Origin of the sequence: Streptococcus sp. KCJ4932 (genome assembly GCF_004352745.1) — a bacterium.
GTDB lineage: Bacteria > Bacillota > Bacilli > Lactobacillales > Streptococcaceae > Streptococcus > Streptococcus ruminicola.
On the sequence record NZ_SJWW01000001.1, the window covers coordinates 57,672 to 114,931 of the forward strand.

The 57,260-nt window shown below is 37.8% G+C and carries 65 protein-coding genes (2 of these 65 cut by a window edge); 5 read left to right on the forward strand and 60 right to left on the reverse strand.

Annotation, left to right across the window (positions count from 1 at the left end):
- From rnr to rplK, 21 genes are all read right to left on the reverse strand, one after another.
- A protein-coding gene (gene rnr, locus E0E02_RS00295) for a ribonuclease R (protein WP_133017512.1) crosses the window boundary here: on the reverse strand, positions 1-291 show its 5' end (the start). The gene continues 2,055 nt to the left of window position 1, outside the view; the window shows 291 of its 2,346 coding nt (coding positions 1-291); the start codon lies at positions 289-291; its stop codon lies off the left edge, out of view.
- 245 nt (positions 292-536) lie between these two features.
- A complete protein-coding gene (gene secG, locus E0E02_RS00300) occupies positions 537-773 on the reverse strand; it encodes a preprotein translocase subunit SecG (RefSeq protein WP_006532797.1) in 237 nt (78 codons plus the stop codon).
- Positions 774-891: 118 nt separating this feature from the next.
- On the reverse strand, positions 892-1,038 hold the full coding sequence (rpmG, locus tag E0E02_RS00305) for a 50S ribosomal protein L33 (protein ID WP_074560724.1): 147 nt from the start codon (positions 1,036-1,038) through the stop codon (positions 892-894).
- Positions 1,035-2,204: a multidrug efflux MFS transporter gene (locus E0E02_RS00310; protein WP_133017513.1), complete on the reverse strand. Its 1,170-nt coding sequence runs from the start codon at positions 2,202-2,204 to the stop codon at positions 1,035-1,037. Before E0E02_RS00310 ends, rpmG begins: the two co-directional genes overlap by 4 nt.
- 172 nt (positions 2,205-2,376) lie before the next feature.
- Entirely contained in the window at positions 2,377-2,964 is a 588-nt protein-coding gene (coaE, locus tag E0E02_RS00320) for a dephospho-CoA kinase (protein ID WP_133017515.1), read from the reverse strand.
- Entirely contained in the window at positions 2,961-3,782 is an 822-nt protein-coding gene (mutM, locus tag E0E02_RS00325) for a DNA-formamidopyrimidine glycosylase (protein ID WP_133017516.1), read from the reverse strand. The genes coaE and mutM overlap by 4 nt, the downstream gene beginning before the upstream one ends.
- 200 nt (positions 3,783-3,982) lie before the next feature.
- Complete coding sequence (era, locus tag E0E02_RS00330; protein ID WP_133017517.1) at positions 3,983-4,879, reverse strand: GTPase Era; 897 nt, start codon at positions 4,877-4,879, stop codon at positions 3,983-3,985.
- Positions 4,880-4,933: 54 nt separating this feature from the next.
- Positions 4,934-5,344, reverse strand: coding sequence for a diacylglycerol kinase family protein (locus E0E02_RS00335; protein WP_039696489.1), 411 nt, complete (start codon positions 5,342-5,344; stop codon positions 4,934-4,936).
- Entirely contained in the window at positions 5,325-5,822 is a 498-nt protein-coding gene (gene ybeY, locus E0E02_RS00340) for an rRNA maturation RNase YbeY (RefSeq protein WP_039696488.1), read from the reverse strand. Before ybeY ends, E0E02_RS00335 begins: the two co-directional genes overlap by 20 nt.
- A gap of 184 nt (positions 5,823-6,006) precedes the next feature.
- On the reverse strand, positions 6,007-8,235 hold the full coding sequence (locus E0E02_RS00345) for a starch-binding protein (RefSeq protein ID WP_133017518.1): 2,229 nt from the start codon (positions 8,233-8,235) through the stop codon (positions 6,007-6,009).
- A 282-nt stretch (positions 8,236-8,517) separates the two neighbouring features.
- Positions 8,518-9,063, reverse strand: a complete 546-nt coding sequence (locus tag E0E02_RS00350) for a GNAT family N-acetyltransferase (protein WP_133017519.1) — start codon at positions 9,061-9,063, stop codon at positions 8,518-8,520.
- 57 nt (positions 9,064-9,120) lie between these two features.
- Positions 9,121-9,336 (reverse strand): hypothetical protein, encoded by a 216-nt coding sequence (locus E0E02_RS00355; protein WP_133017520.1) that lies wholly within the window; start codon positions 9,334-9,336, stop codon positions 9,121-9,123.
- Positions 9,337-9,506: 170 nt separating this feature from the next.
- Positions 9,507-9,725 (reverse strand): hypothetical protein, encoded by a 219-nt coding sequence (locus tag E0E02_RS00360; RefSeq protein ID WP_074564193.1) that lies wholly within the window; start codon positions 9,723-9,725, stop codon positions 9,507-9,509.
- Positions 9,726-9,891: 166 nt separating this feature from the next.
- Complete coding sequence (locus E0E02_RS00365; RefSeq protein ID WP_133017521.1) at positions 9,892-10,956, reverse strand: PhoH family protein; 1,065 nt, start codon at positions 10,954-10,956, stop codon at positions 9,892-9,894.
- A 105-nt stretch (positions 10,957-11,061) separates the two neighbouring features.
- The gene (locus tag E0E02_RS00370; RefSeq protein WP_133017522.1) at positions 11,062-11,277 is read right to left on the reverse strand and encodes a YozE family protein; all 216 of its coding nucleotides are present in this window, start codon (positions 11,275-11,277) and stop codon (positions 11,062-11,064) included.
- Positions 11,274-11,783, reverse strand: coding sequence for a peptide-methionine (S)-S-oxide reductase MsrA (gene msrA / locus E0E02_RS00375; protein ID WP_039696483.1), 510 nt, complete (start codon positions 11,781-11,783; stop codon positions 11,274-11,276). Before msrA ends, E0E02_RS00370 begins: the two co-directional genes overlap by 4 nt.
- Positions 11,784-11,946: 163 nt before the next feature.
- On the reverse strand, positions 11,947-12,813 hold the full coding sequence (locus E0E02_RS00380; protein ID WP_074560733.1) for a S1 RNA-binding domain-containing protein: 867 nt from the start codon (positions 12,811-12,813) through the stop codon (positions 11,947-11,949).
- A gap of 58 nt (positions 12,814-12,871) precedes the next feature.
- Entirely contained in the window at positions 12,872-13,429 is a 558-nt protein-coding gene (gene frr / locus E0E02_RS00385) for a ribosome recycling factor (protein ID WP_004232884.1), read from the reverse strand.
- 52 nt (positions 13,430-13,481) lie between these two features.
- Positions 13,482-14,219 (reverse strand): UMP kinase, encoded by a 738-nt coding sequence (pyrH, locus tag E0E02_RS00390; protein WP_074560734.1) that lies wholly within the window; start codon positions 14,217-14,219, stop codon positions 13,482-13,484.
- 207 nt (positions 14,220-14,426) lie between these two features.
- A complete protein-coding gene (gene rplA / locus E0E02_RS00395; RefSeq protein WP_004232886.1) occupies positions 14,427-15,116 on the reverse strand; it encodes a 50S ribosomal protein L1 in 690 nt (229 codons plus the stop codon).
- A gap of 155 nt (positions 15,117-15,271) precedes the next feature.
- Positions 15,272-15,697: a 50S ribosomal protein L11 gene (gene rplK, locus E0E02_RS00400; RefSeq protein ID WP_020917264.1), complete on the reverse strand. Its 426-nt coding sequence runs from the start codon at positions 15,695-15,697 to the stop codon at positions 15,272-15,274.
- 301 nt (positions 15,698-15,998) lie between these two features.
- Between rplK and E0E02_RS00405 the strand changes: the two genes are divergently transcribed.
- Positions 15,999-16,352 carry a DUF3397 domain-containing protein gene (locus E0E02_RS00405; RefSeq protein WP_133017523.1) on the forward strand — a complete coding sequence of 118 codons (354 nt, stop codon included), beginning with the start codon at positions 15,999-16,001 and terminating at the stop codon, positions 16,350-16,352.
- Between the two features lie 32 nt (positions 16,353-16,384).
- Here E0E02_RS00405 and E0E02_RS00410 read toward each other — a convergent pair whose 3' ends face one another.
- Positions 16,385-18,790, reverse strand: coding sequence for a DNA translocase FtsK (locus E0E02_RS00410; RefSeq protein WP_133017524.1), 2,406 nt, complete (start codon positions 18,788-18,790; stop codon positions 16,385-16,387).
- A 149-nt stretch (positions 18,791-18,939) separates the two neighbouring features.
- Between E0E02_RS00410 and E0E02_RS00415 the strand changes: the two genes are divergently transcribed.
- Both E0E02_RS00415 and E0E02_RS00420 read left to right on the forward strand, forming a co-directional pair.
- The gene (locus tag E0E02_RS00415; RefSeq protein ID WP_133017525.1) at positions 18,940-19,764 is read left to right on the forward strand and encodes a peptidylprolyl isomerase; all 825 of its coding nucleotides are present in this window, start codon (positions 18,940-18,942) and stop codon (positions 19,762-19,764) included.
- A 134-nt stretch (positions 19,765-19,898) separates the two neighbouring features.
- Entirely contained in the window at positions 19,899-20,549 is a 651-nt protein-coding gene (locus tag E0E02_RS00420; protein ID WP_074626336.1) for a metal-dependent transcriptional regulator, read from the forward strand.
- Between the two features lie 47 nt (positions 20,550-20,596).
- On the opposite strand, the gene E0E02_RS00425 is transcribed toward E0E02_RS00420, so the two are convergent.
- The 13 genes from E0E02_RS00425 to E0E02_RS00485 all read right to left on the reverse strand — a co-directional run bounded on the left by E0E02_RS00425 (position 20,597) and on the right by E0E02_RS00485 (position 32,757).
- Positions 20,597-21,289, reverse strand: a complete 693-nt coding sequence (locus tag E0E02_RS00425) for a 5'-methylthioadenosine/adenosylhomocysteine nucleosidase (RefSeq protein WP_133017526.1) — start codon at positions 21,287-21,289, stop codon at positions 20,597-20,599.
- A 68-nt stretch (positions 21,290-21,357) separates the two neighbouring features.
- Positions 21,358-21,693 (reverse strand): cell wall synthase accessory phosphoprotein MacP, encoded by a 336-nt coding sequence (gene macP / locus E0E02_RS00430; protein WP_133017527.1) that lies wholly within the window; start codon positions 21,691-21,693, stop codon positions 21,358-21,360.
- A gap of 4 nt (positions 21,694-21,697) precedes the next feature.
- A complete protein-coding gene (locus E0E02_RS00435; RefSeq protein ID WP_133017528.1) occupies positions 21,698-22,246 on the reverse strand; it encodes an NUDIX hydrolase in 549 nt (182 codons plus the stop codon).
- A 183-nt stretch (positions 22,247-22,429) separates the two neighbouring features.
- Positions 22,430-23,812 (reverse strand): bifunctional UDP-N-acetylglucosamine diphosphorylase/glucosamine-1-phosphate N-acetyltransferase GlmU, encoded by a 1,383-nt coding sequence (gene glmU / locus E0E02_RS00440; protein WP_074602604.1) that lies wholly within the window; start codon positions 23,810-23,812, stop codon positions 22,430-22,432.
- A gap of 122 nt (positions 23,813-23,934) precedes the next feature.
- Entirely contained in the window at positions 23,935-24,897 is a 963-nt protein-coding gene (locus E0E02_RS00445) for a Gfo/Idh/MocA family oxidoreductase (protein WP_133017529.1), read from the reverse strand.
- Positions 24,898-24,979: 82 nt separating this feature from the next.
- A complete protein-coding gene (locus tag E0E02_RS00450; RefSeq protein WP_133017530.1) occupies positions 24,980-25,423 on the reverse strand; it encodes an ASCH domain-containing protein in 444 nt (147 codons plus the stop codon).
- 105 nt (positions 25,424-25,528) lie between these two features.
- Positions 25,529-26,227: a 3-oxoacyl-ACP reductase gene (locus tag E0E02_RS00455; RefSeq protein ID WP_133017531.1), complete on the reverse strand. Its 699-nt coding sequence runs from the start codon at positions 26,225-26,227 to the stop codon at positions 25,529-25,531.
- Positions 26,220-26,456 carry a DUF2829 domain-containing protein gene (locus E0E02_RS00460; protein WP_004232906.1) on the reverse strand — a complete coding sequence of 79 codons (237 nt, stop codon included), beginning with the start codon at positions 26,454-26,456 and terminating at the stop codon, positions 26,220-26,222. Before E0E02_RS00460 ends, E0E02_RS00455 begins: the two co-directional genes overlap by 8 nt.
- A gap of 64 nt (positions 26,457-26,520) precedes the next feature.
- Positions 26,521-27,753, reverse strand: coding sequence for an aminoacyltransferase (locus E0E02_RS00465; RefSeq protein WP_133017532.1), 1,233 nt, complete (start codon positions 27,751-27,753; stop codon positions 26,521-26,523).
- A gap of 207 nt (positions 27,754-27,960) precedes the next feature.
- Positions 27,961-29,961, reverse strand: a complete 2,001-nt coding sequence (gene metG / locus E0E02_RS00470; RefSeq protein WP_133017533.1) for a methionine--tRNA ligase — start codon at positions 29,959-29,961, stop codon at positions 27,961-27,963.
- Positions 29,962-30,116: 155 nt separating this feature from the next.
- Complete coding sequence (locus E0E02_RS00475; RefSeq protein WP_133017534.1) at positions 30,117-31,775, reverse strand: hypothetical protein; 1,659 nt, start codon at positions 31,773-31,775, stop codon at positions 30,117-30,119.
- An 81-nt stretch (positions 31,776-31,856) separates the two neighbouring features.
- On the reverse strand, positions 31,857-32,483 hold the full coding sequence (locus E0E02_RS00480) for an SdpI family protein (protein ID WP_240789002.1): 627 nt from the start codon (positions 32,481-32,483) through the stop codon (positions 31,857-31,859).
- Complete coding sequence (locus E0E02_RS00485) at positions 32,476-32,757, reverse strand: autorepressor SdpR family transcription factor (RefSeq protein ID WP_074965098.1); 282 nt, start codon at positions 32,755-32,757, stop codon at positions 32,476-32,478. Before E0E02_RS00485 ends, E0E02_RS00480 begins: the two co-directional genes overlap by 8 nt.
- Positions 32,758-32,949: 192 nt before the next feature.
- Here E0E02_RS00485 and E0E02_RS00490 point away from each other — a divergent pair, with 192 nt between their 5' ends.
- On the forward strand, positions 32,950-33,777 hold the full coding sequence (locus E0E02_RS00490; protein WP_133017536.1) for an exodeoxyribonuclease III: 828 nt from the start codon (positions 32,950-32,952) through the stop codon (positions 33,775-33,777).
- Between the two features lie 91 nt (positions 33,778-33,868).
- Here the strand turns inward: E0E02_RS00490 and E0E02_RS00495 are convergent, their stop codons facing one another.
- The 8 genes from E0E02_RS00495 to serC form a co-directional block, all read right to left on the reverse strand.
- A complete protein-coding gene (locus tag E0E02_RS00495) occupies positions 33,869-36,139 on the reverse strand; it encodes an ABC transporter permease (protein ID WP_133017599.1) in 2,271 nt (756 codons plus the stop codon).
- A 12-nt stretch (positions 36,140-36,151) separates the two neighbouring features.
- On the reverse strand, positions 36,152-36,829 hold the full coding sequence (locus tag E0E02_RS00500) for an ABC transporter ATP-binding protein (protein WP_133017537.1): 678 nt from the start codon (positions 36,827-36,829) through the stop codon (positions 36,152-36,154).
- A gap of 8 nt (positions 36,830-36,837) precedes the next feature.
- Entirely contained in the window at positions 36,838-37,614 is a 777-nt protein-coding gene (locus E0E02_RS00505; RefSeq protein WP_074560755.1) for an AAA family ATPase, read from the reverse strand.
- Between the two features lie 198 nt (positions 37,615-37,812).
- The gene (locus E0E02_RS00510) at positions 37,813-38,412 is read right to left on the reverse strand and encodes a response regulator transcription factor (protein WP_039696457.1); all 600 of its coding nucleotides are present in this window, start codon (positions 38,410-38,412) and stop codon (positions 37,813-37,815) included.
- The gene (locus E0E02_RS00515; RefSeq protein WP_165937122.1) at positions 38,390-40,162 is read right to left on the reverse strand and encodes a histidine kinase; all 1,773 of its coding nucleotides are present in this window, start codon (positions 40,160-40,162) and stop codon (positions 38,390-38,392) included. Before E0E02_RS00515 ends, E0E02_RS00510 begins: the two co-directional genes overlap by 23 nt.
- 154 nt (positions 40,163-40,316) lie before the next feature.
- On the reverse strand, positions 40,317-40,673 hold the full coding sequence (locus tag E0E02_RS00520) for an arsenate reductase family protein (RefSeq protein WP_133017539.1): 357 nt from the start codon (positions 40,671-40,673) through the stop codon (positions 40,317-40,319).
- Between the two features lie 89 nt (positions 40,674-40,762).
- The gene (locus E0E02_RS00525; RefSeq protein ID WP_133017540.1) at positions 40,763-41,941 is read right to left on the reverse strand and encodes a phosphoglycerate dehydrogenase; all 1,179 of its coding nucleotides are present in this window, start codon (positions 41,939-41,941) and stop codon (positions 40,763-40,765) included.
- A gap of 111 nt (positions 41,942-42,052) precedes the next feature.
- Complete coding sequence (serC, locus tag E0E02_RS00530; RefSeq protein WP_039696452.1) at positions 42,053-43,144, reverse strand: 3-phosphoserine/phosphohydroxythreonine transaminase; 1,092 nt, start codon at positions 43,142-43,144, stop codon at positions 42,053-42,055.
- Between the two features lie 134 nt (positions 43,145-43,278).
- Between serC and E0E02_RS00535 the strand changes: the two genes are divergently transcribed.
- Positions 43,279-43,908, forward strand: coding sequence for a copper homeostasis protein CutC (locus E0E02_RS00535; RefSeq protein ID WP_133017541.1), 630 nt, complete (start codon positions 43,279-43,281; stop codon positions 43,906-43,908).
- A gap of 115 nt (positions 43,909-44,023) precedes the next feature.
- Here E0E02_RS00535 and E0E02_RS00540 read toward each other — a convergent pair whose 3' ends face one another.
- The 17 genes from E0E02_RS00540 to E0E02_RS00620 all read right to left on the reverse strand — a co-directional run.
- Complete coding sequence (locus E0E02_RS00540; protein ID WP_039696436.1) at positions 44,024-44,365, reverse strand: P-II family nitrogen regulator; 342 nt, start codon at positions 44,363-44,365, stop codon at positions 44,024-44,026.
- An 80-nt stretch (positions 44,366-44,445) separates the two neighbouring features.
- The gene (locus tag E0E02_RS00545; RefSeq protein WP_074564236.1) at positions 44,446-45,681 is read right to left on the reverse strand and encodes an ammonium transporter; all 1,236 of its coding nucleotides are present in this window, start codon (positions 45,679-45,681) and stop codon (positions 44,446-44,448) included.
- Positions 45,682-46,032: 351 nt separating this feature from the next.
- Positions 46,033-46,902, reverse strand: coding sequence for a 16S rRNA (cytidine(1402)-2'-O)-methyltransferase (rsmI, locus tag E0E02_RS00550; RefSeq protein ID WP_133017542.1), 870 nt, complete (start codon positions 46,900-46,902; stop codon positions 46,033-46,035).
- A gap of 9 nt (positions 46,903-46,911) precedes the next feature.
- Positions 46,912-47,232 carry a DNA replication initiation control protein YabA gene (gene yabA / locus E0E02_RS00555; RefSeq protein WP_039696433.1) on the reverse strand — a complete coding sequence of 107 codons (321 nt, stop codon included), beginning with the start codon at positions 47,230-47,232 and terminating at the stop codon, positions 46,912-46,914.
- A complete protein-coding gene (gene ricT / locus E0E02_RS00560) occupies positions 47,225-48,025 on the reverse strand; it encodes a regulatory iron-sulfur-containing complex subunit RicT (protein ID WP_039696432.1) in 801 nt (266 codons plus the stop codon). The genes yabA and ricT overlap by 8 nt, the downstream gene beginning before the upstream one ends.
- Entirely contained in the window at positions 48,022-48,897 is an 876-nt protein-coding gene (locus tag E0E02_RS00565) for a DNA polymerase III subunit delta' (protein WP_074564241.1), read from the reverse strand. Before E0E02_RS00565 ends, ricT begins: the two co-directional genes overlap by 4 nt.
- A gap of 19 nt (positions 48,898-48,916) precedes the next feature.
- Positions 48,917-49,543, reverse strand: coding sequence for a dTMP kinase (tmk, locus tag E0E02_RS00570; protein WP_074564243.1), 627 nt, complete (start codon positions 49,541-49,543; stop codon positions 48,917-48,919).
- A gap of 92 nt (positions 49,544-49,635) precedes the next feature.
- Entirely contained in the window at positions 49,636-50,295 is a 660-nt protein-coding gene (locus E0E02_RS00575) for a CBS domain-containing protein (protein ID WP_133017543.1), read from the reverse strand.
- A gap of 136 nt (positions 50,296-50,431) precedes the next feature.
- Positions 50,432-51,142: an ABC transporter ATP-binding protein gene (locus tag E0E02_RS00580; protein WP_074564244.1), complete on the reverse strand. Its 711-nt coding sequence runs from the start codon at positions 51,140-51,142 to the stop codon at positions 50,432-50,434.
- A complete protein-coding gene (locus E0E02_RS00585; protein WP_133017544.1) occupies positions 51,142-51,906 on the reverse strand; it encodes an ABC transporter ATP-binding protein in 765 nt (254 codons plus the stop codon). Before E0E02_RS00585 ends, E0E02_RS00580 begins: the two co-directional genes overlap by 1 nt.
- Positions 51,906-52,859, reverse strand: coding sequence for a branched-chain amino acid ABC transporter permease (locus E0E02_RS00590; RefSeq protein ID WP_133017545.1), 954 nt, complete (start codon positions 52,857-52,859; stop codon positions 51,906-51,908). Before E0E02_RS00590 ends, E0E02_RS00585 begins: the two co-directional genes overlap by 1 nt.
- Before the next feature lie 3 nt (positions 52,860-52,862).
- The gene (locus E0E02_RS00595) at positions 52,863-53,747 is read right to left on the reverse strand and encodes a branched-chain amino acid ABC transporter permease (RefSeq protein WP_074626290.1); all 885 of its coding nucleotides are present in this window, start codon (positions 53,745-53,747) and stop codon (positions 52,863-52,865) included.
- A 57-nt stretch (positions 53,748-53,804) separates the two neighbouring features.
- Entirely contained in the window at positions 53,805-54,983 is a 1,179-nt protein-coding gene (locus tag E0E02_RS00600) for an ABC transporter substrate-binding protein (RefSeq protein WP_133017546.1), read from the reverse strand.
- 111 nt (positions 54,984-55,094) lie between these two features.
- Positions 55,095-55,346 carry a YlbG family protein gene (locus tag E0E02_RS00605; protein ID WP_020917301.1) on the reverse strand — a complete coding sequence of 84 codons (252 nt, stop codon included), beginning with the start codon at positions 55,344-55,346 and terminating at the stop codon, positions 55,095-55,097.
- Positions 55,339-55,779: a YlbF family regulator gene (locus tag E0E02_RS00610; protein ID WP_133017547.1), complete on the reverse strand. Its 441-nt coding sequence runs from the start codon at positions 55,777-55,779 to the stop codon at positions 55,339-55,341. Before E0E02_RS00610 ends, E0E02_RS00605 begins: the two co-directional genes overlap by 8 nt.
- Before the next feature lie 305 nt (positions 55,780-56,084).
- Entirely contained in the window at positions 56,085-56,675 is a 591-nt protein-coding gene (locus tag E0E02_RS00615) for an ATP-dependent Clp protease proteolytic subunit (RefSeq protein WP_039696423.1), read from the reverse strand.
- A gap of 129 nt (positions 56,676-56,804) precedes the next feature.
- Positions 56,805-57,260 carry the 3' portion of an EamA family transporter gene (locus E0E02_RS00620; protein ID WP_133017548.1) on the reverse strand. It continues 438 nt past the right edge of the window, so 456 of the gene's 894 nt are visible here — the last part of the coding sequence; its start codon lies beyond the right edge, outside the window; its stop codon occupies positions 56,805-56,807.

The following is a 57,260-nucleotide window of genomic DNA, read 5'->3' on the forward strand; positions in this document are numbered from 1 at the left end:
ACGCCCAACAAACATGTCATCTTCGTCCTCATCAACAGACAAGAAACCAAAACCAGCTTTGTTAGCACGAAAGACACCAGTGACTGTAATTTCTTTTTTCTTCTCTACTTTTTTACGAAGGGCGAGGCTACCGCTATCATCAAAACGGAGTTCACCCTGACTTTCTAACTGTGAAATTTCTTTAACAAGCAATGGAAATTTTTCAGCGCCAGTCATATCCAAACCAGCAGCTAAATCATTAATATTAACTTTTCCATGCTCTTTTAAATAAGCAATAATATTTTCATTCATAATTGTGATTATTAGCAAGACCGATTAGCAAAAAAGTCCTGCTATCTTCTATCCTCTCGTTTTCTAGCTTGATGGAAGTTGTGAAAAGTCACTGAATTTCAAATTCCAATCCGCTATTGGACAGACTCCTCACTACTTACTTAATAATAAAAAATGAGCTGAATGACCAGCTCATGAATTTTCGTACAAAATTCAAGATGCGCAGCCAACGTAAGCTAAGATGCAGCTTTGTCGTCAGTTGCTATCTATTTACTTGATAAGATTGCTAGCGCTAGAGCAATTGCTAGCCAAAAGAAAACTAGAACTGCTGTAAAACGTTGCATAAACGCTTCGAAGCCACGCGCTTTAGTACGTTCAAATAAAGCTTCTGAACCGCTGTTATCAAATACGTTGCTACTTGGATTTTTCTGTGGTTGCATAAAAATGGCAATCACGATAATAACAGATAATACCAGCAAAGCTGTCAGTAGTACATTGTACATATGTTTCACTAAGAACGCGTCAGAAGCTTAACTCTGGGGAAAAAATCCACTACATTTTGCTTCTGGGTTCTATTTCCTTTCCTACACTATGGTCTTAATTATTCTATCATAAATATCCCTACGATTCAATATGTAGGGTTACTTTTCGCTCTTTGGGACAGTATTTAGGAACCTGAATTTTGTCGGGATGGGTTGCTTTATTTTTGCTTGTTAAATAATTTTTGCTACCGCAGCTACTGCATTTTAAATTAATCTTGACTCTCACGCGATTTCCTTAACTTTCAAATATTTTCTAAAATTGATAAGGCTCCACACAAAGTTTACAAAGACAATCAAACTTGTCACATAAAAGACTGAACGGTACCCCATTCCTGTCGCTACTGCTGAACCGACAAACGGCCCCAAGACTTGTCCAATATTCATAAACATTTGATTATAGCTGAAAATACGTGAAATACCTTCTCGAGGTGTGATTTTAGTCAACAGCGAATTAACACTTGGCATCAAGGCACCCGTACCAAACCCATACAAGAAACGAACAATTGCCAACTGTAATGAATTTTGGGCCATGGCAGACAAGACATACATACCAAAGCTATAAAACAGAGCTATCAAAAGTAGTCTATGATTACCTATTTTATCACCAATTTTACCAAGAGTCGAGCTCGATAACATACTTGAAAACCCAAGAGCAGACACAATCAAACCTGATACAAACATCAAATTCTCAGTTTGTCCGAGATTACGAATGTACAGTGTTAGGATTGGGGAAATTGATTGTGCAGAAATTTGGATAATCATACTCGTTACAAATAACCCAATAAGGATTTGTTTGTCTTTAATTGAAGAAAAGACTTCTCGAGTTGACATCGCATTTGCTTTTGTAACTGGCTGAAATTCTTCCTTAATAAAAAAGACTGTTAGTAAATTACAGATTAATAAAATGAAACCAACTAGTAGAAAAACTTGTCGAATTCCCATGATTTCAGCTAAAACGCCACCTAATAATGGACCAACTAAGCTACCTCCAATAACTCCTGTTGCCAGCGTCCCAAGCGCGTAACCAGAACGACTCTTAGGTGCTTGACTGGCAATTAAGGCATTTGAATTTGGAACATAACCTGAAAACAGACCATTTAAAACGCGTAGCGCTAGCAACCAGAAAACATTAGGAACAAAAGCTAGTCCACCCATGGTAAAAGTCATTGCAAGGCTAGCTCTTACCATCATCGGTTTTCTTCCATAGCGGTCTGCCAAGCGCCCCCAAACTGGGGCAATCAATGCTGAAGCAAGTGCTGATAGGGACACTGCCAACCCAGCATACCATTCAACTTTGTTTTTAGGAGCGCCAAGTTCTTCCACATATAAAGCCATAAATGGCATGACAAGCGAAAAGCTTGCCCCAGTAAAAAAGTTACCAAGCCAAGCTATTCGTAAATTTTGTTTCCAATTAACTTCGTTACTTATGATTGTTCACCTTCTTTTCAAAAAAACGTCAATTGCTATTATAGCACATTCCAAAAGAATTACTAAAAACTTGCTACGCAAAACGTTTTCCTGAAAAATATGCAGAAAATCAGACGATTTTCCAATCATTCATCGCCTATAATTCTTGCAAAAGCTGATTGATTTGTGCTTTTAATTCAGTAAGGTCACCACTGTTATCTAGCAATTTGTCAGCATAAGGCTTTTTAGCTTCTGTCGACATTTGGCTAGCCATGCGTTTTTTAGCTTCTTCTTTTGAGAAATGATTACGCATCACCAAACGCTCCAATTGTGTTTTCTCATCAAGATGAACCAACCAAATATCATCAAACCACTCCATATAATCATGCTCAATCAAAAGCGGAATATCCATAAAAAAGACATCTTGAGTCTTAGCTAGTTCATCTCGTCTTCTAGCCAACTCTTCTCGGATAATACCACTTTGCAGACGCGACGACTTTTCTAGCATATCTTTACTTGAAAAAATCAGCTGCCCTAATTTTTTACGATCGAGTTCACCATTTTCTTGAAGAATCTCACTGCCAAGCCAGTTACAAAGGGCTTGATAAAGTTTTCCACCTTTAGCCTGAAGTTCGTGAACCACCTGGTCAGCATCAATCACTTGATAACCATGCTTTCTGATTTCAGCAACAACGGTTGACTTTCCAGAAGCAATGCCGCCTGTAATTCCAATAATTTTTGTCATCGTTTTTGACAAGCAGGACAAAAATGCGTCCCGCGACCTCCTACTTTTATTTTTTCAATTGGTGTGGCACAACGCGGGCAGGGCTCATCCGTTTTTCCGTAGACTTGTAAATACTCTTGCATTGTCCCATTTTCACCAAAGGCATTTTGGTAAGTTCGGATAGTTGTTCCACCTTTTTCAATGCCAAGTTGTAAGATACGGATAATCTCATTGTGAAGCAAATTGATTTCAGCTTTTTGAAGACTATTTGCTTGGCGTTCAGGATGAATTTTAGCTGCCCAAAGTACCTCATCCACATAAATATTTCCAAGACCAGCCACCAAAGTCTGATCTAAAAGATAAGGCTTTATGAGTTTTTTTGAAGCAGACAATTTTCGAGCAAATTCTGCCACATCAAAATCTTCCTTAGTCGGTTCAGGACCTAATTTTCTTTTTTGGAAATAAGCCGCAACCTGACTTTTAGCCATTAACTCCATGGTTCCAAATTTCCGAACATCCTTATAAACCAAAGTCGACCCATCATCTAAACCAAAAAAGATATGAAAATGTTTATCCTCAGGAACCTGGTGCTCAAACAGCAAATATTTTCCTTCCATTCTCAGATGAGAAATAATCACTTGCTCATCTAGGTTCAGCAGCAAGTACTTCCCACGTCTACCAATCGACTGAATGGTTTGACCAAGTAAATCAGACTCAAAAACACTTAAATCCGTTTTAACCACTTTCGGCACACGAACATCAACCGATACAATTTTTCGCCCAACAATCAAACGCTCAAGACCACGACGAACTGTCTCAACCTCAGGTAATTCCGGCATAATAATACGATACCAAGCCGTTAAGCGACTCAAAGAAAAATAGGAAATGGGACGACGGTGATAAACACCTAGTCACCATTTATCTTTTTTCAAAGAGTCGTAGGCGGGTTCTAGTCAACCAACCGCTTGGCGCTCCTTTCTAAATATTATTTGAAAAGAGGAGGTGCTCATCAACAAACACCTCCTAATTAAATGAACTATTAATACTCTTTCTCGTTGTAACCAAAGTCTGCGAGATCAAGTTTTTTATCACGCCAGTTTTTCTTAACTTTAACCCAAGTTTCAAGATAAACTTTATCACCAAGCATGATTTCAATATCACGGCGAGCCATTTTACCAATTTTCTTAAGCATAGTGCCTTTTTTACCGATGATAATACCTTTTTGGCTGTCACGTTCAACCATGATTGTTGCACGAATGTGAACCTTGTCTGTCTCTGGATCACGTTTCATTGAATCAACGATAACTGCAACAGAGTGAGGCACTTCTTGTTCTGTCAACTTCAAGATTTTTTCACGAATCATTTCTGATACCAAGAAACGTTCTGGGTGGTCAGTGATTTGGTCTTCAGGGAAATATTGGAAACCTTCCTCCAAGTTATCTTTCAAGATATTAAGAAGTGTTTCAACGTTATTTCCTTGAAGGGCTGAAATTGGCACAATTTCTTTGAAATCCATTTGACTACGGAAATCATCAATTTGTTCCAAAAGTTGGTCTGGGTGCACTTTATCGATTTTATTGATAACCAAAATAACTGGAATGTTAGCTGCTTTTAAGCGTTCGATAATCATGTCGTCACCTTTACCACGTTTTTCGTCAGCTGGGACCATGAAAAGAACTGTCTCAACTTCACGAAGTGTGCTGTATGCTGACTCAACCATGAAATCACCAAGTGCTGTTTTGGGTTTGTGAATTCCTGGTGTGTCGATAAAGACGATTTGTTCGGTATCTGTTGTATAGATACCCATGATTTTGTTACGAGTTGTTTGAGCTTTGTCGCTCATGATAGCAATTTTTTGCCCCATAACGTGGTTCAAGAATGTCGATTTCCCAACATTTGGTCGACCTAAAATCGCTACAAAACCTGATTTAAACATAAGATATAAAGGACGTTAAACGTCCCTACTCCTTTCATTATTTGCAAAATATTTTTATCGATTGCCAAAAATTAAGGCAATAATTTTCGGTACAAAAATAATCAATCCTGTAATCACGGCATAAGTTGATACCACCAATACCGCTCCTGCTGCCATATCCTTGGCATTTTTTGCTAGCATTGAAAAATGATAATCACTAGCCAAGTCAACCACATTTTCAAGAGCAGAATTAACCATTTCTAAAGTGATGACTAAAAAGATGGCTAAAAATAAGAATAACCATTCAATCGCAGATATACGAAAAACAGCTCCTGCTGCAGTTGCTAAAATAGCTGACACCATGTGTTTACGCATATTTCTTTCTTCCTTGAAGGCTGTAACTATTCCAGTGATGGCAAATTCCATACTAGATACCAAGGTGCGATTTTTCCACTTTTTAGGGGAATTATTGTCTCTTAAGTCCATAGGCAGTTAAAATTTCTTCCTGTAAAGTAAACATTTCTTTTTCTTCTTCAGGGGTATAATGGTCGTAGCCATTGATGTGTAGGAAACCATGCACCGCTAAGAATCCCATTTCACGTTCAAAAGAATGGCCGTACTCTTCTGCTTGTTCACGCGCTTTATCAACAGAGATAAAGAGCTCACCGATATAAGCATCGAATTCATCGAGCATTTCAGCTAGCTCTGGATTTTCAGCTAAATCTTCTTCTGAGAAAGTCAAATCTGACTCTGGTTTGTACTCTAAGCTGATAACATCCGTTGGACGGTCTGTGTCACGGTATTCTAAGTTCAATTCATGGCTGCGCTCATTAGTCACAAAAGTCACTGCCATTTCTTTATTTTCTTTACCAGTCTTTTCAGCAGCAAATTGTAATAAATCTAAAGTTTGATTTTTAATTTCTTCTGAAACTTGACCAGTTTCATCTATCATTTCAACGTACATATCTATCTTCTTTCAAAACTAATTATATCAAGGATATTATACCATATTAAGGATAACAGCGCCATTTTAGGCACTAAGAAACTTTTTAGTACCATTTAATCATAAAAAAGAAGTAGCCTGAGGAAAGCTACTTCTTTCTGGGAAAAGGAGTTAGAATTGTGTTAAAAAGTTAGTTAATGACCGACTATTTTAGACCATCTTTATTGTAGTTACCAGATTTCACAAGGTCGAATCCGACACTGTAAGGGAATTGGTTGCTAGTACCTGGTTGGTTGAAGATGATTTTGGCGTTTACAGTAGCGTATTCTTCTGGGAGATCAAGGTAGAAGTTACCAGCATCATCTTTTGTCATTTGTGTTCCAGGCCATGCACCAAGAGGGTATTGAACTGGGTTACCGTAGTAAACATAAGCATTGGCATTATCCCAACCGCCAGGGTTATCAAATGTTACACGTGTTTTACCAGCAGGAACATCTGGAACTAAGCCAGCTTTAGAATAAACACCTTCAGCTTTGAAATCAAATCCTTCTTTTTGAGGGTATTGAGAACCTTGGTTGTTTGTAAAGATGACTTTCACACCTTCTTCAGCATATGATGCAGGAACTGAGATAGTGTAGCGACCTGTTGAGTCTTTTGTCATCTTAGTTCCAGGCCATGCGCCTAGAAGTTTAGTATCTTTAGCTGAGTACATGTAAGCATATACTTCTGACCAGTTATCTGGATTTTGGAAGTAAATATTTGTTTCAGCGCTAGGATCTTTCATTGTGAAAGTATACGTTTTAGTTGTTGCTTGACCATCAGCACCTGTTGCAGTCAATGTAACACTTGTTGATTGCCCTGCTTCAAGCCCTTCACCAACAGTGATTTTATCACCATCTTGGAAAGCTACTTCTTGACCATTGTCAAGTTTGTAAGTAGCAGACTCAGCATTTTTAGCTTTCAACGTTACTTCTGTTGCAGCAGAAATGCTGTTGTCACCTTCTTTGTAACCATCGATTGAAACTTGTGCAGTAGTATCAGGTTTTGCATCATACAAAACAACTGATGAGCGAGATGACACATTACCAGTGATATGACCATTTGAAACGTTAAATTGACGTCCAGAAACTTGGTCTGTGTAAGTACCATCTGCCAATTTTGTATCTGAATTCAATTGTTTGTCGCCATTACCAAGGTTAACAATAACAGCACCTTTATTACCACGTTCAATCATAGCCACTTGTTCGTCGCCATTAGGGTTGCGAATGTATTCTGATTCACCAACCATGGCATTGTGGAATTTGTTCACCGCTTTGACTGTTGGGTCTTTGTAAAGGTCGCTACCAGCATCACCAATTTGTGATTGACCTGGGAAGCGTGTACCATTACCACCACCTACTGGACGTGAGAAGAACAATGGTGTACCTTTAGCACGCGCTGTGATCATTGACCAACCAAGACGAATATCATCATCACTCATCCAAGTTGATACTTGGTCATCATTAGCATAAGTATCATGAGATTCAACCCATGTAACAAGATTAGATGGATCAACACCTTGCGCTTGATAATTCATCAAGTTACCAGCAGCTGCACGTTTATCTTTCAAGTCATTACGGATTTGATTACCGTAATTAGAAGCTGTAACACTCATCAATTTAGAGTAATCTGCTTCGTGAGAAATGCTATCTTGAAGAACTTCACCATATTGGAATTCAGATCCATTGTTCAAAATAACATTCCAGAAATTACTACCATATTCGCCTGGTAACTCAATATGTTTAGCAGTATCATAACGGAAACCATCAGCACCATCAGCAACTGCTGTTTTCAAGAAATTCAAAAGATATTGTTGAATTTGTGGATTTTGAGTATTCAAATCATACAAACCTAGAAGAGCATTTTGTGTCACATCATAACGGTCATTCCAGTTTTTAATTTCTTTGTTACCATGTGTCCAATTTGGAATTTTTTTGATTTCTGGGCTGATTTGATTGTAATCAGATGTAGTGTGGTTAAGAACAGCATCAACAATAATTTTAATACCATATTGATCAGCCACACGGTTCATTTCTTTAAATTCTTCTTCAGTACCTAATTGGTAGTTACCAATAGTATGCAATGTTGGTTGATATTGATAGTACCAATTTTTCAAGCTCTTATTACCACCATTTCCAACAACAACTTGGTTAATTGGTGATGTTTGAACACTAGTGTAACCAGCATCCTTAATTGCTTGCATATTATCTTTAATAGTATTGAAAGACCAGCACCATGCGTGAAGTACTGTTCCTTCTTTCATTGAGACTTGTTCATCAGCCTTAACAGCATTAGCTTGTGCAAAAGCACCAGCACTGACTGCTGTCAAAACCAATAGAGAGCCTAAACCTTTTTTCATTTTCTTTTTCAAATTTACTTTATTACGAAGTGACATAAATAATCTCCTATAAAGATAAGTTAAAATACGCAACCGCTTTCAGAAATAAACAAAAAATAAAGCAGTATTATGCGTGAAACCTGTCCAATCAACAACATATACCTGCATGTCTAAAAAGTATAGTTATCAGATAATTTTCTTATAGGCATACCTCCAAATTTATTGCAATCGGTTGCATATTTGTCTATATTATAGCATATTTTTTTGGAAGCGCAACCAAAAAAATGTCAATTTTTTGATAATTTAATCAAAAAATTGACAAATCCCTTATGAAACCTTTTATTTTAAATAGTTTAACTTTGTCATTTTAAAATGCTGACTACTTACCCATTGACCATTAAATTGTTTATCATTAGAAATCCGTTCCACTTCTGTCATTCCAATTTTTTCCAACACGCGTGCTGAAGCAGGATTTTGGACAGCACAAAAAGCATGCACTTCCTCAAATCCTAACACCTCAAAGCAAAGTTCTAAAATCTTGGCACTTGCCTCGGTCGCTAAACCATCTCCCCAAAACTTTTTATTAATAATGTAGCCAATTTCTGCTTGTTTTCCATCTGACCAATTCATAAGATCAATCGTTCCGATAAACTCAGATGTATCTCTCAATTCTATACCATAACGACCAAGAGGACTTTTGAGATAAATTTCCTTAATCACTTTTTGAGTTTCTTCAATAGTCTGATTAGCTGGGAAATCCCATTTGGTATTTTCGGTATCTGACGTATAGGCAAACATAGCCTCGGCATCTGCCATTGTTACTGGACGAAGTAACAAGCGCTTTGTCTTAAGCACTCTATATTTTTTTAATTGTTCTTCTAGCATCTTTTCTTCCTCAAACTCTATTAAAAAAGCGACCTAAAACAGGTCAACTTAGTTATCTTACTTTTCTTTTGGACTCACCATCTCTTCATCAATATGATTTATCAAATCTTGAAAATCACTAGCCAAATGTTTAGCTTGATCTCCTAGATTTTTTAAAACATCAGCTTCAATTTCAGAATCCAAAGCCTTCAAATCACCTTCTAGTCTTTCAGCTTGACTATTGAGCATTTCGCTCATCTTAGTCAACTTTTCAAGTGACGCACAATCACACATAAATCTCCTCCTAGTAATTTTTTCAGATAAGACTTGTACTTTTCTGGAAACTTTTTAAAACTTTCAGGTACAATGTCTATATTTATTTTACCTAAAAAAGAGAATTTTACTAGTTTTTTAGATAATCTGGCATTTCTGTCCAAAAAATCCTAGAATCCTATCAATTTTGACTAAATTTTCTTAGGAGTCATGTAAGACAACAAAGTTTGAAATTCACAAGCTAAATCTTTGACTTCCTCTCCAAATGTGGCAAAAAACTCTGAGCAATTTTCTTGATTAGATGAAGAATACTGATCAATCAGTTTAAACTTTTGATCCAATTCTTCAGCTTGTTTCGACAATTGACTACTCATTTCTGATAAATTCTCAATCAATTCACGATTATCCATAAAACTTCTCCTTTGATGTGCTTTAACCTATTTCTATCCCTGAAAATATCATGAAAAATTTCAGTATACCCTATTTTACACTAAAAAGCCACCTTAATAGAGAATTCGCAGATATGAAAATCATTTTTTAATCAAAAAAGCCACACCTTGGTGTGACATGAAAATATTATTTTTCTTCTTTGGCGCTAGCTGGTTGACCAATAGTTTCATAGCTTGCAAAACCTGAAGCGCTAGTGCTATCGATAACTTCTTTTTGATGGTGAGCAGTTTTGCTCTCAGCGTCTTTTTCATAAGCATTGATAATTTCAGCAACCACAGGGTGGCGAACCACATCGCTCGCTGAGAAATGAACAAAATCAATTTGCTTGATATGTTTTAGTTTTTCTGTCGCATCAATCAAACCAGATTTGACTTTCTTAGGCAAATCAATCTGGCTAGTATCACCATTAATAATCATCTTAGAATTAAATCCAAGACGCGTCAAAAACATCTTCATTTGCATGATGGTTGTATTTTGTGCTTCATCAAGAATCACAAAAGCATCATCAAGTGTTCGACCACGCATATAAGCCAGCGGTGCGATTTCAATAATATCACGCTCCATCAAACGTGTGGTTTGCTCTTTTCCTAAAATTTGGTAAAGAGCATCATAAACAGGACGAAGATAAGGATCAACTTTCTCTTTTAAATCACCTGGCAAAAATCCTAGACTTTCACCTGCTTCAACTGCTGGACGTGTTAAAATGATACGTTTGACCTGACCACGTTTTAAAGCTGTCACTGCCAAAGTCACCGCTAAGAAAGTCTTACCAGTACCTGCAGGACCAATCCCAAAGACCACATCGTGTGATTTAACACTATCCGCATAAACTTTTTGCCCAAGCGTTTTAACACGAATCGGTTTTCCAGAATTATCTTTGATGATTTCTTCTTCATAAAGGGCAACAAATTTATCAATAGAGCCATTTTGTGCCATTGAAAGAGCCGTTACAACGTCAGATGTGTTGACCAACATGCCACGAGAAACCAAGACTAACAAAGCTTGAATGGTCACACGCGCTAATTCGACACTTTCTTTATCATCTCCTAAAATCTGTACTCGCTCTGTACGGGCATGAATGATAACCCCTAGATTATCTTCGATTAATTTCAAATGACGTTCATTTGAGCCAAATAGCGCTAGCACATCATCAGGATGACTTAAGGTAATTTCAACAGAATGCTCTTGCAAATAGAGTCCCTCTTTCTTTTGTGTTTGATAAGCCTATTATAGCTTATTTAAAACAAAAAATCACGACTTACCGTGATTTCCTTTTTTATTTGAATCTAGCAATCATTAATGCGCCAAATAATCTTCCCAAATTTTATCAAATTCACTGAGATTAAAAGCAAAGCTAGCCTCATCTTCTAGATAACGACTAATGGTTTCAAAATCATCAGTGTGCTTTGGAAAAGTAGTATCTTCAAAAACAAGGTCAGCTAAAATCGCTACAAGTTCATGACTTTTTGGGTTACGTTGCGTCATTAACCAAGTGTAAAATGACTTTCTCATTTCCAATTTTCCTCCAAAAATGCATGTCTGATAGCGCTACTTTCAGCGTAGTGTTCAGGATTTTTCTTGTAAAAACCTTGGTGATAATCTTCTGCCACATAAAATGGTTGGACGGGTTCAATAGCTGTGACAATCGGATCTTTGAATCGACCTGATGCTTGCAATGCTGCTTTTGAAGCTTCAGCGATTTCTTTTTGACGGTCATCACTGTAAAAAATAACAGGACGATAATTGTCACCACGATCTTCAAATTGCCCAAAAGCATCGGTTGGATCAGTCTGTGCCCAATAAATCTCTACCAAATCACCATAAGAGATTTTTTCTTCATCAAAAATAATCTCAACCGCTTCAGTATGTCCAGTCTCATGCGCCTTAACTTGTTCATAAGTCGGATTTTCCACATGCCCACCAGTATATCCAGAGCGAACTGACAAAATACCATCTTGTTCTTCAAATGGTTGCACCATACACCAGAAACAACCACCCGCAAAAATCGCACGTTCCATTCTATAACCTCCAAAAATCTAGTGAATCTATTATATCAAAAAAATCAAAAATCGAGTTGTTCAGTGAATACTTTTTTCACGTGACTGGGAATCAAAAAAACTTCAATTTTAACTAAAAAAAGACCACAGCTTTGCTTAAGGCATCACTATAATCTTTTTATATTTAATCCTCGTTTTCGATTAATTCTGTACCGAATTGGTCTTGTTTCACTTTACGTGCTTTCATCAAGCCACCAAGTGCTTTTTTAAATTGACCTTTAGAAATACCAAATGTTGCTTTGATATCTGCTGGAGATGATTTATCGTTTAGTGTCATAAAGCCACCATTTGATTGCAAATAAGTCAAAATCATTTGTGAATCATTTTCAAGCATTTCAAATGAACGTGGTTTTAATGACAAGTTAAGGGTGCGGTCAACTTCACGGAATCCAATCACACGTGCAGTTACTTCTTCACCAAGACGTGGTTCCGCGTAGCGCTCACTTGGGTGAATAAAGCCAAGCATGTTATTATCTGGCAAGTAAACAAATGTTCCAGATAATTTCAAACGGTAAACAATAGCACGTAATTTTTCATTTTGCATGTTATTGTAAGCTGGTCCAGCCATTTTTTGGAAAACTTCAGGTTGCGCTGGAATTGCCCAGATACGGTCTTTTTTATCCACGTCAAGGTGAACATAAAGTTTATCACCTTTTTTAGGCCAAAGTTCTTTCATATCAGGCAAGACATCAAGTGACACAACAAATTGTTTATCAGCAAGACCTGTATCCAAAAAGACACCCAAATCGCGGCGAACTTCCGTGACAACACCCCAACCGTAGCTAGTACGAGTTGTGGCAACTTCCGCTGTTGTCATACGAGCTTTTTGGTGCATATCAGTGTAGACAAATCCTTTGACCATATCACCAATTTTATGCTCACCTTCAGCCTTGTCTAACATAAAAGTCACGCCATCTTTTTGTACAAAATACGCTTTCGCATTTTCGTCAATCACAAGTCCTGTGATGACAGTGGCAAGTAAATTATTCATTTATTCTTCCTTTATAAAAGGGAGTGGAAAGTCCACCCCCTAACCTTTTTCTTACTGATTAGACTTCAAGCAATTCTTTTTCTTTGTTTGCTGTCATAGTGTCGATATGTTTAACAGCTTCATCAGTTGCTTTTTGAATGTCTTTTTCAAGAACTTTCAATTCGTCTTCAGTGATTTCTTTAGCTTTTTCTTGTTTTTTAGCTTCGTCCATAGCATCACGACGAATGTTACGGATAGCAACCTTAGCATTTTCACCGACTTTTTTAACGTCTTTAGCAAGTGCTTTACGAGTTTCTTCTGTAAGGGCAGGAATAACCAAGCGGATTACTGAACCGTCATTAGCAGGGTTAATACCAAGGTCTGAAGCGTTGATTGCGTGTTCGATATCTTTCAATGATGATTTATCAAATGGAGAAATCAAAAGAACACGTGCTTCTGGAACTGTGATAGAAGCCAATTGATTAAGTGGTGTCATTGCACCATAGTATTCAACTTGGATACGGTCCAAAAGAGATGCATTTGCACGACCAGCACGAATTGAAGCAAATTCGCGTGCTAATGAGCTGTGTGATTGTTCAAAGCGTTCTTTAGCTTTTTCGATAATAGCATTAGCCATAAATAGTATTAGTCCTCATTTCTTGTTTTTTGGGAAATAGCAGAGCTGATAATTATTTGTCGTGGTGTTCAGCTTTATTTGAAACGGTTGTACCGATAGCTTCACCAAAGACAACACGTTTAATATTACCAGCTTGGTTCATGTTAAAGACAACCAAGTCAATATCGTTGTCCATTGAAAGTGTTGATGCAGTTGCGTCCATGATTTTAAGACCACGTTTAATCACTTCACCGTGTGTCAATTCATCAAATTTGACAGCATTAGCATCTTTCTTAGGATCGGCGTTGTAAACACCGTCAACACCATTTTTAGCCATCAAGATAGCTTCAGCGTCGATTTCAGCGGCACGAAGAGCAGCTGTTGTATCAGTTGAGAAGTAAGGTGAGCCGATACCAGCAGCAAAAATCACGATGCGATTTTTTTCAAGGTGACGAAGCGCACGACCACGGATGTATGGTTCAGCAACGTTTTGCATTGGGATTGATGTTTGAACACGTGTATCAACACCATTTTGTTGAAGGCTATCAGCCATAACAAGAGCGTTCATAACTGTTCCAAGCATACCTGTGTAATCAGCTTGAACACGGTCCATACCAGCTGCAGCAGCTGGTTCACCGCGCCAAAGGTTTCCACCACCAATAACCAAAGCAATTTCTACACCTGAACTATGTACTTCAGCAATTTCTTTTGCGATAGTTTTAACAGTTTCAATGTCGATTCCGACACCTTTTTCACCAGCTAACGCTTCACCAGATAATTTAATTAAAATACGTTTATACTTAGGTTCCACTTCAAGTTACTCCTTTTTTTATCTTTATTATTTTAACATAATTTACCTATTTTACCTAGCAAAATTCGTTGAATTTTGAAAGATAAAAAACAGATCAACTATGTGATTCAAACAGATAAATCATTTCCCTTTTCATTTCATTAGAAAGATCACACAGCCCATAAAAAAATCCGTTTCAAAGAAACGGATTCTTCATTAATGTATCAATTAGAATGAGCTTGGATCTACTTTGATACCTACACCTTGTGTAGTAGTGATTGACAAGTTAGTCATGTAAGTACCTTTAGCAGTAGCTGGTTTAGATTTAACCATAACTTCGTGGATAGCTTTGAAGTTTTCAACCAATTTGTCTGCGTCGAATGATACTTTACCGATGATAGCTTGTACGTTACCTGCTTTGTCAGCACGGTAAGTGATTTTACCACCTTTAGATTCTTCAACTGCTTTAGCAACGTCCATAGTTACTGTACCAGTTTTAGGGTTTGGCATAAGGTTACGAGGTCCAAGGACACGTCCAAGACGTCCAACGATAGCCATCATGTCTGGTGTAGCGATAACTACGTCAAAGTCAAGCCAACCGTCGTTGATTTTAGCAACAAGATCGTCTTCACCAACGAAGTCTGCACCAGCAGCTTTAGCTTCTTCAGCTTTAGCACCACGTGCGAATACAAGAACACGTTGTGTTTTACCAGTACCGTTTGGCAATACCATTGCACCACGGATTTGTTGGTCTGCTTTACGAACGTCAATGTTAAGTTTGTATGCAACTTCTACAGATGCATCAAATTTTGCGAAGTTAGTTTCTTTTGCAAGAGCTACAGCTTCTTCTACGCTGTAAGCTTTAGTGCTGTCGATTTTTTCAAGTGCAGCACGCATTTGTTTGCTTTTTTTAGCCATTTAAAATTCTCCTTGTAATGTGGTCATATCGATTTGATTTAAAATCTCCCACGTCACTCATCAAATTACGATGAAGTCTTGCGGGTCTAGCGTGAATTAATCTCAACGGTACAGTGTGTTTACCTCAATTAATCCACTAATTGGGTTGCTATTGATTAGTCAACAACAGTGAATCCCATAGAACGAGCAGTACCTTCAATCATACGCATTGCAGATTCAACATTTGCAGCGTTTAAGTCTGGCATTTTAGTTTCAGCAATTTCTTGTACTTGTGCACGAGTAACTGTTGCAACTTTAGTTGTGTTAGGTGTTCCTGAACCTTTTTCAACACCTGCAGCTTTTTTCAAAAGAACTGAAGCTGGTGGTGTTTTAGTTACGAAATCAAATGATTTGTCTTCATATACTGAGATAACAACTGGGATGATCATACCAGCTTGATCAGCTGTACGAGCGTTGAATTCTTTAGTGAATCCCATGATGTTGATACCTGCTTGACCAAGAGCTGGTCCAACCGGTGGAGCTGGTGTAGCTTTACCAGCAGGAATTTGAAGTTTAACAACTTTTTCGACTTTTTTAGCCATTTATAAAATCCTCCTGTTGTGGTTTTGGCGGTAATTAAGATTTTTACCTCCCACAGATATGCTCAATAGCATACCTTACCATTATACATTAATTCTAGGAAAAAGCAAGGAATTTGCATCAAATATTTCCTAAAAAATGCTTGATGTGACAAGTTTTAGCTTAGTTTTTAAAAGCAAGCACTTTCAACTTTTTGATTCGGCTAAATTCCCTTTACTAGCTTGATCAAAAATTTAAAAGTATTTTTCAAGAATAATCTTCTAATTATTTACTTCTTCAAACTTTCAGTATAAAATATAAGACATGATGATGTACAAATTATTTTCCTTTTCTTTTATCTTTTTAACACCTATTTTTGCTTATATTCTTGTTAAATTTTTCAATTTAAAACGTTTTGGAATTCTCTTTACTGACCTTGCTTTTCCACTTTTTGCGTTTGAGATTGCTTTGGTCGTTAATAAATTTTTAGATAGCAGTGTCTTTTTTTACTATTTAATCTGTTTATCCTTACTGGCGCTTAGCTTAACCGCATTTTTCTTAAAGAGAAATCACTCATTTTCTTACCGTCGTTTTGGTAAATTTTTCTGGCGTTCAGGTTTTATCGTCACATTTATTTTTTACATTATTGTTTTAATTTTAGTTTTTACACTTGCATAATAAAAACGTTAACCTTCTGGCTAACGTTTTTATTATGCTTCTGGAGTTGGCTTTGTCATTAAGACTTTGCGAGGTTTTGTTCCTTCTGCTGGTCCTATGACTCCTGCTGCTTCTAGTTCATCCATCAAGCGGGTTGCGCGATTAAAGCCGACTGACAAACGACGTTGAAGCATTGAGGCGCTTGCCTTTTGAGTTTCAAGAACCAAAGCTTTAGCATCTTCAAAGAGCGGGTCACCTTCTTGCGAAGCACCGCCTCCACCTGATTTCAAATCAGATTCAGACACTTCACCTGGATCAAAACTATCATCGTAATCTGCGTCAGCTTGATTTTTGATAAAGCCAACAATACGTTCAACATCATCATCTGATATAAATGAACCTTGCAAACGAACAGGGTGATTTTCATCAATTGGTTTAAAGAGCATATCACCACGTCCAAGAAGTTTTTCAGCACCATTTTCATCTAAAATCGTACGACTATCAGTTCCTGATGATACGGCAAAGGCTACACGTGATGGCACGTTTGCCTTAATCAAACCGCTGATGACATCTACAGATGGACGTTGTGTCGCAAGAATCATGTGAATACCTGCTGCACGCGCCTTTTGTCCCAAACGAATAATCGCATCTTCCACTTCTTTGCTGGCAACCATCATCAAGTCAGCCAACTCATCTACGATAACCACGATAAGTGGCAATGGAATTTGTTTTTGCTCTGACTGTGCATTAAATTCTTCAACCTTGGCATTGTAACCAGCAATATTTCGCACTCCAAAATGACTAAAGAGCTCGTAACGATTTTCCATCTCATCAACCACTTTTTGAAGCGCTCGTGCTGCTTTACGTGGATTTGTCACTACTGGAATCAATAGGTGTGGAATGTCATTATAAACAGATAACTCAACCATTTTAGGGTCAATCATCATAAACTTGACTTGGTCTGGGCGTGCTTTCATCAAAATACTTGCAATAATACCGTTGACCGCAACAGATTTACCTGAACCTGTAGACCCTGCCACAAGCAAGTGTGGCATACGTGCAAGGTCAAAGGTGCGGGCAGTTCCGTTAACAGCCTTACCAAGCGGAACTTCAAGAAGTTTATTTGGATCTGTGTCTGCTTGTTCCCAAAGTTCACGGAAAGTAACTGTGGCAATCTCTGAGTTTGGTACTTCAATACCAACTAAAGATTTACCTGGAATCGGTGCTTCAATACGAACGTCTTTTGCTGCAAGCGCCAGCGCTAAATCATCAGCCAAGTTTGAAATGCGGTTAACACGCACACCAACGGCTGGTTTTACTTCGTATTTTGTAACTGACGGACCGATTTCAGCTCGTTCAACCTTGACATCAATACCAAAACTGTTAAAGGTATCTTCCAAGACTTTGATATTTCTACGGACGATATTTTTTTCTTTTGACTGATTCTTCGGCTTATCAGGTGCAAATAAATCAATGGTTGGAAGCTTATAAAGAAGGTTGGCTTTCGCTGTAAAATCAACTTCTAGTGGTTCCCCATCATCTTCTTGATCAAGCATTTCTTGCTCAGCTGGTGTCACTTCTGGTTCAAGATTTTCTTCAGAAGATGCTTCTTTCAAACCTTCTGGTACATGCTCATAAGCCAAAATTTCAGGTTCAACTGCAGGAGTTTCAGCTGGGATATTATCAAACAACGATGCTTCATTGTCATCTGGACCATCTAAAATCTCACCAGTCTCTTGGTCAACCGTCAACTGAGCCAAACGTTCTTCTTCAGCTTTTTGAGCTTTTTCTTGACGTTTTTGTTCAGCAAGCGCACGTTTTTCCTCACGTTTGACAAAACGTTTTTGCTTTCTGATTTCATGTTTAGCAGACCACTCTTGTGATTTTTCTTTGAAGAAATCAATCAAATCATAAACTTCCCACGGACTCATCAAAAAGAGTCCAAGAATGATGAAAAGTCCCCCAATCAAGAATGTGCCAACATTTGAAAAAAGAAAAGCTACTGGCTTGTAAAGAACAGCACCAAGCATACCACCACCAACAAATTTAGTGACTTTGAACTTGACCAAATCGCTAAAAATCAAGCCAGCTGTTGTGGAGAAGATTTCTTTGCCACGAAAGGCTGATAGTGAAAATAGGTAAGCATGCCATTCTAACAAGAGACCAATCATGGTCACCACAAAACCGCCAACTAAACCAGTCTGCTTATGAAACCACTTAAATCCAAGAAAATAGAGTAGGACTGCAACCATCAACACGTAAGCCAAACTTCCCACTGCTAATCTCACAAGATTGTAAACCGTTATCCCAAAGATTCCCAAGCGAGCCATCGCAAAGAAAAAAATAACCGCTGTCACAATGGCTAAAATAAAGCGTTCCAGTGCCTTTTGTCTTTTTATTTCTGCTTTTGTCGGTCGCCGTGTTTTACGACCTTTTCTTCTACTTTTTGATTTTGCCATATCCTTATTATAGCATTTTTTAAGCTTTTAGGTTATTAGCATAGATTTATGATAAAATGAAATAGCTAAATAACTTCAATAAATTTATTGACATTTTGTCACCAAAAGGATTTACTGATATGACAACTATTTGTCAATGAGGAGGTATCATGAAAAAACTATTGTCACTTGGTTTAACCGTCGTCTGCTTGGCTACTTTATCTGGTTGTGAAAACATAACCCGAACCATTCGTGGAAATGATTATGTCGATGCTAAGACAGCAGCAAGTTCTTCTGCCGCGCAAGCCAGTGCCAGCGCATCATCATCAAAAGAATACCAAAAAGAGGTTAAAAAAGCTCTTCAGGCAGATGCATCTGCTTTTCCTCAATTATCAACAGAGGTTGCTCAAAATGAAGCTGAAGTCATCATGCATACCTCTAAAGGTGACATTACCATTAAACTCTTTCCAAAATATGCACCACTTGCCGTGGAAAATTTCCTAACTCATGCTAAGAAAGGCTACTACGACGGTCTTCTATTTCACCGCGTAATTTCTGATTTTATGATTCAGTCTGGTGACCCTAAAGGAAACGGTACAGGAGGAGAATCTATCTGGAAAGGCAAAGACAAGAAAATCGATTCTGGTAATGGTTTTGCTAACGAAATCTCACCTTACCTCTATAACATCCGAGGAGCTCTTGCTATGGCAAACGCTGGTGCTGATACCAATGGTAGTCAATTTTTCATCAACCAAAATCCAGCTGACCAATCTAGTCAGCTCTCAAGCGACAGCTATCCAAAAGCAATCATTGACGCTTATACCAAAGGTGGTAACCCAAGCTTAGATAAAAACTATACTGTATTTGGACAAGTTATCGATGGTATGGATGTTGTTGATGCCATCTCTAAAGTAGATACTGATAGCAACGACAAACCAACTAGCGATATTACCATTACTAAGATTGACATTGTCAAAGATTACAACTTTAAATAATCCCTAAAAAATCAAGCTAGGACTTCCTGCCTTGATTTTTTGCTTGTTTTCCTAAAATAATCCTATAATAACAAGCTTTCCACCTCACGGTTAAAAGATTTTTGCTATAATAGAAGAACAGAAAGCGAGATAAGATGACACCAAACAAAGAAGATTATCTAAAATGTATCCATGAACTAGGAGAAACTAAAACTAAGATAACCAATAAACGAATTGCTGCCTTAATGCAAGTTTCAGCACCAGCTGTAACTGAAATGGTCAAAAAAATGATTGCTGAAGGGCTCATCGTTAAAGATAAAGAGGTTGGCTACTACCTGACTAGAAAAGGCTTATTATTAGTCTCACAACTCTATCGTAAGCACCGCCTCATCGAAGTCTTTTTGGCTAACCACCTTCATTACAATGCCGATGAAATCCACCAAGAAGCTGAAGTCCTTGAACACACGGTCTCAACAATCTTCATCGATCGCCTAGAAGAAAAACTCAATTATCCTGAATTTTGTCCTCACGGTGGGACAATTCCTAAAAAAGGCGAACTATTGATTGAAGTTCACAACCAAACACTCAGTCAGATTGAAGAACTTGGCACTTATCAAATCAGCCGTACTCACGACGAAGCTCATTTGTTAAACTACCTTGAAGAACACGGCTTAGCAATTAACGATACTGTTGAATTGGTTAAAGTTGATGACTATGCTAAGACACATACTCTTGCCTATCAATCACGACAACTCGTGATTCCTGAACGAATCGCTGAACAAATTTATATTCAAAAAGTTGACTAAAATTCCATATTAAAAGCCTGAGGCACTTGCCCCAGGCTTTTTCTGACTTAAGCTAATTTTTCAAGGAATGTCATCAAGATTTTTGCTGATTGTTTACCAGCTTCCAAGATGAATTCATCAAATGTAATATTGGCATCATGCGCAGCCGTATCTGACATGGCACGAACAACGATGAATGGTTTGTGCAAATTGTGAGCAGCTTGCGCAATCGCAGCTCCTTCCATTTCAACAGCTTGAACTTCTGGGAAGCGTGCTTTAATCGCATCGATTTTATCTTGCCCAGCAATAAATGAATCACCAGTCGCAATCAAGCCAATTTTGCTATCGATGTTAGCTTCCGTTAACACTTGTTCAAATGTTTTAACAAAGTTTTGGTCTGATTCAAAATAAAGTGGTTGCGCAGCCATTTGACCGTAATCGTAACCAAAAGCTGTCACATCAACGTCGTGGTAGACTAATTTGTCTGCAACAACAACGTCACCGATCTTCAAACCAGGAGCTACTGCACCTGCTGAACCTGTATTAATCACAGCATCAACGCCAAAATGATCAGAAAGAATAGCAACTGACATAGCTGACATCACTTTACCAATACCTGATTGAACAAGAACAACTTGATGGTTGCCTAGCTTACCTTCGTAGTAAGTGTTTCCCAAAACATCGTGTTCTGTTTTGTTATCAAGATTTTCAACAAGAAGTTTTAGTTCTTCTTCCATTGCGGCAATAATTCCAATTTTCATCTCAAAAATACAAGAGCAATACCAACTGTTATTTCCAGAGTTATTCCCCTTGCTTCTCCTTCTAATTTTTATAGATTAAATACTGCGAAAAAGAGTGCAATCAATAAAACAACAACTACAAACATAATCATGTTCAGTTTTCGTTGAAATTTACTTCGTTTCGCATTTTCAATTCGACGACTTTTGTAAACATGCTGATCGTCTCTTTTGCGGTCTTTCCATTTGTCCAAAACTCCTCGAGAGTCTTCATATTCCTCATAAGGATCATAACTAGTCAAGGTATCATATTGGTCAGTTCGGATAACCTTCGTTTCTTCATCATCTTCTAAGTAATTATCGTCATAAAAGATTTCACCACGGTTAGCACGTTCGATTATCTCGTCTGTTAAAAGTGGTCTACCCATTTTTTTATCCTCCAAAATGCAGAGCATAATATTGAAGGGCTATGATTGTTTTAGCATCTTCGATTGCTCCAGATTTGACCAAATCCATGCATTCTTGATAACTTAATTCAAGAATTTCTAAAACTTCATCATCATCTTGTGGTCGTGGATTTGGCACTTTTTGCAAATGAGTTGCTTGATAAAGCTTAATTTTTTCATTGCAAAAACCAATGGCAGTGTAAAACTCATGAATTTGTTTTAACTCGCCAGAGTATCCTGTTTCCTCTTCTAATTCACGCGCAGCGGCATCCTTCTCAGAGCCGTTTTCACCAATTTCGAGCTTACCAGCAGGGATTTCATAAGAAACTTTTTCAATAGCCTTACGATATTGTTTAACCAAAATAATTTTATTCTCATCAGTTACAGCTAAAACAGCAACTGCTCCGCGGTGAAAAATCAATTCACGCTTGGCTTGTCCTAGATCATTTGGTAACTCAACATCATCGACAACAACTTTAATCACATGCCCATCAAAAATCTCTGTTCGCTTGAGCGTTTTTTCTTCAAAATCCATACTAAGCAATCTCCCTTAAAATATTTCCACATTAAATTTTACTACAAAGTCCCAAGAATTGCTATTCCAATACGCTTAAACTGCTGAAATATCCGTGAAATCTACTTAATTTTTCTAAAAAATAGAAAAAGAGGGTGAACTTGTCATCCTCTTTTCAAATGCCAAAAAGTTTAGCAAAAATGATTATTTTTTGTTATTTGGGTGGTGTGGTTTGTTGAGGGCATAACCTGCTTTATTAACTTGACGACCACGTCCAATAGCAAGAGCATCTTTTTCAACATCTTGGTAAATTGTAGAACCAGCTGCTGTAAGAGCATTGTCACCCAAAGTTACTGGAGAAATGATTGTTGAGTTACTTCCAACAAAGACATTATTTCCAATAGTTGTGTTGAATTTGTGTTGTCCGTCGTAGTTAGCAATAATAGTACCAGCTCCGAAGTTAACATCGTGTCCAGTTGTTGTATTTCCAATGTAAGTCAAGTGACCTGCTTTTGTTCCTTTACCAACAGTTGATGATTTCACTTCAACGAAGTTACCAACGTGAACTTTTTCTTCAAGTGTTGAATCAGGACGCACGTGAGCAAATGGACCAATGGTAACACCATCTTTAACCACTGATTTTTCAATCATAGAGTTTGTGATAACCACATTTTCACCGATTGTTGAATCAACAAGGTATGTTCCATTTGTCAAAACAGAACCTGCACCAATTTTTGTATTTCCTTTAAGGGTAACGTTGGCTTCAATCATCACATCTGGAGCAATTTCAACGTCAACATCGATGTAAGTTGCTGCTGGATTTTGGAAAGTAACACCGTTAACCATGTGTTTTTTATTGATGCGACGACGCATGATATCTTCTGCAGTAGAAAGTGCCACGCGGTCATTAACACCAAGACTTTCATCAAAATCATGAAGAACATAAGCACCAACTTTTTCACCAGCGTTACGGAAAATTGAGATAACATCTGTCAAGTAGTACTCACCTTGAGCGTTGTTTGTGTTGATGTTTTTAAGAGCTTCAAACAAACGTTTGTTATCAAAAACGTAAGTTCCTGTATTGATTTCTTTGACTTGGCGTTCAAATTCAGAAGCGTCTTTTTGTTCAACGATTTTAAGCACTTCACCATTTTCGTTGCGGATGATACGTCCGTAACCAAATGGATTTTCAGCTGTTGCAGTTAAGATAGTCGCAACGTTTTTGTGGCTAACGTGGAACTCAATCAATTCTTTCAAGCTTTCACCAGTGATAAGTGGTGTATCACCTGCAATAACAAGTGTTTGCCCTTCAAGACCAGCCAACTCATCTTCTGCCATCATGACAGCATGACCAGTTCCAAGTTGTTCAGTTTGCATGACAAATTCTGATTTGCCAGCTAAAACTTCACGAACCATTTCGGCTTTATGACCAATAACAGTCACATTTTTTTCTGGATTCAAAGCTGATACGGCACGGAAAACGTGTTCTAACATTGTAATGCCAGAAACTTTATGAAGGACCTTAGGAAGGTCAGATTTCATACGTGTTCCTTTACCAGCTGCTAAAATAATTGCGTAATTTGACATGACTATAATTCCTTAAAAAAATAGAGTAGATTTGCAAGTTATGAAAGGAAAATTCCTTACATTAACTTACACAAGCTACTCCATTATATCACATTTATAAGCATTGGGCTCATTTTTATCCGTTAGAGGCTGTTAACAGCTGCTTCTAAAACTTCCATCACCAAACGGCTGTGCTCAAGCGCCAGTTTCATGGCTGTCATATCTTGGTGCTCGATGATGGCTTGGAAAGCCACAAATTCATCATGCATACGGTGATTAAGTGAATTTTCATTAATCATTGTCATGCTTTGACCATTAAGGCTTAACGACAACTCAGGCATACTGTTGGTTGGACCAAGAACGGCAATTGACCCTTTATTTCCTTGAATAGTTGATTTAATATCCGCAGAGCAATCCTTGGCACCAATACAAGCCGCCTTGAAATGACCGTAATCCATAATCAAAATTCCTGAAGTGTCAACACCACGTTCCATATTTGCCAAATATTGCACTCGTTCAGGCTTACCAAACAAACCAACAACCAAATGAATATTGTAAATATTTAAGTCACGAAGAGCTCCGCCACCTTTTGCTGGGTCAAAAGCTGGTGCAATTTCACCACGTTTAAAGGCATCATAACGTGATGAATATTGAGAATAATTGCACTCAACAATCTTAATGTCCCCAAGTTTTGCTAGGTTAGCTTTGACAGAAGCAAAATTGCCAAGGTATTGATTAGTGATAGCTTCAAGCAAGATACGATTTTTTTGCTCTGCAATTTTTGCCAAGTCCTCAAATTCTGCTAAAGTCAGCGTAAATGGCTTTTCACAAATGACGTGTTTGCCAGCCAACAAAGCTTTCTTTGCGTAGTCATAGTGCAGGTGATTAGGAAGGGCAACATAGACCGTGTCCACTTCTGGATTTGCCAAAATGCTTTCGTAATCGCTGCTTGCTTGAGCAATAGCATAAACTTCTGCCAACTCTTGAGCTTTACCAAGGCTACGTGGCGTTGATAAAATAGCCGTTAATTCAATGCCATTGATTTCTTTTAAAACAGGTAAAACTTCATCGACGATTTTCCCTGTTCCTAAAATAGCTAATTTCATGGAGTTCCTCCTCAATGTCTTCTAAGCACAGTTTAACACAAGTTTGTTTCACAAACTGATACTATAACAAGTATTTCTCATACTATCCTTTGGGATAAACCACTTCAAATTCTTCTAAAACAATGCGACTTTGACCGTTAAAAGTCAAACCATAGTCATCATAGTAAGGTTTAAAAAAGTCTTCATGAACTTGCCTCCAGTAAGCAAGAGTTTTATCTCCCTCACCTTCCTTAAAAGCATACTCCTCAGAAACTTCTTCAAAAGCTACCACAGAAACTTTTTTAATCTGAATAATGCAAACCGCTTGGTCTTTGCTATCTAATACCACATCATAGGAGCCAACTTCAGGTAACGGGTCATTGTCAACTGCGTATAAGTCATAGGCTGAGGCAGTAGCTGTTTTTGTTCCATCTAAAACCAATTTCGCTAATAAATCTGGCTGTGCTCCAAACTGCCAAGCATCAATATCATCACCAATTGAGGGATTGATTTGCTTGTATTCATTCCATAGTTCTTGTGCGTTCATGTTTATCTCCTGTTCTTTTCTGTCTTACTTCTTCTTACAATCTGTATGACAGAAATTTCCACTATGGTTTTCTCCTCTTCATTTTGAAGCCTCCTTTTTATGCCTCTACTTCAAACTCCAGCCACCGTCGATTTTGACAATTTCACCTTGCATAGATGTGGCTTTGCCTGATGCTAAAAATTCTGTTAAATCAGCAATTTCTTCAGGATTACTCCAACGTCCGATTGGTGTTTCTTGAGCTACCCAATCAGCCAAGCCACCGGGTTCAAAATCACTAGCTGTCATGGCTGTTTTGACTGCACCTGGTGCAATACCAAAGACTTGAATCTTGTCTTTAGCATAATCAAGTGCCAGCTGGCGCGTAAAGCCAGCCAGAGCGTGCTTACTAGCTGTATAAGCTGCTCCGCCACCACCTGCGATAAATGACGCAATCGAGCACATGTTAATGATAATACCAGATTGTCTTTCAACCATTTTTGCCAAATAATGACGGGTGATTTTAACTGTCGCAAAGAAATTGGTCTGAAAAACACGTTCCAATTCGTCGTCTGATATTTCAAGCAAAGGCTTGTAAGCGTCGAGAATTCCAGCGGTGTTACACAAGATATCCACGTCAGATACAAAATCGTAGAGCGCAGCTAAATCCGTCGTCAAATCTGACTGTAGAAAATGAAAATTATCATCGTGAATCTGAGGCGCTTGCGACTTATCAACGCCGTATACCGCGCAGCCATTTTCCAAAAAAAGTCGCGCTTGAGCAAGCCCAATTCCTGAGCTGACACCTGTGATAAGTACTTTAGTCATGGACTTCGACCCAATCAGTAGCTAGGACGTCACATGGTGTTGGTGACCACATTGAAAAACCTTCGCCCTCGCCTGACACATTGATGAGGAAGTAAGGTGTCACTGGAAGTGCTACGCCATTTTGCTCGATGCTATCAAATAACTGAACGTAGTTTTCTGCTCCGCCCCAACCAGTGCGTACATATTTTTTCTTAGCCTTCAAACCAGGCAAAATTTCTTCAAAAGTCATTTCTCTCTCCTTGATTGTTAATACCACTAGTATACCAAAAAACGAGCGCCTAGGCTCGTTTTGGTTATCGTCTTAAAATTTTCTTGATTAAAGCTACAACTTTATGTAGTAATGGTCTTGGGTAATAACGGAAAGTCCCCATTTTGCGGACAATATAACCATTAAAGTTTTGTTTGAAACGAAGGACGCCATCGCTACCATCAAAAATGCCTTGAATACCAAGAAAAGTATAGAAATTAATGCCACGTTTCAACGCTTCTGTCATCACGTGTTCTTGCAGAGCAACTGGGGCATAGAATTTGTTAAATTCAGTGTAGGAACCACTGAAAAGATAGACTGCTTCTTGTGGTGTGTAAACAAAGAGACTTCCTGCTAAGACTACGTCCTCTGAGCCGTGTTTTTCAATCAAGGCTTTAGCTTCTTTTAGACGAACATCAAATGTCGCAATTTGTTTGTCCAACTGAGCTTTTTGCTTATTAACCTTGGCTGAGTTGACCCCTTCAGCGATTTTTTGATTTAAAACCGCTAACTCATCTGCAATCTTGTCATGACCTGCTTGCACATTTTTGAGATAATCTTGAAAATTAATCGTTGCAATCATGAATTCACAAGAGTCTCCGAAACTATCATAAAAAGCTTCGTAGTAATCCAAAGGTTTGTCCGTGTATTCTCGTCTAGCAGAGGTTGATGCTGTGATTTCTTTAAAAATATGCAATTCATCACGCTCTAGCTTGCGAACCTTGATACCAAACGTATTCGTCTTTTTAGCTAGAGGACGACCTTTTTTACTAAAAGATTTTGTCAGAGTTTCGGGTGTCAACCCTGATAAATCTTTCACATAGTGCCAATCAGGCTCACCACCAGGATAGCCAGTTTGCAGGCCATCATAGTGATAACCAAGCTCCGTCAAACAAGTGATTAACTCAGGCTTTTCATCGTCGTTTGGCTTGCCATGACTATCAAAACTTTGATAAGTATCATAAGGTTTGACAATAAGCTCAAAAGCACCATTTCCCTTAGCATAACGCTTTAATTCCTTATAGAATTCAGAAAGGTAACTTGGATTGGTTGAAGCTGGGCCTGAATTAATTTCCATATGAAGTCCACCAGTCATTGGCATGCTGTAAAGTACACCAGCTACTTGAATAGCCCCATCATCTTCCAAACCTAAAAATGTGATGTCAAAGCCACGTTTTTCAAGCAAATCAGCCATTTGCACCGATTGCATGAAAGAGCGTTCTTTAAAACGTGTGTCTAGTTTTTCATAATCTTCGCGTGATAAGATTTTTAATGTCATTTCTTATTCTCGATTCTAAAAACGTTGTTATTCAATGCGTCAGTAAATTTATCAAATGAAACTTAAGTGAAAATTAACAATCTTTTTTCAGAATTTCCTTTATCTTTTCAATTTTCTTTTCATTTGAGAGCAAGCTAAATACCCAGTTCCTACAGTACAAAACTACTGTGAGAACTGAGTATTTTTAAGTATTTATGCTAATAAAAATTATCCGATTTGGCTTCCGTTTGGTACGCTTGGATCAACTGTAAGAACTGTTAAGTTACCATCATGTTCAGCTGATAGAATCATACCTTGGCTGACAAGTCCCATCATTTTACGTGGTTTCAAGTTTGCAACGATTTGCAATTTTTTACCAACTAATTCTTGTTCATTTGGATAGAATTTCGCAATTCCTGATAGGATTTGACGGTCTTCACCATCACCAGCATCAAGACGGAATTTAAGAAGTTTTTCTGAACCTTCAACTTTAGAAACTTCTTTGACTTCAGCAACACGAATTTCAACTTTGTCAAAGTCATCAAATTTGATAGCTTTCTTTTCGTTTTTAAGTTCTACTTGAGTTGGATCCCATTCTTTTTCTTCTGCGACAACAGCGCCAGCACCCATGTTAGCTTTGATGTAATCAATTTCAGCTTCCATGTCAAGACGTGGGAAGATTGGTGTTCCTTTAGCAACCACTTTAACACCTTCTGGGAAACCTGAAAGTGTAAGGTTTTCAAGATCAAAGTTAGCACCAAGACCAAGTTGTTCCATGATAGCATTTGATGTTGTCATCATGAATGGTTGAATAAGGTGAGCAACCACACGAAGGCTAGCTGCCAAGTGAGCCATTACTGCTGCTAATTCATCACGTTTAGCTTCATCTTTAGCAAGTACCCAAGGAGCTGTTTCATCGATGTATTTGTTAGTACGTGAGATGATACTCCAAACGGCATCAAGAGCGCGTGGATAATCAACAGCGTTCATTTGTTTGTGGTATTCAGTGATTTTTTCAGCGACTAATGCTGCTAAATCAGCGTCAAATTCCGTAACGTTTTCAACGTAAGCAGGAACGTCACCACCAAAGTATTTGTTAATCATGGCAACGGTACGGTTAAGAAGGTTACCAAGGTCATTGGCTAATTCATAGTTGATACGTCCAACGTAATCTTCTGGTGTAAATGTACCGTCTGAACCAACTGGAAGTGAACGCATGAGGTAATAACGAAGTGGGTCAAGTCCGAAACGTTCAACCAACATTTCTGGGTAAACCACATTACCTTTAGATTTAGACATTTTACCGTCTTTCATGACAAACCAACCGTGGGCAATCAAACGTTCAGGCAATTTCATGTCAAGCATCATCAACATAATTGGCCAGTAAATTGAGTGGAAACGAAGAATATCTTTACCAACCATGTGGAAGACTGTTCCATTCCAGAATTTATCAAAGTTTGCGTGATCTTCTTGACCATAACCAAGTGCAGTTGCATAGTTAAGAAGAGCATCAATCCATACGTAAACAACATGTTTTGGATTTGAAGGGACTTTAACACCCCATGTAAATGATGTACGGCTGACAGCCAAATCTTCAAGACCTGGTTCGATGAAGTTTTTGATAATTTCATTCATACGACCATCAGGTTGAATGAAGTCTGGGTGTGCGTGAAAGAATTCTACCAAGCGATCAGCGTATTTTCCAAGACGTAGGAAGTAAGATTCTTCAGAAACCCATTCAACTTCGTGTCCAGAAGGAGCAATACCACCGATGACTTTACCATTTTCATCACGGAAAACTTCTTCCAATTGGCTTTCTGTAAAGAATTCTTCATCTGAAACTGAGTACCAACCAGAATACTCACCTAAATAAATATCATCTTGTGCCAACAATTTTTCAAAAACTTCGGCAACAACTTTTTCGTGGTAATCATCAGTTGTACGGATGAATTTATCGTATGAGATATCAAGCATTTCCCAAAGTTTTTTAACATCAGCAGCCATACCATCAACGTAAGCTTGTGGTGTGATACCTGCTTCTTCAGCTTTTTGTTGGATTTTTTGACCGTGTTCGTCAAGCCCTGTCAAATAAAAGACATCATAGTTCATCATACGTTTGTAACGTGCTAAAACGTCACAAGCGATTGTTGTATAAGCTGAACCAATGTGAAGCTTACCTGATGGGTAGTAAATTGGTGTTGTAATGTAAAATGGTTGTTTACTAGTCATTTTCTTTCCTTTCAAATAGGAGCTAATGAAACTCCCTTATTGATAACACCTAATTATAACATAAATTTATAGCTGATTATAGGTTAAATGGTCAGGCAATACGAAAAAATCGTATTCAAAAGAGCTTGGATTTTTCATTCCAAACTCTTCGCTGTTTATTTTTGATTAGTTACTTCAAATTTCGTTAAGTAATTATCATCTTGAAGTTCACCTTTAAATTCATCCCCAACAGCAAGGAAAGGAAGTTTATCTGTTGTATCAGTCGTTGCTTTAACTTTATAAATCTCTCCTGATGATGAGATGTAGTAAACTGTTGAGCCTGAAATCATTTGGCTGGCTAATTTATCCACCACTCCAGTGATTACTTTGATTTTTTTGGCTTCGCCAGAATTGTCAGCAACACCAGACAAAGCTGAAGTATCTGAATCCGTGAATTTAGCAATCAAAGTCTCGATATCATTATCAACGGTCACTTGTTGGTAATCTTCTGCATCAACGATAGCGTAAGATTTAACCAAACCAGCAGCATCTTTCAAAGATACAAGATAATAAGCTTTGCCATCTAATTTTACCAAGGTTGGAGCTGTTGCTTCATAATGTTTTTCTTGCACTTCTCCTTCGGCTGATTCTTGGGCTGCTGTTTCTGTTGCTGAAGCTAACTTATAATTTGTCACTTCACGAGTACGCATGTTGACCAAGATAAAGCCAAGGTTTGAAGAATCAGCAGTAGCCGATGTGATACCTGTGTAAAGGTAAATATCAGAACCAATTGAAATGTAGTTATAACTATCGGTTGTCTTTTTCACACCTGTTTGGCTAAAGACAGTATTCCAAAAACCTTTTTGATAAGTGTAATAATCATCAACACGGCTAATCACATTATTAGCAGAAAAGACGCGGTCAACCCATTTTGGAACATCTTTAAGGTCATAACGTTTGGTTTCACCTGTGACTGCATTGAGCAAAATCGCTCCTGTTGGGTCGTTAGATGTCAACATGAACTTAGGTTTATAAGTTGTTGCGACGTAGTAAGGATTGCCTTTATCATCAACTTCAAACGATGGGTCACCAAAAATCACTGTTGGGTATTTTAGGCGTAAATAGCGGAGCGTATCATTGAAGAAGTATTCAGAATCAGAATATTTCATTCCTTTATCGAGTTTAACTAGCTCTGCTTTACCAGTTGTTTGGTTGACTTTGACATAGTAGCCAATTCCGTCTTTGTGGTTAGAGAACCATTTCCAGAAAGATTTGTATTCAAGAGGTGAGACTCGGTAAGGTTGCTCACCAATGGTCACTTGACGATAATCATCTGAAATGCCAAATTGTGAAACTTTATCAATCGTTCCAAGGTAAGTGTCACCAATTTTCTTAGCTGATGAACGGTCAAGCAAAGCCAAGTGAGAAATATCAGTCTCTGGGAAGTCAGAAGCAAAATCAGCATCTTTGACCTTGATTACATTAGCATAACTTTTTGCTCTAAACAAACGAGAGTTTAAAAAAGTTGACGCACCAAGAATAAGTAAAATCGCCGCAATAGCAAAGCTGATAGCTGACAAAGCTTTTCCAAAAGTAGGTCTTGGCGCTGAAACCACTTTTCTAGCACGACTACCTGGCATTTGGAAAGTCACTTGTTGGACTTTGCCACCAAGAGACAACAAAGCAAGACCACCAAAAGCCAAAGCCAAGCCCTCTAAAACAAAAAGCCAAAATGCTACGCTAAAAATATTAATGGGCGGTAAAAAAATCCAATAGCTGATTAGCATTACTAAAAACCATAAAGCAATTAACCAATAGGATACCGTCTTTTTCATCACAATATCTCCTTTAATTTTGTTCTATCATTATAACACAATTAAACAATTTTACAGCTAAAAAACTAGGCAAGTCAGTTTTTAGGCTTTTCGACTAAGAAGAAAAGAGTAAATCATCGGCGCAATAATCATAATAGCAATGGCTACTCCCATCACATAAGGCATAGCCACCTGAACAAAACTCTCAAGCAAGATAAGCAAACCACCAAGCACCCAAAGTTTACCTGCCATGCGGTGTGTCTTATGCCAATTTTTGTCATCAGACAATGTCCAAGGAATGCGAATACCGATGGTATGATTGCGATGTGTTTTTGGCAAATAATTTCCGAGGATTATAAAAATAATCCCCAAAAAAGCCGTCACAAGAGTCGGACTACTCTTCACCCAGCCAAGAGCATTCGCATAAATTGACCCTTGAACAATGAAACTTAAAGCTGGAACAATCCAAGCATAGAGCTTTCTCATTTTAGCAGTAACCGTTACTTTCACAGACTCCCTTTCAAGTGAGGCTAAAGCGATGATCTGAAAAAGCACAAATAAAATTGGGAAAGCAACAAGGGTAAAAAGCTTGCTACTATAGCCATCAGCTTGCCCATCAATTCCAAAATGGGTTGGTATTTGCTCTGGCAAAGCTTTCCAGAAAAATGCCCCAATCAAAGCTGGCAAAACAATCACAAAACTTGTTAATATAAGTTGTTTTTTATTCATTTTCATCTCCTGATCTCTCCTTTAAATCTGCAAGCCAAGTCATAATATCTTCCAAAACAGAAGTACATAACTCATAGTAAATAAAATTCTTCTCACGCCTTTCAACCACTAAACCTGCTTTTTTCAAAATGCTCAGATGATGCGAAATAGTTGCCCCAGCAAGATCGAAATGACTAGCAATTTCACCAGCTGTCAAAGATTTTTCCTTTAATAAGGTCAAAATCTCTCGGCGAATAGGATGAGAAAGTGCCTTGAATGTCTCTGCAAATACCATAACAATCCTCTACTTATCTAAAAAACTATTTAGATTTTTTTCTAAATAGATTATATTCCTTTAAAAAAACAATCACAAGAAAAAAGCATTAAAATCGCATGCTAGTTCATTTTTTGCTAAAATAGAAACTAACGATTAAACTTTAGAAAGAAGAAAAAAAGCTTTGTTCACCCAAGGCTTTGGGATAAGAATATGAAACTCATTTCATGGAATATTGACTCAATCAATGCTGCTTTAACTAGTGATTCAGCCAGAGCTGTTCTTTCACGCGCCGTCATTGATACTTTGGTAGCTGAAGACGCTGACATTATCGCTATCCAAGAAACAAAACTCTCAGCAAAAGGACCTACCAAAAAGCACCTTCAAATTTTGAATGACTACTTCCCAGATTATGACATTTCTTGGCGTTCTTCCGTTGAACCAGCTAGAAAGGGCTACGCTGGGACAATGTTCCTTTATAAAAAAGGGTTAACACCAGAAATCTCTTTTCCAGAAATCGGTGCCCCCGATACTATGGATAGTGAAGGTCGCATTATCACGCTTGAATTCGATAACTTTTACGTCACTCAAGTTTACACACCAAATGCTGGCGACGGGCTTAAACGCTTAGCTGAACGTCAACTTTGGGATGAAAAATACGCCCAATACCTAGCTGAACTTGACCAAAAGAAACCTGTTCTAGCTACTGGTGACTACAACGTTGCCCACCAAGAAATCGACCTTGCCAATCCAAATTCAAACCGCCGTTCTGCTGGATTTACCGATGAAGAACGTGCTGGCTTTACTAACTTGCTGGCTAAAGGGTTCACAGATACTTTCCGTCACCTTCATGGTAACATTCCAAACGTATACAGCTGGTGGGCACAACGTAGTAAGACAAGTAAGATTAATAACACTGGTTGGCGCATTGACTACTGGCTCACTTCAAACCGCATTGCAGATAAAGTAACAAAATCAGAAATGATTGACTCAGGCGCACGCCAAGACCACACACCAATTATCTTGGAAATTGATTTATAAGTAGTGTCATTTACAGGTTCAGCTGCCCACTGGACTTGACTCGCTTTTCTATTTCTCGGCTCGTGAAAAAACAGTCCACTGGACTGTTTTTTTACTCAACTCCTTTTAAAGCTTCAACCATATTAATGGTTTTAATTTTATGGCTGATAATGAGGGTTGTGACTGCAGATGTCACCCAGACTAGGACACTGGCAATCAAAAGAACTTGCCAAGTGATGTAGGCTGTGTACTCAATACGAATGGTTGAGAAGGTAGCCACATAGCATCTCAAGAACCAGATTCCCATTGGAATTCCCAGAAGCCAACCAATTGATGTTGTCATGAGATTTTCAATCATGGTAATCAATTGCAAATTTTTCTTAGAAAACCCAAGGACTTGAAGCGTTGCATAATCACGCATCCGTTCGACAAAATTCAGAGAACCAAGGTTATAGAGAACAACAATAACAAGTAGCAATGCAAAGCCGATAATCATCAAGAAGACACTCATCAAACTATTCACAAAATCATAAGCATTCTTTTCTTGATCTGATTTATTAATGACCGATAAGATATTTTGGTCATTTTTGATATCATCTTTTGACACGTTCTTATCCACCAACAAGGTTTGCGGATTAAATTTACCACCAGCTGCCTCAAAAGTTTCTGACCTGATGTAGGCTCCTTGGTTAGTCTCACTTGTGACAATTCCTTTAACTTCAAATGAATAAGATTTACCGTCTTGATAAGGAGTTACTTTCAGAGTTTCTCCTTTTTTGATTCCAGCTAATTCCGCAAAACGATTGGTAACATAAATACCGCCTTTTTCAATTGATTTATTGTCAGCAGTCCTTGCATTAACAAAATCACCATCACTAACAATAATCAAGAGGCGATTATAACCATCATCTTTTGAAAAATGAGCTCGGTTAATTTGTACCCCTTGACCTTGATAAGTTTTAGCTGCTTGATTGTAATTAGCAACCGTCAAGCGTTTAGCGTATGAAAAATCAGTATTATAAGCTTTATCCACCAAATGATTCATTGAAATCGGCATACCGACACCTGCAATCAAAAGCATCATACTTCCAGCAACACCGACAATTCCCATAAGTACCCTCACCCTGTTAATGAAGGCATCACGAATTGCCCATTTGGTTTCATCAGAAATACGATTCCAAAAAAGAGGAACTTTTTCAAGAAATACGTGGTGAACTTTCTTCGTTTTCCCTCGTAAGAAAACAGCTGGCAATCCCTTAATCACCTGACGAGATGCCAAATAAGCTGACAAGGTACAAATAAAGATGACAAGCAAAATGACAACCAACGATGACCACGAATAAGCAATCTGCCAATGTGGCAAGGTAAACATCGTCTTTTGGGTCTCAAGCACAAAAAGCGACATCAAAGGAGAGATAGCTGCGCCAGCCAAAGCTCCAAAACTTCCAACTAATAAGCCAAAAGAAATATAATGCCAAGTGATTTGCCCATTTGAATAGCCCAAAGCTTTAATGACTGCAATTTCTTTGGTTTGACTTTCAATCAGGCGTCGAATGGTCGTAAACATGGCAAGAATTGCTAAAAGGATAAAAATGAAGGAGAAAAGATAAGACAGATTTCGAATTTGTCCAACACGACCAGTCGCTTCTGACACTTCTGTCAAAGTTTTCTGGTTATCGTAAGAAAGCAAATGTTCCCCTAAAATCTCTTCAATATCGTGTCTAATATCATCCTTTTTTGCATAAATGTCAAGAGCATTGTAAGTTGTGTGACCTCTAGTCATCTTGGCTAAGGCTTTTTCTGACACATAACCATAAGCATAGTTCTTAGAATTTGGTGCTAAATATTCAATACTTCCCGTAAAATAAATCTTATCTGCTGACTCAACCAAACCTTTAATCGGAAAATGAACGGTTTGATTAGCAATCACAAGAGTTACGTCATCATCAAGCTTCAAATGATTTTTTTCCGCAAAATTTCTATCTAACCAAATGCCTTCAGAATCATTATCAAAGTTTTTCCCTTTATCAACAGTAATCACTTTTTTAGCCGATTCATCAAACGATTCTAACGTTAGATACTTTTCTGAATCACTCTTAAGATCAACCTTAGCTAGAAGCTTTGTCTTGGCATCAACCCTTTCCACAGAAGGTAAAGCTTTGATGCCTTTCATTTGATTGTTGCTAATAGCATCCGCTTGAAGCCAAACCGTAGGCAGGTGCGAATCTGAGATAAAAGTATCTAAACTTTTCTCCAAACCATGCCAAGCCCCCTGTAAACCAACAAAAATCAGCACACTTAACAAGGACATCAAAAACACTGAAAAGAATTGTTGCCAATGACGTCTGATATCCCGTCTGAGTTTTAAATTAAGATATTTCATCATTCTTCCAATCTATCCATTTTGAGCATCTTTGTTAACAATAGCATCAATTTTACCATCTTTTAAATAGATGACTTTATCTGCATATTTTTCAAATTCTGCATTGTGTGTTACCATCACAACTGCCACATCTTTATCAGCAGATGTTTCCTTCAAGAGGTCAATGATTTTCTGACCAGTTTTCGAATCCAAAGCTCCGGTCGGTTCATCACAAAGCAAAAGTTTTGGCTTTTTAGCTAAAGCTCTTGCGATTGACACGCGCTGCATTTCACCACCAGATAACTGATTTGGAAAGTTATTTTTACGATGACTAAGACCAACTTTTTCCAAATATTGTTCGGATTGCTTTGCATTTTTAGTCAACTGAGCTGCGATGCTAATATTTTCCAAAGCCGTTAAACTTGGAACAAGGTTATAAAATTGAAAAACAAAGCCAACAACATCCTTGCGGTATTTTGATAAATCTTTGTCACTAAGTCCCGTCACATCAGTATCTTCAAATAAAAACTTACCACTCGTTGCTTGATCCATACCACCAAGTAGATTTAGCATGGTACTTTTACCAGATCCAGAGGGTCCTAAAATAATGGTAAACTTCCCTTTTTCAATTGAAAATGATACATCATCCAAAGCCTTAACTTCTTGGTCTCCAACTTGATAAATCTTACTAATATTTTGAAATGTAATCATCTTATCTCCTAAAATTCTGTTAAAAACTTAACTTTTTCTTTTAATGACGGTTCCTTATATTGTTCAATAATGCGTTTTGACACCGCTTCTCTGTTACTTGCAATAATCTCCTCTGCTTTAGCAACAGCTTCTTTAATTGGAACTACGATTGGCAGGTCGTAGTGTTTGATAATTTTTTCCAAGCGTTCTTCTTGGCTGCCTGTTACTAGCTCAGGTTGTTTGCCAATTGCAGCAAACCCTTCTTGAATTTCAAGATCAGATAACGTTCGGTATTTTTCTGATACTGGCCGATGACCATCTGGGTCCATAGCAAACTCTACTGGTAAATGCACCACATCGGTATACCACATTTTCGAATGCATTTTCGCGACTTGACCATAAGCATCCATGTATTTGCGATAGAAACTTTTCCCAGGAATTCCTAAAATCGCTTTTGATAATCTATGGATGAAACTTGACCCAGGATTCAATCCTATTTTTAATCGAACCGTTCCGTAAATCCATTCGTTTAGTACCGAACCATCTGAAATAAAGCTAGAATTTTCTTTGTACAGAATTGCCTCTTCTCTTATTCTCTCCTCAAATCTCTTTAATCCCAAAGTCATGAGCTCAGTAGCATTCATGTCTTGAAATCTCCTACCTGGATAAATTTCAGTTAAAATTTCACGAGCAGACAGCGCATTAATCAAAGGTATCCCAGTTGCAATTGACAATGCCGTTGCTGTTGTCGTTTTCCCAGTTGAATAGGTTCCCGAAATAACCAGTCTGATTTCCCTTTTGTACATTTCTTCATTTTCCCATTAAACTAATATCATGATAAACATAATAAAAAACACTTAAGTCAAATTCCTTTCATTACCTTATATCGCATCAAATCATCCATACTCTCCTTTTCCATTTTTCCTTACCTTTCAATCATACAAAAGCGCAAAAAAACAGACATCCGTAATTTACGAATATCTGTTTACCTTTTTAGTTCAAAATTAGACTAATTTTAATTTGACAGCTTCTCGTACAGCACCTACTCGCCCTGTAACGTTTAATTTCGTGCAAATGTTGGTCACATGGGTATCAACTGTTCGTCTGCTGATAAATAATTCTTTAGCAATTTGAGCATTGGAGTATTCTTCAGCAATCAAGCGTAAAATGCTCAATTCAACCTCTGTCAACAATTGCTTTTTCTGACCTTCTAAAAGACTATCTGGAATGACACAATTCCCATTAGCGACATTGATAATAGTACTCGTTAATTCCGTACAAGATGTCTCTTTCGGCAAAAAAGCTTTGACACCAAGTTCATTGGCACGCTTGTGCAACATCGGCTCATAAAATCCTGAAATGAGAATAATCTTTGGAAAATCAATGTGCATTTGCTTTAATTGTTCAATCAACTCAAAACCATGAATATCCTTCAACATCAAATCCATGATTAGAACATCCACTTTTTTACACAACAAACAGAGTTTCAACTCTTCAACTTCTGTAAATGCACCGACAATGTCAAATTTTTCTTCTTGAGATAATTGTGTACAAATGCCTTGTAAAACCAACTCGTGGTCATCAATCACTGCTATTTTTATCATTCTTATCTCCTTTCGGCAATAGCATTCTGACTTTGGTTGGTGACTTTTCAATTTGCAATTCACCACCTAGAAGTGCCAATTTTTCAGCAATCACATTAAGTCCAAAATGGCTCTTGTGGTCATCTGGCCGTTCAACAAATTTACCATCATCAGAAACTTCAACCACAAGCTGATCCTCCGACTCAAACATAGCTAACTTAATCTGCTTAGCATTACCGTGCAAAATACTATTGGTAATCAATTCCTTTATCGAGCGTAAAATAAAATTACTCACTCGACTTTCAAAATGATAACTGTCAAAAGCCATCTCATGTTCAATCGTTACTGGTTCTTCTTTCTGGAACTTACTCAAGAGTTCCAAAGTAGCATTTTTCAAGCCAAGTTCCTTAATCATCAAAGGATAAATGTTAGAGCACAGCTCACGCAGTTCAAAAACAACATCATCCAAAGTATTCAAGACCTCACTTTTGTCGACGTCTCCTGCAGACTCAATTTGTTTTTTATGGTAAATCACCTCTTGAATGATTGTGTCATGAATAGTGATGGCAATGTCCTCACGTTCCATCTCAACGGCAGAAAAAATTGTTTGCCCATCCAGACGATAATTTAGCTGCTTTGCCATGTCCATAAAATCCTTGATAATCGGCAAAGAACACAAAATAAACAAGAAACAATAAATCGCCACAAACCATATTGGCATAAATTTCATCATAACTGTAAAGGAAATCATGACAAAAGTTGACACAACAGCCTCCAAAATGTAAACCACAGGTAAGGGCAAGTGCGTTCTCGTCACCGTTAAACGATTGACAATTAAATGATTCACAGCTCCCGTAATCGGAAGAAATAACAGAGGAATCGTGCACGAAAACGGAAGGTCATAAGGCAAAGGAAAAACATAACCAATAAATAAAGGAATCAGACTAAGCAGCGTCAATAAAATTAAATTAACCTTCTGCAAAAGAAATGATGAATAATCCTTTACCAAAGAAAGAGCACCTAATATCAACAAAAACGAGAAGCTGACATAAAAAATACCACCAGATAAATATTTCACAAAAATCAAAGGAAGTGAGAACTCTTGGACCAAAATGAAAATCAAAACGGTCACCAAAGAATACCCCATAACAATCCTTGAAAACAAAGACAATTTTGTTGCCGCTTCTTTAAGAATACTTGCTCGCCAAAAAACATCAATGAAAAAAGGAAGCAAGGTAATATACAAAACCACAAATAAGCGCCCTAAAGTATCTCCCATACTCGAAGGTATCAGGGAACTAAGAAAAAATGCTGTCGCAATTAAAAACAAGCTATATCGCTTACTTGACCGACTCGTCTTATCTTTTTTTAAAGGTAAAATCGCCCAAACTAACAACACAAAGGCTATCGCCTCAAAAATAAGAAACAAAGATTTAAATGACTGATTTCCCTTAAAAACAATCTGTTTTTCCTGATGATTACGCTCGACAAGAACAGATTTTGCCTGTTCAACAATTAGCCATTTATTCAGCAAAACGTTTTTACTGCTCTCTTGCTGATCAATTTTTAAAAGAAGATCTCCTTCAGAAAGTTCTGTTTCCTTGGCTAAGCCACCATTGTGAATATCTGTAACTCGCCAATTACCATTTTTAAAATCAGCTTCAACTCCCAGATAATGGTGATGGCTTGTAAAAGTAAAATAATACGCCCCAATCACTAAAAATATCAGCAAGGATATTCTCAGCCAAACTGTCTTACTTATCCTAAACATCTCTCAACTCCTTTACCATAAAACTCCTCAAATCGTGTGATATGGAACTATTATAGCAAAAAATATCATGAAATAAGATAGAACTATTAAATATTCTGATTTTTTAAGGACTGCAAAACTAAAAAAATCCTGAGTCAAACTCAGGAAATCATTCTTAGTCTTTCAATAATTCCGCATATGATTTTCGGTGACCAAGTTGCACTACTATACCATCTTTAATCAAAACAGGACGCTTAATCAACATACCGTCAGAAGCAAGTAAGTCAGCAGCCTCATCAACCGTTAAGCCATCAACCTTGTCTTTCAAGCCAAGTGCACGATAAGCTTGACCGCTAGTGTTGAAAAAGTTTTTGATTGTAAAAGAAGAATTTTCAATCCATGACTTAATTTGATCAGTCTTTGGCGTATCTAGCGTAATATCAATCGCTTCAAAATCAGCCCCTAATTCTTTCAATTCTGCCTTAGCACGACGGCATGTGCTACATTTTGGATATTCGTAAAAAGTAAACATCTTCTACTCCTTTGCTAACAAGAAATCATTTTCCTCATTATATCAAATAAAGACAAAAAGAGCCGAGATTTAATCTCAGCTCATCTTTATTATTTCTTAGCAATCAAACGAACACGAATGATATTATCGCTTGCTTCAAAGTTGGCTACTAAATGATCAACTTTAGCTTTGTCTGTTTCATCAAGATCAAGCAAAGTATAAGCATAATCACCTTTTGAGCGATTGATGATGTTATCGATATTAATACCTAATTCAGAGACAGCTGTTGAAATTTTTGCCACGATATTTGGCACGTTTTTGTTAATCAATGTAATACGATATGGCGCTGTCAAAGCTTGGTGAACATTAGGAAAGTTAACTGAGTTTGTAATTTCACCAGTTTCCATAAATTGACGAATTGTCTTACCAGCCATGATAGCACAATTAAGTTCAGCTTCAGCTGTTGAACCACCTACATGAGGGAAGACAGTGATTTTATCTTTGTTAAGCAACTCTTCAGTTCCGAAGTCTGTAATGTAACGTTTCACAACACCTGCTTCGATAGCTTCAAAAAGTGCTGCATTATCAACCAACTCACCACGCGCAAAGTTGATAACAACAGTTCCTTTTTGCATCAAACCAAACGCTTCGCTATCAAATGTATGGCGTGTTTCATCAGTCAATGGCACGTGAACAGTGATGTAATCACAATTTGCAAAAATCTCTTTGACATCATCAACACGTTTGACATGGTGAGAGATATTCCAAGCTGTTTCAATAGAAACATATGGGTCGTAACCCAAAACGTTCATCCCAAGACGTTGGGCGTAGTTGGCAATGCGTCCGCCAATAGCACCAAGTCCGATGACGCCAAGCGTTTTACCAGAAATTTCATTCCCTGCAAATTGTTTTTTGCCAGCTTCGACTTGTTTTGGAACGTCATCACCTGAAAGAGTATTGACCCAAGCGTTAGCTGCGATGTAATCACGCGCTGACATTAAAATAGAGGCAAGAACTGCTTCTTTAACCGCATTGGCATTAGCTCCTGGAGTGTTGAATACTACAATCCCTGCTGCTGTTGCGTCAGCAATTGGAATGTTATTTGTCCCTGCACCAGCGCGGGCAATTGCTTTTAGATTTTCAGGAAATTCAATGCCGTGAAGATTTTGACTACGAAGAATAAAAGCATCTGGATTTTCTGCTAAATCCCCATCAACTTGAAACTGATTTCCTAATTCTTTAAGACCGACTTGATTAATATTATTAAATGTTTTAACACTGTATACCATAATTACCCCTTTACACCAAGAGCCTGGGATAAAATCTCAGACTCAAATGGCTTATATCGCTATAAAAGAAAAATCTTATTTATTCCTAATCAGAATCATTGACAGAAAGCCTTATTTGTTTTCTGCTTCAAATTTTTTCATGAATTCAATCAAATCAAGCACACCTTGACGAGGGAAGGCGTTGTAAAGACTTGCACGCATACCACCAACTGAACGGTGACCTTTAATATTCTTAAAGCCTAACGGTGTTGCTTCTGCGACAAACTTAGCATCAAGTTCTTTACTTGGTGTCACAAATGGAATATTTGCTACTGAACGTTCTGCTGGATTCTTAACAGGGTTTGTGTAGAAATCTGATTGATCGATGAAATCATACAAAAGTCCTGATTTTTCACGGTTAGCAGCTTCCATCTTATCAACACCACCGAAAGCTTTTACCCATTCAAAGACGAGTTTTGCAATATAGATACTGTATGCAGGTGGTGTATTGTAAAGAGAGCCCGCTTCAGCTTGGATACGATAATCAAGCATTGCAGAAAGTGTTGGCTCATCATTCAAGAAATCTTCACGAACAATAACAACAGTCACACCAGCAGGACCAATATTTTTTTGAGCACCTGCATAAATCAATGCGAAATCTTCAACATTGTAGCGAACCGCTAAAATATTTGAAGACATGTCCGCAACAATTGGCACACCATTAGTATCTGGAAGGTCATAAATAGAAGTTCCTTCGATGGTGTTATTTGTTGTGATGTGAACGTATGCAGCTTCAGGGTCAATATCTTTAGGATCAAATGTAGGAATATGATCGTATACAGTATCTTCTGACGAGGCTAGGAGCAAGGGTTCAAAAGGAACGGATTTGGACAATTTAACAGCTTCAGCATAAGCTTTTTTACCCCATGATCCACCAACTAGATAATATGCCTTACGTCCCTTAGCTAGGTTCAAAGGAAGCATAGTGAATTGTGTAGATGCTCCACCTTGAAGGAACATTACTTTGTAATTATCTGGAATTGCCATCAATTCACGCAATAATTTTTCAGCTTCTTTAATGATATTATCAAACTCTTTGGAACGGTGGGACATTTCTAAAACACTCATGCCGCTACCTTGGTAGTCAAGCATTTCACGCTGTGCTTGTTCAAGCACTGGTTTTGGTAACACTGCAGGACCTGCAGAGAAATTGTAAATTGTCATAAAAATACCTCCGTATAATGGTATAAATTATATCACAATTTTCTGAATTTTGTAAAGATTTTTACGGATTTTTATCCAAAATATTTATGAATAACCATGTTATAATAGTAAATAACAAACATTAAGGAGAAAAAATGATTATCAAAGAATTTTGTGCTGAAAACACAACTTTGCTCAGCCAACTTGACTCATCTGTTAAACGTGTCGAACTTTGTGACAATTTAGCCGTTGGTGGAACAACTCCGTCATACGGTGTCATCAAAGAAGCTGCGCGCTATCTTCACGAAAAAGAAATCTCACTCGCTACAATGATTCGCCCACGTGGTGGTAACTTCGTCTACAATGATAGCGAACTTCGAATCATGGAAGATGATATTCTTCGTGCAGCAGAATTAGAAAGTGACAACCTAGTCCTTGGGCTTTTAACTGAAGATAACCACATCGATGTTGAAGGGATTGAACAACTTCTTCCATCAACTCAAGGCTTGCCACTAGTCTTTCATATGGCATTTGACCAAATTCCTCTTGCTGATCAAAAAGAAGCTATTGACCAACTTGTCGAGCTTGGTTTTGTACGTATTTTGACACACGGTTCTTCAGACAATAACGATATTTTTGAAAATGTTGACCACCTTAAAGAACTGGTTGATTACGCCGACGGACGCATTGAAATCATGATTGGCGGTGGTGTTACAGCTAATAATTATCAAGAATTGATTGAAAAAACTGGCGCCCAAGCTGCACACGGAACTAAAATCTGTTAATAACCCTATAGCACTTTGTGATGACAAGGTGCTTTTTTTATACCAAAAAATCCGAATTCATTTGAACTCGGATTTTCCATCACATTTATTTTAATTTTGGAGATATCTTTGTCACCTAAACGGCGTCTCCTCCACGTTCACCTGTACGAATACGGATGACTTCTTCGATGGGAAGAATAAAGATTTTCCCATCTCCGACTTCTCCAGTGTGAACAGCTTTGCAGATAATATCTACAATTTCGTCAACCGCTGCATCATGAGTAACGATTTCAACTTTGACTTTTGCAAGCAATGTTGGAACAATTTTTTGACCACGAACATATTCTGCAAAACCTCGTTGGTTACCATACCCTAAAACTTGGCTGACGGTCATCCCTTTTGTAAAACCAGCCTTTGATAAGGCATCTTTCAGATCTTCCAAGCGATCTGGACGAATAATAGCCTCGATTTTTTTCATAATGTACACCCTTTCTAAACGTCTCTATTGTAACTTAGTTTAACTCAGTTTTTAATTTTCGACAAGCCAAACGTTGCTGCTTATGAATCCAATCCCATGAAAGTTGGGTAAGCTGTTTCTTCATGTTCGCTGTCATCAAGACCAATAGCTTCGGCACGGTCTTCAACTCGAATACTTGTAAAGATTGAGATAATCTTAACAATGATGAATGTAGCAACTGCTGACCAAACGATTGTGAAAATAATAGCTGCGATTGTTACTAGGAAAAGATGTGCATTTCCGTAAATCAAACCAATATTGTGTTTATCAAGAGCAAGTTCTGGTGTTGTGAAAAGTCCTGTTACCAATCCACCAAAGATACCACCGATACCGTGACAACCAAAAGCATCAAGTGCGTCGTCGTAACCAAATTTGCTCTTAAGAACTGAAATAGCGAAATAACAAATTGGGCTTACACAAAGACCAATTAAAAGTGAACTCCATGTTGATACAAAACCTGCGCCAGGTGTGATAGCGACAAGTCCTGCAACCAAACCAGTTGAAGCACCGACAAGTGAGAATTTACCAGTTAAAACTTTTTCAACAAGCAACCAAGATAGCATTGCTGCCGCTGCTGAAATATGAGTTGTTACAAAAGCATGAACTGCAAGACCATTAGCTGCTAAAGCAGAACCTGCGTTAAATCCAAACCAACCGAACCAGAGAAGTCCTGCACCAAGGAAAACAAACGGAACATTATGAGGACGATATTCTAAACGGTCATAGTCACGACGTTTACCAAGAAGAATGGCTAATACCAAACCAGAAACCCCTGAAGTAATATGAACTACATCACCACCGGCAAAGTCAATCGTACCCCATTGAGCCAAAAGTCCTTCATCCCAAACCATATGTGCAAATGGGAAGTAAACCAACAATAACCAGAAAACAACAAAAATGACTAATGGTGTGAATCGCATGCGCCCTGCTGCTGCCCCTGTCAAAATCGCAACTGTGATAATTGGGAACATCATTTGGAAAGCTGCAAACAAAGCATCTGGAATAGCTAAGCCACGCGTACTAGCTGATTCACTAACACCTTTGAAGAATAGATGAGAGAAGTTACCAATAAGACTTCCGTTCCCGCCAAATGAAAGGGAGTAACCACAAACCATCCACATTACTGAAGCAACTGCAATAGGAATCGCACACATCATCATAGTGTTGATGACATTTTTACGTCTTCCTAAACCACCGTAGAAGAAGGCTAAGCCAGGTGTCATTAAGAAGACTAGGCCAGCACAGATAATCATAAAAGCAATACTTCCTGCATCCATATCAAAAACTCCTTTTATTTTCTAAGGTTTTAATTTTTAAAACCAAACTCAAAATCTCTAACATCGTGTTAGATTTTTATGTTAGATAATATAACACTATTTTTTGGACAAGTAAAGAGTTTTTGGATAAATTTTCTGAATTTTTTAATTTTATAACAAGTGATGTCAGAGAAATATGCTAGTCTAAATCGCACAAAAAGCCTTATTTTAAAAGCTTTTAGCATGATTTAAAAAATACACAAGATGTTAGTTTTTAGTTCGTTTTCTTTATAACTATATATGTTATATTTTCTAACATATGATTGTAAACAAACTAAAAAATCGGGGAAAAATCCCGATTTTTAATGTTTTTTATGAAATACCGTGATAAGCGTTATAAACTTCTTGGCGATTTAAACCATAAGTTTTGGCAACTTTTTTAATAGCTTGGTTAGGTTTGTCTCCAGCTTCGACTAAACTAGCTACAAGTTCTGCCGGATTTAAGTCTTCAGCTGCTTTTTCAGCTTGTGCTTCTTCATCTTGACCAGATACGATTAACAAACATTCACCTTTTAGCGGATTTTCAGTAATGTAATCCAAAAGTTCTGAAATTGCGCCGCGTTGGTATTCTTCATAAAGTTTTGTCAATTCACGGACTAAAACAACTTGTCTGTCACCATAGACAGCTAACATGTTCTCTAAGGTATCTGCCACACGATAAGGTGATTCATAGAAGATTTGAGTTTCAGGGTAAGCTTTTTTACTTTCAAAAAAGTCTTTTTGCTGTCCTGATTTTCGTGGCAAGAAGCCATAAAAGATATGAGGCTGCGGTGCTAGACCACTTGCAATCAAAGCTGTAATCCCCGCTGAAGCACCAGGAAGAGCAACTACTGTAATGTCTTCAGCAATCGCCGCTTTCACCAAATCATGACCTGGGTCAGAAATAGAGGGCATCCCCGCATCTGATACTTGTGCCAAATTTTTTCCAGCTTTCAAAAGCTCGATTAACTCTGGGATTTTTTCATAAGCATTATGCTCATGAAAACTAATTTGTTTAACAGTAATATCAAAGTGCTTCAACAAGAGACCTGTATTTCGAGTATCTTCAGCACAGATAAAATCTGCTGCTTTCAACGTTTCTACTGCACGAAACGTCATATCTTGCAGATTACCAATAGGTGTTGGAACAAGATACAGTGTCCCGTAGTCGCTCTGACCTTTGAAACTTTTTTGTACTTTCATATCAGATAACTACTCCCTATCTAAGACTTCCATACAGAACATGCATTCTTCGTCATTTTCACGACGTTGTCCGTAATAGTCATTACAAATATGGAAACCATCATGGTAAATACTTTCAATATATTTCTTACCTTGTTTAGAAGATTTTACAGGAGCTTCTTGTTCTAATTGAGAAAGACGAGTGCGTAATTTGTCATTCTCAAGTCGAAGAGCCGTATTTTCTTCTAACAAAGATTGTACTTGTTTTTTCATGGCTTCAATTTCAGCCAAGGTAATCATTAAATTTTGTGAAAAGCCATCAAAGGCATCAAATAATTCTTTTTTATCCACGTACTTTGACCTCCTCTAAAGCATAAGTTAAAAGAGTGTGTCGTTCAGGTAATCTTACCTTAACTGTGTCAGAAAAGACATCGATTCCTGCAATAACTCCTAATCCATCAACTGTTTCAATTTCTGTCCCCAAATCAGGGAATTTCTCCTTAGAGGTTTTATAAAATTCATCCTCAAAGCTCAAACAGCACATCAAACGACCACAGATACCAGCCGTTTTTCCAGTGCTAAGTGACATACCTTGATTTTTAACCATCTTGATCGATACCGGTGGAAATTCTCCTAAGAAACTAGCGCAACAAAGGGCACGGCCACAAGGGCCAACACCACCATAAACTTGTGCTTCTTCACGACTATTGATTTGGCGAAGTTCAATACGTGTTTTGAAGTGGGCCGCTAAATCACGCAAAAGCTGACGAAAATCCACACGGTCTTCCGCACAAAATGTAATCAAGACATAACTTCTTTCCAAAGGAAAGACAATGTCGATGACTTTCATTTTAAGCTGATTAGCCTCAATCAACTCATTTACTTTGTCAAATGAATTCATCGCCAAAGTTATATTCTCTTGATAAGCTTGAAAATCTTTATCATTTGCTTGACGAAGGACGCTATCCATTTCAGCAGGTAATTTAACCTCGTCCATATCTTCATTAGCTGTCACAACTTGAGCTAAGCGACAACCTTTTTTATTCTTGATGACTAAATAATCACCAACTTGATAGTTTTGGTTTGGCAAAACATAGACAACTTTGCCTGTTTCTTCGTATTTTACACTCAATACTTCTGTCATGAAATCACCATATATTCTAGCACATTTTGGAAGCTAACATTACTTCTCCACATTTGCTGTGCCTTATAACTTTTCTCTAAATAAGTTAGACTCTCTTTTTGATTAAACTGCTTTGCTAAGAACAAAGGGAGCAGTTGAAAAACTAGTTCTTGCTCAGACTTTTCAGGTGCCGCCTGAACCAAGCGTCCTGTTTCCAAATACGCTGTTGCTTTATCTTTAAAGAGAATTGAGATAAAGCGTTCAATCGTCTGAAGCAAGTCTAAAATCTTTTTATCAGCCATCAACTCATCTAAATGAGCTGGGGTTTTAGCCAATTCACCTAAGATATCTGCCTGAGTTTTCAGAATGCCAGCTTTCTCAGCTTGTTCGACCAAAAGCTTTTTGTTTTTTGGAAAACGAAAGACTTGTGTACGACTCTTAATCGTCGGAAGCACCTTGCTTTCATCACTAGTCAATAGAATCATGTAAGAAGAACTTTGAGGTTCTTCAATGAATTTCAAAAGACTGTTAGCAGCGTTGACATGCATCTTTTCACAGTCTTGAATAATGAAAACCTGTGATTTTCCTTCAAATCCTGAACGTGAAAAGTCACGCATCATTTCACGAATCGTCTCCGTCTTGATAATCTGTCCAGTCGGTTTAACCACTTTAACGTCTGAGAAATCATTGTCATCAATCAACTGACACTCACGACATTTTCCACAAGGTCTACCGTCATGCAAATTCTCACAGAAACGACTTTTGGCAAGATAGAGCGCAAAATCAAAACTGGCAAAATCCCCTGAAAAAAGATAGGCGTGGTTCATCCTATCTGATTTTAAAATCTGATTAAAGTCTTTAAAAAGTTGGGGTTGCAAGCACTCTAAATCCATTTTAATTCCTTTACTTTTTTTAGCTTAAATGCTCAAGAATCACTTGTGTTGCTTCTGCAACAACTTGATCAAGATCACGAGACGCATCAATAGTGACAATACGTTCTTCTGTCTGAGCCAAAGCTAGATATCCTTGTCTAACACGCTTGTGCATGTCTAATTTTTCCAAATCAAGACGATTAACTTCACGATCAGCATTTTTGGCAATTCGAGCCAATCCGATTTCCGATTCAACGTCAAAATAAAGCGTCAAATCAGGTTCTCTACCGTCAGTTGAGAATTCATTTAACTTAGCGATAATATCCTTATCAAGTCCACGCCCTGCTCCTTGATAGGCTACTGAGCTATCAATAAAACGGTCAATCAAGACCACCTTACCAGCTTCTAAAGCCGGCAAAACCTTTTCAACATAGTGTTGACGTCTAGCTGCCATATAAAGAAGCAACTCTGTTTTACTATCCATCGCAACATGCTTAACATCTAAAATAACGTCACGAATGCGTTCTGCAATTTCAACACCACCAGGCTCACGTGTGGTTACAATATCATAGCCCTTCTCTTGCAAAACTGGAAGTACTTTTTCAAGAACTGTTGTTTTTCCAGCCCCGTCTGGACCTTCAAATGTAATGATTATACCGTTTTTCATGAAAATTCCTTAATACTATTTTCTTTACTTCTATTTTATCAAAAATCATGCAAAAAAGCACTGCTAATCTTAGCAATGCTTCTATATATTCCTTAGTCAATAACTTTAGCTGATGTCAATTCAATCGCATCAACTTGAATCCCCTGCTTAATCAATTTTTCACGCAAATCTGTTACATCTGCTTTGCCATCAATTTGAATCTCAATAGCTACCTTACCAGATCTACGTGTCGCAACTACTGTGCGCTTGATATTAAGGTTATCAGCAGAAATCGTATCAACAATTTTAGCTAAAGTCCCAACAGTATCATCTGCTGTTATGATAACACGAACCCCTTCTTCTCCGTAACCTGAAACTTCAAGAAAAGCTTTAAACACATCTTTCTCAGTAATCACACCGAAAACTTGACCTGCCTCAACAACTGGGAGAATTCCAACTTGATTCTTCATCATAGCATAAACAGCATCTTCAAGGCTGGCATAAGGTGAAACTGTGACAACATCTCTAACCATAATATCTCGGATTTTGGTTTTGTTTAACAAATAATTCATTTCATAAATAGAAAGACTAGTCGCTTTTGACGGACTTGCTTCAGCCATTGTTCTTTCAGTAACAACACCAACAAGTCTATCATTTTCAATAACTGGCAAGCGGCGCAATCCTTGTTCTCGCATCATATCCGCTGTGTGAGCGACCGTTGTATCTGGTGATACGTAGACAACTTTTCTCGTCATAAAATCTTTAACTGCCATAATTAATCTCCGCTTATTTTTCTTATATTTATTATATCACAAACTGCAAACGATTCCTAAAAAGGTGAAAAAGGCTGAAACAAGAAAGGGCAGACCTTTGTCCACCCTGTCATCAAAAAACGTTAAAAGTCTATTCTTATCCACCAAGATAAGCTTTACGGACTTCTTCAGATTCCAATAGTTCTTTACCTGTTCCAGAAAGAACAACTTTTCCTGTTTCTAACACATAGCCACGGTCAGCAATTGCTAGAGCTTTGTTGGCATTTTGTTCAATCAACAAAACTGTTGTACCTTGTTTTTGAATATCTTGAATGATATCAAAAATTTCTTGAATAAAGATTGGCGCAAGCCCCATTGAAGGTTCATCAAGAAGCAACAATTTAGGTTGGCTCATCAAAGCACGTCCCATAGCAAGCATTTGTTGTTCACCACCTGAAAGTGTGGCAGCATCTTGCATTTTACGTTCTTCAAGGCGTGGAAAACGATCAAAGACTTTCTTCAAGTTCTTTTGATTTTCTTCACGGTCATTGCGTAAGAAAGCTCCTAATTCAAGGTTTTCAAGCACAGTCAAACCAGGGAAAACATGACGTCCTTCAGGAACTTGCGATAAGCCACTAGCAACAATCTTACGAGCTGGTTCTTTTTGGATTTCTTGACCAAGAAATTCAATTTTACCAGCACTTGGACGAACCAAGCCAGAAATTGTGCGAAGAATGGATGTTTTACCAGCACCGTTGGCACCAATAAGAGTTACAACTTCACCTTCATTAACTTCAAAGGAAACATCTTTTACAGCCTGGATAACGCCGTAATGTACTGATAAATTATCAACTTTTAACATTGCCATTACCCTTCACCTCCAAGATATGCTTCAATGACGCGTTGATTTGTTTTAATTTCATCTGGTGTTCCATGAGCGATTAAACGTCCATATTCAAGAACATAAATGCGCTCAGTAACTTCCATAACAAGACTCATATCATGCTCGATAAGCATGATGGTAATATCAAATTCTTCTTTAATACGACGAATCAATTGTGTTAATTCTGCCGTTTCTTGTGGGTTCATCCCTGCTGCGGGTTCATCCAAGAAAAGAATTTTAGGTTCTGTCGCAAGGGCACGAACAATTTCCAAACGACGTTGTTGTCCATAAGGAAGGTTTTTAGCTAAAGTTTCTGCATCCCCATCAAGGTCAAAAATAGCAAGAAGTTCCATTGCTTTTTGACGAAGTTTTGCTTCACTATGATAGAACTTAGGCAAACGAAGAAAACTTGCCAAAAGATATGGCTTGTTTTGGTTAGCCATACCGACAAGAACATTTTCTAAAACCGTCATATCTTTAAAGAGTCGGATATTTTGGAAAGTACGTGAAAGCCCAAGCGATGCAATTTTATAAGGTTTCTTACCATTTAGTAATGTACCGTCAAGAGAGACTGACCCTTCACTTGGCTCATAAACACCTGTCAAAAGATTGAAAAGCGTTGTTTTACCAGCACCATTTGGCCCGATAAGCCCAACTAACTCACCTTTATCAAGGTGCATTGTCACATCACCAACGGCTGTCAAACCACCGAAATTTTTAGTTAGATTTTTAACATCAAGTAATGCCATTAGTGATTACCTCCTTTGCCTTTATTAAAGAATCGAGACAAGGTAAATTCTTTTGTCCCTAAAAGTCCACCTGGACGGAAAATCATGACTAAAATCAAAGCAAGTGAGTAGATAATCATACGAAGGTTTGAAACATTTTGCAAGAACATGTTCAAAATACCTAAGACAATAGCCGCAAGGATGGTACCTGTAATCGATCCAAGGCCACCAAGAACAGCAATGATCAAATAATCAATTGATTTCATAATCGTGAAATCTTTTGGAACGACTGTTCCGATGTAACCAACGTAAAGAGACCCTGCAATAGCAGAGATGATTGCCCCCATAACGAAAATCATGACTTTCATTTTCGTTACGTTAACTCCCATTGACTCTGCTGCAATTTCATCTTCGCGCACAGCAATGACTTGACGCCCAGTAGATGATCGCAAGAAATTCAAAATCAAAACGGTGATTCCTGCTACAAAGATAAAGATAACTGGCCATGATGTGTATGGCAAAATTCCTGTCAAACCAGCCGCACCATTTGTTAAATCACCACCATTAACGATAACGATACGGATAATTTCAGCCATACCAAGTGTTGCAATAGCAAGATAGTCACCCTTCAAACGAAGTGTTGGCACACCAAAGACAAGGGCTACAAGAACAGCAATCACTACCCCAACAAGCATTGAGAAGTAAAAGCCACCATAAGTTGGATTTTGCTGCGTGATAATGGCTGTCGCATAAGCACCGATTGCCATGAACCCAGCTTGTCCAAGAGTAAACTGACCTGAGAACCCAAGTACTAAGTTAGTCCCAAGTCCCATCAAAATACTAATACCAATTCCCATTAAGATTTGGATATAGTAAAGGTTTAAAATATTGGTTTTGGTTAATAATTCTAGGATTCCAAAAAGAACCACAATAATTGCAAGCCAAGAAAGGTTAAGTTTTAGATTCTTTTTCATTTTCTACACCTTCTCTTTCACATTTTTACCGAGGATACCAGCAGGTCTTACCAAAAGAATAATGATTAAGACAGCGTAAACAATAGCATCACGGTAACTTGAGAGGTTAACCGAAATTGATAATGTCTCTAAAATACCAATAACAAATCCACCAAGAGCAGCACCTGGAATGATTCCAATACCACCAAGAACAGCAGCGACAAAGGCTTTAATACCAGGCGTCATCCCCATAAGCGGCTCGATTGAATTATAATAAAGTCCAATCAAAACACCAGCGGCTCCTGCAAGCGCTGAACCAAGGGCAAAGGTAAAACTGATTGTTGAATTAACATTAATCCCCATCAATTCAGCTGCATCGCTATCAACAGATACCGCACGCATGGCTTTACCCATTTTTGTCTTTTGAACAATCAATTGCAAAGCAACCATCAAAACAAGTGAGACAAGCAAAATCAACAATTGAATGTTAGTCACCGTCACAGGACCAAGCTTATAGCTAACAATATCAATAGCCTGCGGGAATGAACGTGTATTGGCTCCCACAAAGAAAACCATACCGTACTCAAGCAAGAAAGAAACACCGATAGCTGTAATCAGGGCAGCAATACGAGTTGAGTGACGCAAAGGACGATAAGCCAAGAATTCAATAACCATTCCGATAAAGGCTGTCGCAATCATTGTCACAATCAGCGCAAGCCAAAAATTCATATGAAGTGTGCTGATCGCATAGTATCCAATAAAAGCACCCAACATGTAAATATCGCCATGTGCAAAGTTAATTAATTTAATGATCCCATAAACCATGGTATAACCCAAGGCAAGCAAAGCATAAATACTTCCTAGAATAATACCATTAACCAGTTGTTGGGGAAGTTGTTCTAAAAACATAAAATACCAAACTTTCTAGTCATGTGATATAAAAACAAATAACAAATCAAATAAGTTTTATTTTTTAATTTCAACGGCGTCTGCTGAAGCCTCAGCTCCATCTTTCATGGCAACCATCAAAGCTGTTTTGATTGGATTGTGTTTTTTATCAATGGTCATTGTACCAGTCACACCATCAAAATCTTTCAAGCTAGCAAGGTTATCAGCAATGTCAATTGAAGTTTTAGCATCTTCTGCTGCTTTTGCAATCATGTAAACAGAATCATAGGCAAGCGCCGCAAACATATTTGGTTCTGAACCGTATTTAGCTTTATAAGCTTTAATAAAGTCTGTTGCTTTAGCTGAAAGTGCTGTTTTCGTTGAATAACCAGATACGTAGTAGACACCGTTTGTGTTTGCTTTACCAGCCAAATCACCAAAGCTATCATCGTTGAAACCATCAGGTCCAAGGATTGGAACACTGATGCCCATATCACGCGCTTGTTTTGTGATAATACCAGTTTCAGTGTAATAACCAGGCATTACAATGGCATCATAATCCAAGTTTTTGATTTTTGTTAAAGCAGATTGGAAATCTTTATCTCCTGAAGCAAAAGTAGCTGTTGTGACAATATCACCCTGATATTTTTTCTTGAACTCTTCTGCAATTCCTTTAGCATAATCACTTGAATTGTCGTAATAAAGGACAACTTTTTTAGCATTCAAATTACTATAAGCATACTGAGCTAAAACCTGACCTTGGAAACTATCTTGGAAGGTTGTACGGAAAACATATTTTTTAACACCGTCAACCGTATCAAGCGTTAGGTCATCTTGAGTTCCACTTGGTGTCAACAAAGGAACACCTGTTTTTTGGGCATTCAAGCTTGCTGCAGCAACCGCACCAGAAGTTGCTGGGCCAATCATGGCATTAACTTGACTCTGAATAGCTAAGTTAGTTGCAGCGGTTGAAGCTTCTGCATTTTCTGACTTGTTGTCTTTTGTGACAAGCTCAATTTTTTTCCCATCAACACCGCCAGCTTTATTAATCTCTTGAACAGCGAGTTTAACCCCGTTGTTTTCTGCATTACCGTATGCAGCAACTGTACCAGTCAATTCAAGATTGACACCAACTTTAATGGTATCACCAATTGTTGTACCAGTAGCATTTGCAGTCACATCTGGAGACTTACTGCAAGCCGCTAAAGCGATTGAGGCTAAAAAAGTTAGCGCTGTTAGCGCAATCTTTTTATGCATAAGACGTTATCTCCTTATTTTCTAATAAAAAGTCTATTCAAAGAATACTGATTTTTCTGAAAATTTAAACTATTCTTTGACCACTTCTAAGTTATTCAAGATAGTATTATATCAGAAATGTGCCAAGTTGCCCACAAAATCTTGATCAATATTATCAATTTCTGATAAAGAAACGGCTTTCACGAATTTTAGAGCTGAAATTTCTTCAACAATATCCGCTGCTTCTTCTTTATTAACATATAAAACCTGATAATGTAATTTTCGTGAATGGTAAAGAACATCGCCGTATTTGTTTAATTTTCTAGCATCACGGTTATAGTACAAATAAACGATAATTCCCTGACGTTCCTGCTTTTCAAACATCTCTCTTTCCTCCCTTACTACAATTCTGATGGTGTGATTTATGGGGTGCCAAAGGCAAGCCAGTATCGACAAAAATCGTTGGGGAAATCACTGCTGAAATTTCCTGAGTTAAGTCTGCTAAAATCGCCTGAACAGCAACTTCATTTTGCCTTAAGGCACTTACGGTACTGTTCAAATCAAGCTCTCTTTTTTTCTGCAATAGCTGACGACGTAACTCTTTTACTTCTGGGCGAAAGGCTGCGTAATCTTTCACTTCCTCATAAGATTGCTTTAAGTCTTGAAAGTCTGAAATACTTTCTTGTAAAGCCGTATCAGCCAAAAAAGTTCTTTTAATCTCCAAATAAGCTTGTACAGTATCCAAGGCTAAAAAGGCTTTCGCAACCTCATCGATTGCCTCATCAATTTCAAATAAGTGTTCATCAATTGCCAACATAAATCGATTATACCACAATTAGCCGCAAATGTATCCCTGCTCTGCTTGCACAAAAAAGGGAGTGGGACAGAAATCGGTAATTTCGAAGAAATTCGATTTTTCAGCAAATCTTGGTTTCTTGTTGCTGACCTAAAGCAGTTCACTGAACTGTTTTACTCCTACCACGGAAAGCTGAGCAGGGTTGTAAAAGTTGATTTATCAACATACTAGAACCCACTCAACCACTGCGCCTGAAAAAAAATATACTTTCACAAGCAAAAAGGCCGAGATTTTTTATCTCAGCCTCCACTTTGTCTATAAACAAATTAGTTCAATTCGTTGTTAACCATAATTTCATCGATAAAGCCGTATTCAAGTGTTTCTTGAGCGCTCATCCAGTTATCACGTTCAGCATCAGCGTGAACTTTTTCCAAACTTTGACCTGAGTTGTCAGCCAAAATTTGTTCCAAGTTTTGACGTGTTTTCAAAAGGTGTTCAGCAGCAATAGCCATATCGCTTTGTTGAGTACCGCCACCAGTACCACCCATTGGTTGGTGAATCATGTATTCAGCGTTTGGCAACATGAATCGTTTACCTTTTGTACCTGATGAAGCAATGATTGTTCCCATTGATGCTGCCATACCCATAACGATAGTTTGAACATCTGATTTAATGAAGTTCATTGTATCTACAATAGCAAGACCAGCTGAAACTGATCCACCAGGTGTATTAACATAAAGGTAGATATCTTTTGTATTATCTTGTGCATCAAGGAATAATAGTTGAGCAATGATAGAGTTTGCCATATTGTCTTCAACTGGTCCAGTCAACATGATGATACGATCTTTCAAAAGACGTGAGTAAATATCATATGAGCGTTCACCGCGGCTTGTTTGTTCAATAACTACAGGAATCATATCGTTTCTCCTTTACTAGGCTAGAAAACATAGATATAGCATCTCAATGCTACTTTTTCTTGCCCTTGTTTTAAATATTAACCTGAGACTATTATAGTCAAATGGTCAAAAAAGGTCAAATGAAAAATTTTAATATTCGACTTTTTCCTGAAGTAAAACAATAGAACGGCTTTTTTTCGGTTGATAAATGGTTAAAAGGACACCGACAAAAATCAAAACCGTTCCCAAAAAAGCTAAACCGCTCAGCAATTCTCCAAAGAAAATAAAAGCAAAAATAGCTGTAAAAATAGGTTCTAGTGTAAACATGATACTAGTAAATTCCGCACTGACATATGATTGAACGATTGTCTGCATCACCCAACCATATGCTGAACAAATAAGCGCCAAACCTAACACTGAAAACCAAACAATATTTGAATGTGGCAAAACAGGTGTCTCAAAAGCAAATGTTCCTATTAAAGCGTACAAACTAGAAAAACCTAATTGCCAAATTCCTAGACTCATCGGATCTACCTTCTCGACAAAGTGTTTAGAAAGAATAATGTAAACAGCATATAAAGTCGCAGATACCAAGCACATCACAGC

What these genes read in the sequence shown, in the direction of transcription:
- E0E02_RS00360 (WP_074564193.1), bottom strand. Translation starts at nt 9,725, where the DNA reads ATGGATAATCGTGAATTGATTGAGAATTTATCAGAAATGAGTAGTCAA.
- metG (WP_133017533.1), bottom strand. Translation starts at nt 29,961, where the DNA reads ATGACTAGTAAACAACCATTTTACATTACAACACCAATTTACTACCCA.
- E0E02_RS00605 (WP_020917301.1), bottom strand. Translation starts at nt 55,346, where the DNA reads ATGTTTGAAAAGCAGGAACGTCAGGGAATTATCGTTTATTTGTACTAT.
- coaE (WP_133017515.1), bottom strand. Translation starts at nt 2,964, where the DNA reads ATGACAAAAATTATTGGAATTACAGGCGGCATTGCTTCTGGAAAGTCA.
- E0E02_RS00510 (WP_039696457.1), bottom strand. Translation starts at nt 38,412, where the DNA reads ATGATAAAAATAGCAGTGATTGATGACCACGAGTTGGTTTTACAAGGC.
- E0E02_RS00335 (WP_039696489.1), bottom strand. Translation starts at nt 5,344, where the DNA reads ATGGACTTAAGAGACAATAATTCCCCTAAAAAGTGGAAAAATCGCACC.
- E0E02_RS00610 (WP_133017547.1), bottom strand. Translation starts at nt 55,779, where the DNA reads ATGTTGGCAATTGATGAACACTTATTTGAAATTGATGAGGCAATCGAT.
- E0E02_RS00380 (WP_074560733.1), bottom strand. Translation starts at nt 12,813, where the DNA reads ATGAATAATTTACTTGCCACTGTCATCACAGGACTTGTGATTGACGAA.
- rplA (WP_004232886.1), bottom strand. Translation starts at nt 15,116, where the DNA reads ATGGCTAAAAAAAGCAAACAAATGCGTGCTGCACTTGAAAAAATCGAC.
- E0E02_RS00500 (WP_133017537.1), bottom strand. Translation starts at nt 36,829, where the DNA reads ATGATTACATTTCAAAATATTAGTAAGATTTATCAAGTTGGAGACCAA.
- E0E02_RS00520 (WP_133017539.1), bottom strand. Translation starts at nt 40,673, where the DNA reads ATGTTTACTTTTTACGAATATCCAAAATGTAGCACATGCCGTCGTGCT.
- E0E02_RS00460 (WP_004232906.1), bottom strand. Translation starts at nt 26,456, where the DNA reads ATGACTTTTGAAGAAATTTTGCCTGGTTTGAAGGCTAAGAAAAAATAT.
- E0E02_RS00355 (WP_133017520.1), bottom strand. Translation starts at nt 9,336, where the DNA reads ATGTGTGATTGTGCGTCACTTGAAAAGTTGACTAAGATGAGCGAAATG.
- E0E02_RS00485 (WP_074965098.1), bottom strand. Translation starts at nt 32,757, where the DNA reads ATGGTATTTGCAGAGACATTCAAGGCACTTTCTCATCCTATTCGCCGA.
- E0E02_RS00445 (WP_133017529.1), bottom strand. Translation starts at nt 24,897, where the DNA reads ATGAAATTAGCTATTTTAGGAACAGGGAAAATCGTCGATGAAGTTTTA.
- rsmI (WP_133017542.1), bottom strand. Translation starts at nt 46,902, where the DNA reads ATGAAAGTACAAAAAAGTTTCAAAGGTCAGAGCGACTACGGGACACTG.
- serC (WP_039696452.1), bottom strand. Translation starts at nt 43,144, where the DNA reads ATGACAATTTACAATTTCTCTGCAGGTCCTGCAGTGTTACCAAAACCA.
- E0E02_RS00370 (WP_133017522.1), bottom strand. Translation starts at nt 11,277, where the DNA reads ATGAGAAAGTCATTTTACACTTGGTTAATGACGCAACGTAACCCAAAA.
- E0E02_RS00505 (WP_074560755.1), bottom strand. Translation starts at nt 37,614, where the DNA reads ATGTACAAAAGGGAAATCAGACTGGTTATTTCGGGAACCTATTCAACT.
- secG (WP_006532797.1), bottom strand. Translation starts at nt 773, where the DNA reads ATGTACAATGTACTACTGACAGCTTTGCTGGTATTATCTGTTATTATC.
- E0E02_RS00345 (WP_133017518.1), bottom strand. Translation starts at nt 8,235, where the DNA reads ATGTCACTTCGTAATAAAGTAAATTTGAAAAAGAAAATGAAAAAAGGT.
- E0E02_RS00415 (WP_133017525.1), top strand. Translation starts at nt 18,940, where the DNA reads ATGAAAAAACTATTGTCACTTGGTTTAACCGTCGTCTGCTTGGCTACT.
- E0E02_RS00580 (WP_074564244.1), bottom strand. Translation starts at nt 51,142, where the DNA reads ATGGCAATGTTAAAAGTTGATAATTTATCAGTACATTACGGCGTTATC.
- E0E02_RS00615 (WP_039696423.1), bottom strand. Translation starts at nt 56,675, where the DNA reads ATGATTCCTGTAGTTATTGAACAAACAAGCCGCGGTGAACGCTCATAT.
- E0E02_RS00455 (WP_133017531.1), bottom strand. Translation starts at nt 26,227, where the DNA reads ATGACTAAAGTACTTATCACAGGTGTCAGCTCAGGAATTGGGCTTGCT.
- E0E02_RS00350 (WP_133017519.1), bottom strand. Translation starts at nt 9,063, where the DNA reads ATGCTAGAAGAACAATTAAAAAAATATAGAGTGCTTAAGACAAAGCGC.
- E0E02_RS00495 (WP_133017599.1), bottom strand. Translation starts at nt 36,139, where the DNA reads ATGAAATATCTTAATTTAAAACTCAGACGGGATATCAGACGTCATTGG.
- macP (WP_133017527.1), bottom strand. Translation starts at nt 21,693, where the DNA reads ATGGGTAGACCACTTTTAACAGACGAGATAATCGAACGTGCTAACCGT.
- ricT (WP_039696432.1), bottom strand. Translation starts at nt 48,025, where the DNA reads ATGACAGAAGTATTGAGTGTAAAATACGAAGAAACAGGCAAAGTTGTC.
- E0E02_RS00545 (WP_074564236.1), bottom strand. Translation starts at nt 45,681, where the DNA reads ATGGATGCAGGAAGTATTGCTTTTATGATTATCTGTGCTGGCCTAGTC.
- E0E02_RS00590 (WP_133017545.1), bottom strand. Translation starts at nt 52,859, where the DNA reads ATGAAAAAGAATCTAAAACTTAACCTTTCTTGGCTTGCAATTATTGTG.
- E0E02_RS00420 (WP_074626336.1), top strand. Translation starts at nt 19,899, where the DNA reads ATGACACCAAACAAAGAAGATTATCTAAAATGTATCCATGAACTAGGA.
- E0E02_RS00405 (WP_133017523.1), top strand. Translation starts at nt 15,999, where the DNA reads ATGATGATGTACAAATTATTTTCCTTTTCTTTTATCTTTTTAACACCT.
- E0E02_RS00585 (WP_133017544.1), bottom strand. Translation starts at nt 51,906, where the DNA reads ATGGCATTACTTGATGTTAAAAATCTAACTAAAAATTTCGGTGGTTTG.
- E0E02_RS00525 (WP_133017540.1), bottom strand. Translation starts at nt 41,941, where the DNA reads ATGGTATACAGTGTTAAAACATTTAATAATATTAATCAAGTCGGTCTT.
- E0E02_RS00475 (WP_133017534.1), bottom strand. Translation starts at nt 31,775, where the DNA reads ATGAAAAAGACGGTATCCTATTGGTTAATTGCTTTATGGTTTTTAGTA.
- E0E02_RS00575 (WP_133017543.1), bottom strand. Translation starts at nt 50,295, where the DNA reads ATGGCAGTTAAAGATTTTATGACGAGAAAAGTTGTCTACGTATCACCA.
- ybeY (WP_039696488.1), bottom strand. Translation starts at nt 5,822, where the DNA reads ATGTACGTTGAAATGATAGATGAAACTGGTCAAGTTTCAGAAGAAATT.
- E0E02_RS00540 (WP_039696436.1), bottom strand. Translation starts at nt 44,365, where the DNA reads ATGAAAAAAATCGAGGCTATTATTCGTCCAGATCGCTTGGAAGATCTG.
- E0E02_RS00450 (WP_133017530.1), bottom strand. Translation starts at nt 25,423, where the DNA reads ATGAACGCACAAGAACTATGGAATGAATACAAGCAAATCAATCCCTCA.
- E0E02_RS00410 (WP_133017524.1), bottom strand. Translation starts at nt 18,790, where the DNA reads ATGGCAAAATCAAAAAGTAGAAGAAAAGGTCGTAAAACACGGCGACCG.
- era (WP_133017517.1), bottom strand. Translation starts at nt 4,879, where the DNA reads ATGTTTAAATCAGGTTTTGTAGCGATTTTAGGTCGACCAAATGTTGGG.
- E0E02_RS00595 (WP_074626290.1), bottom strand. Translation starts at nt 53,747, where the DNA reads ATGTTTTTAGAACAACTTCCCCAACAACTGGTTAATGGTATTATTCTA.
- E0E02_RS00565 (WP_074564241.1), bottom strand. Translation starts at nt 48,897, where the DNA reads ATGGATTTAGAGTGCTTGCAACCCCAACTTTTTAAAGACTTTAATCAG.
- E0E02_RS00600 (WP_133017546.1), bottom strand. Translation starts at nt 54,983, where the DNA reads ATGCATAAAAAGATTGCGCTAACAGCGCTAACTTTTTTAGCCTCAATC.
- msrA (WP_039696483.1), bottom strand. Translation starts at nt 11,783, where the DNA reads ATGGAACGTGCGATTTTTGCGGGTGGTTGTTTCTGGTGTATGGTGCAA.
- E0E02_RS00515 (WP_165937122.1), bottom strand. Translation starts at nt 40,162, where the DNA reads ATGTTTAGGATAAGTAAGACAGTTTGGCTGAGAATATCCTTGCTGATA.
- frr (WP_004232884.1), bottom strand. Translation starts at nt 13,429, where the DNA reads ATGGCTAATGCTATTATCGAAAAAGCTAAAGAACGCTTTGAACAATCA.
- mutM (WP_133017516.1), bottom strand. Translation starts at nt 3,782, where the DNA reads ATGCCGGAATTACCTGAGGTTGAGACAGTTCGTCGTGGTCTTGAGCGT.
- E0E02_RS00535 (WP_133017541.1), top strand. Translation starts at nt 43,279, where the DNA reads ATGATTATCAAAGAATTTTGTGCTGAAAACACAACTTTGCTCAGCCAA.
- E0E02_RS00480 (WP_240789002.1), bottom strand. Translation starts at nt 32,483, where the DNA reads ATGAATAAAAAACAACTTATATTAACAAGTTTTGTGATTGTTTTGCCA.
- rplK (WP_020917264.1), bottom strand. Translation starts at nt 15,697, where the DNA reads ATGGCTAAAAAAGTCGAAAAAGTTGTTAAACTTCAAATTCCTGCTGGT.
- tmk (WP_074564243.1), bottom strand. Translation starts at nt 49,543, where the DNA reads ATGAAAAACGGTATAATCATTACATTTGAAGGTCCAGACGGGGCTGGA.
- E0E02_RS00425 (WP_133017526.1), bottom strand. Translation starts at nt 21,289, where the DNA reads ATGAAAATTGGAATTATTGCCGCAATGGAAGAAGAACTAAAACTTCTT.
- glmU (WP_074602604.1), bottom strand. Translation starts at nt 23,812, where the DNA reads ATGTCAAATTACGCAATTATTTTAGCAGCTGGTAAAGGAACACGTATG.
- E0E02_RS00490 (WP_133017536.1), top strand. Translation starts at nt 32,950, where the DNA reads ATGAAACTCATTTCATGGAATATTGACTCAATCAATGCTGCTTTAACT.
- E0E02_RS00435 (WP_133017528.1), bottom strand. Translation starts at nt 22,246, where the DNA reads ATGGATTTTGAAGAAAAAACGCTCAAGCGAACAGAGATTTTTGATGGG.
- E0E02_RS00465 (WP_133017532.1), bottom strand. Translation starts at nt 27,753, where the DNA reads ATGACATTAAAAATCTTATCACGCGAAGATTATGAAAAACTAGACACA.